Annotated in this window: 57 protein-coding genes (1 of these 57 running past the window's edge); 30 read left to right on the forward strand and 27 right to left on the reverse strand. The window is 43.8% G+C overall.

Going from position 1 to position 57,671, the window contains the following annotated elements:
* Nucleotides 1–6: 6 nt before the first annotated feature.
* A complete protein-coding gene (locus L4C35_RS06430) occupies nt 7–576 on the reverse strand; it encodes a TetR/AcrR family transcriptional regulator (RefSeq protein ID WP_428462338.1) in 570 nt (189 codons plus the stop codon).
* 98 nt (nt 577–674) lie between these two features.
* Here L4C35_RS06430 and L4C35_RS06435 point away from each other — a divergent pair, with 98 nt between their 5' ends.
* The 3 genes from L4C35_RS06435 (at nt 675) to L4C35_RS06445 (ending at nt 3,654) form a co-directional block, all read left to right on the forward strand.
* Nucleotides 675–1,208 carry a dihydrofolate reductase family protein gene (locus L4C35_RS06435; protein WP_428462098.1) on the forward strand — a complete coding sequence of 178 codons (534 nt, stop codon included), beginning with the start codon at nt 675–677 and terminating at the stop codon, nt 1,206–1,208.
* 357 nt (nt 1,209–1,565) lie between these two features.
* Nucleotides 1,566–3,095 (forward strand): YfcC family protein, encoded by a 1,530-nt coding sequence (locus tag L4C35_RS06440; RefSeq protein WP_428462099.1) that lies wholly within the window; start codon nt 1,566–1,568, stop codon nt 3,093–3,095.
* Between the two features lie 259 nt (nt 3,096–3,354).
* Nucleotides 3,355–3,654, forward strand: coding sequence for a DUF1330 domain-containing protein (locus L4C35_RS06445; RefSeq protein ID WP_428462100.1), 300 nt, complete (start codon nt 3,355–3,357; stop codon nt 3,652–3,654).
* Nucleotides 3,655–3,731: 77 nt separating this feature from the next.
* On the opposite strand, the gene L4C35_RS06450 is transcribed toward L4C35_RS06445, so the two are convergent.
* A complete protein-coding gene (locus tag L4C35_RS06450; protein WP_428462101.1) occupies nt 3,732–4,673 on the reverse strand; it encodes a LysR family transcriptional regulator in 942 nt (313 codons plus the stop codon).
* Nucleotides 4,674–4,845: 172 nt separating this feature from the next.
* Nucleotides 4,846–6,216 carry an MATE family efflux transporter gene (locus tag L4C35_RS06455; RefSeq protein ID WP_428462102.1) on the reverse strand — a complete coding sequence of 457 codons (1,371 nt, stop codon included), beginning with the start codon at nt 6,214–6,216 and terminating at the stop codon, nt 4,846–4,848.
* A 250-nt stretch (nt 6,217–6,466) separates the two neighbouring features.
* Here L4C35_RS06455 and L4C35_RS06460 point away from each other — a divergent pair, with 250 nt between their 5' ends.
* The 3 genes from L4C35_RS06460 to L4C35_RS06470 all read left to right on the forward strand — a co-directional run bounded on the left by L4C35_RS06460 (nt 6,467) and on the right by L4C35_RS06470 (nt 9,358).
* Nucleotides 6,467–7,432, forward strand: a complete 966-nt coding sequence (locus L4C35_RS06460; RefSeq protein ID WP_428462103.1) for a LysR substrate-binding domain-containing protein — start codon at nt 6,467–6,469, stop codon at nt 7,430–7,432.
* 147 nt (nt 7,433–7,579) lie between these two features.
* Nucleotides 7,580–7,963 (forward strand): hypothetical protein, encoded by a 384-nt coding sequence (locus L4C35_RS06465; RefSeq protein WP_428462104.1) that lies wholly within the window; start codon nt 7,580–7,582, stop codon nt 7,961–7,963.
* A 9-nt stretch (nt 7,964–7,972) separates the two neighbouring features.
* Nucleotides 7,973–9,358: a class II fumarate hydratase gene (locus L4C35_RS06470; RefSeq protein WP_428462105.1), complete on the forward strand. Its 1,386-nt coding sequence runs from the start codon at nt 7,973–7,975 to the stop codon at nt 9,356–9,358.
* Between the two features lie 28 nt (nt 9,359–9,386).
* On the opposite strand, the gene L4C35_RS06475 is transcribed toward L4C35_RS06470, so the two are convergent.
* Nucleotides 9,387–10,190, reverse strand: coding sequence for an EAL domain-containing protein (locus L4C35_RS06475; protein ID WP_428462106.1), 804 nt, complete (start codon nt 10,188–10,190; stop codon nt 9,387–9,389).
* Between the two features lie 598 nt (nt 10,191–10,788).
* Here L4C35_RS06475 and L4C35_RS06480 point away from each other — a divergent pair.
* From L4C35_RS06480 to L4C35_RS06490, 3 genes are all read left to right on the forward strand, one after another.
* Nucleotides 10,789–11,331: a cytochrome b gene (locus tag L4C35_RS06480; RefSeq protein WP_428462107.1), complete on the forward strand. Its 543-nt coding sequence runs from the start codon at nt 10,789–10,791 to the stop codon at nt 11,329–11,331.
* Nucleotides 11,328–11,897, forward strand: coding sequence for a YceI family protein (locus L4C35_RS06485; protein ID WP_428462108.1), 570 nt, complete (start codon nt 11,328–11,330; stop codon nt 11,895–11,897). The genes L4C35_RS06480 and L4C35_RS06485 overlap by 4 nt, the downstream gene beginning before the upstream one ends.
* Nucleotides 11,898–12,297: 400 nt before the next feature.
* Nucleotides 12,298–12,984: a DUF2076 domain-containing protein gene (locus tag L4C35_RS06490; protein WP_428462109.1), complete on the forward strand. Its 687-nt coding sequence runs from the start codon at nt 12,298–12,300 to the stop codon at nt 12,982–12,984.
* Nucleotides 12,985–13,062: 78 nt separating this feature from the next.
* Here L4C35_RS06490 and L4C35_RS06495 read toward each other — a convergent pair whose 3' ends face one another.
* Nucleotides 13,063–13,545 (reverse strand): YbaK/EbsC family protein, encoded by a 483-nt coding sequence (locus L4C35_RS06495; RefSeq protein WP_428462110.1) that lies wholly within the window; start codon nt 13,543–13,545, stop codon nt 13,063–13,065.
* Nucleotides 13,546–13,805: 260 nt separating this feature from the next.
* Nucleotides 13,806–14,306 (reverse strand): NlpC/P60 family protein, encoded by a 501-nt coding sequence (locus L4C35_RS06500; protein ID WP_428462111.1) that lies wholly within the window; start codon nt 14,304–14,306, stop codon nt 13,806–13,808.
* Nucleotides 14,307–15,033: 727 nt separating this feature from the next.
* Here L4C35_RS06500 and L4C35_RS06505 point away from each other — a divergent pair.
* A complete protein-coding gene (locus L4C35_RS06505) occupies nt 15,034–15,786 on the forward strand; it encodes a 1-acylglycerol-3-phosphate O-acyltransferase (RefSeq protein ID WP_428462112.1) in 753 nt (250 codons plus the stop codon).
* 96 nt (nt 15,787–15,882) lie between these two features.
* Here the strand turns inward: L4C35_RS06505 and L4C35_RS06510 are convergent, their stop codons facing one another.
* On the reverse strand, nt 15,883–16,131 hold the full coding sequence (locus L4C35_RS06510) for a hypothetical protein (RefSeq protein ID WP_428462113.1): 249 nt from the start codon (nt 16,129–16,131) through the stop codon (nt 15,883–15,885).
* Between the two features lie 315 nt (nt 16,132–16,446).
* On the opposite strand from L4C35_RS06510, the gene L4C35_RS06515 reads away from it, so the two are divergent.
* The gene (locus tag L4C35_RS06515; protein ID WP_428462114.1) at nt 16,447–17,076 is read left to right on the forward strand and encodes an outer membrane beta-barrel protein; all 630 of its coding nucleotides are present in this window, start codon (nt 16,447–16,449) and stop codon (nt 17,074–17,076) included.
* Nucleotides 17,077–17,448: 372 nt separating this feature from the next.
* Nucleotides 17,449–17,838, forward strand: coding sequence for a hypothetical protein (locus tag L4C35_RS06520; protein ID WP_428462115.1), 390 nt, complete (start codon nt 17,449–17,451; stop codon nt 17,836–17,838).
* 186 nt (nt 17,839–18,024) lie between these two features.
* Here the strand turns inward: L4C35_RS06520 and L4C35_RS06525 are convergent, their stop codons facing one another.
* A complete protein-coding gene (locus L4C35_RS06525) occupies nt 18,025–18,513 on the reverse strand; it encodes a DUF1097 domain-containing protein (protein WP_428462116.1) in 489 nt (162 codons plus the stop codon).
* Nucleotides 18,514–18,881: 368 nt separating this feature from the next.
* Here L4C35_RS06525 and nagZ point away from each other — a divergent pair, with 368 nt between their 5' ends.
* On the forward strand, nt 18,882–19,886 hold the full coding sequence (gene nagZ / locus L4C35_RS06530) for a beta-N-acetylhexosaminidase (protein ID WP_428462117.1): 1,005 nt from the start codon (nt 18,882–18,884) through the stop codon (nt 19,884–19,886).
* Between the two features lie 76 nt (nt 19,887–19,962).
* On the opposite strand, the gene L4C35_RS06535 is transcribed toward nagZ, so the two are convergent.
* The 4 genes from L4C35_RS06535 to L4C35_RS06550 form a co-directional block, all read right to left on the reverse strand.
* Complete coding sequence (locus L4C35_RS06535; RefSeq protein ID WP_428462118.1) at nt 19,963–21,543, reverse strand: EAL domain-containing protein; 1,581 nt, start codon at nt 21,541–21,543, stop codon at nt 19,963–19,965.
* Nucleotides 21,544–22,637: 1,094 nt separating this feature from the next.
* Nucleotides 22,638–23,552, reverse strand: a complete 915-nt coding sequence (locus L4C35_RS06540) for a cation diffusion facilitator family transporter (protein ID WP_428462119.1) — start codon at nt 23,550–23,552, stop codon at nt 22,638–22,640.
* 244 nt (nt 23,553–23,796) lie between these two features.
* The gene (locus L4C35_RS06545) at nt 23,797–24,252 is read right to left on the reverse strand and encodes a hypothetical protein (protein ID WP_428462120.1); all 456 of its coding nucleotides are present in this window, start codon (nt 24,250–24,252) and stop codon (nt 23,797–23,799) included.
* 117 nt (nt 24,253–24,369) lie between these two features.
* On the reverse strand, nt 24,370–24,822 hold the full coding sequence (locus L4C35_RS06550) for an MOSC domain-containing protein (protein WP_428462121.1): 453 nt from the start codon (nt 24,820–24,822) through the stop codon (nt 24,370–24,372).
* A gap of 472 nt (nt 24,823–25,294) precedes the next feature.
* On the opposite strand from L4C35_RS06550, the gene pdhA reads away from it, so the two are divergent.
* The 4 genes from pdhA (at nt 25,295) to L4C35_RS06570 (ending at nt 29,719) form a co-directional block, all read left to right on the forward strand.
* Nucleotides 25,295–26,380, forward strand: coding sequence for a pyruvate dehydrogenase (acetyl-transferring) E1 component subunit alpha (pdhA, locus tag L4C35_RS06555; RefSeq protein WP_428462122.1), 1,086 nt, complete (start codon nt 25,295–25,297; stop codon nt 26,378–26,380).
* Nucleotides 26,373–27,356 carry an alpha-ketoacid dehydrogenase subunit beta gene (locus L4C35_RS06560; protein WP_428462123.1) on the forward strand — a complete coding sequence of 328 codons (984 nt, stop codon included), beginning with the start codon at nt 26,373–26,375 and terminating at the stop codon, nt 27,354–27,356. Before pdhA ends, L4C35_RS06560 begins: the two co-directional genes overlap by 8 nt.
* Nucleotides 27,353–28,600: a dihydrolipoamide acetyltransferase family protein gene (locus L4C35_RS06565; protein ID WP_428462124.1), complete on the forward strand. Its 1,248-nt coding sequence runs from the start codon at nt 27,353–27,355 to the stop codon at nt 28,598–28,600. The genes L4C35_RS06560 and L4C35_RS06565 overlap by 4 nt, the downstream gene beginning before the upstream one ends.
* 327 nt (nt 28,601–28,927) lie before the next feature.
* Nucleotides 28,928–29,719: a YMGG-like glycine zipper-containing protein gene (locus tag L4C35_RS06570; RefSeq protein WP_428462125.1), complete on the forward strand. Its 792-nt coding sequence runs from the start codon at nt 28,928–28,930 to the stop codon at nt 29,717–29,719.
* Between the two features lie 147 nt (nt 29,720–29,866).
* On the opposite strand, the gene L4C35_RS06575 is transcribed toward L4C35_RS06570, so the two are convergent.
* A complete protein-coding gene (locus tag L4C35_RS06575) occupies nt 29,867–30,829 on the reverse strand; it encodes an electron transfer flavoprotein subunit alpha/FixB family protein (protein ID WP_428462126.1) in 963 nt (320 codons plus the stop codon).
* Entirely contained in the window at nt 30,826–31,578 is a 753-nt protein-coding gene (locus L4C35_RS06580) for an electron transfer flavoprotein subunit beta/FixA family protein (RefSeq protein WP_428462127.1), read from the reverse strand. The genes L4C35_RS06575 and L4C35_RS06580 overlap by 4 nt, the downstream gene beginning before the upstream one ends.
* Nucleotides 31,579–31,797: 219 nt before the next feature.
* Here L4C35_RS06580 and L4C35_RS06585 point away from each other — a divergent pair, with 219 nt between their 5' ends.
* Nucleotides 31,798–33,477: an electron transfer flavoprotein-ubiquinone oxidoreductase gene (locus tag L4C35_RS06585; RefSeq protein WP_428462128.1), complete on the forward strand. Its 1,680-nt coding sequence runs from the start codon at nt 31,798–31,800 to the stop codon at nt 33,475–33,477.
* A 63-nt stretch (nt 33,478–33,540) separates the two neighbouring features.
* Here the strand turns inward: L4C35_RS06585 and cutA are convergent, their stop codons facing one another.
* From cutA to L4C35_RS06600, 3 genes are all read right to left on the reverse strand, one after another.
* Nucleotides 33,541–33,858 (reverse strand): divalent-cation tolerance protein CutA, encoded by a 318-nt coding sequence (gene cutA, locus L4C35_RS06590; protein WP_428462129.1) that lies wholly within the window; start codon nt 33,856–33,858, stop codon nt 33,541–33,543.
* A 140-nt stretch (nt 33,859–33,998) separates the two neighbouring features.
* Nucleotides 33,999–35,990 (reverse strand): alpha-amylase family glycosyl hydrolase, encoded by a 1,992-nt coding sequence (locus L4C35_RS06595; RefSeq protein WP_428462339.1) that lies wholly within the window; start codon nt 35,988–35,990, stop codon nt 33,999–34,001.
* Between the two features lie 275 nt (nt 35,991–36,265).
* Nucleotides 36,266–37,201, reverse strand: coding sequence for a DMT family transporter (locus L4C35_RS06600; protein WP_428462130.1), 936 nt, complete (start codon nt 37,199–37,201; stop codon nt 36,266–36,268).
* 100 nt (nt 37,202–37,301) lie between these two features.
* Here L4C35_RS06600 and L4C35_RS06605 point away from each other — a divergent pair, with 100 nt between their 5' ends.
* The 3 genes from L4C35_RS06605 (at nt 37,302) to L4C35_RS06615 (ending at nt 39,291) form a co-directional block, all read left to right on the forward strand.
* Nucleotides 37,302–38,207 carry a LysR substrate-binding domain-containing protein gene (locus L4C35_RS06605; RefSeq protein WP_428462131.1) on the forward strand — a complete coding sequence of 302 codons (906 nt, stop codon included), beginning with the start codon at nt 37,302–37,304 and terminating at the stop codon, nt 38,205–38,207.
* A 314-nt stretch (nt 38,208–38,521) separates the two neighbouring features.
* Nucleotides 38,522–38,629, forward strand: a complete 108-nt coding sequence (locus L4C35_RS06610) for a 3-ketoacyl-ACP reductase (protein ID WP_428462132.1) — start codon at nt 38,522–38,524, stop codon at nt 38,627–38,629.
* A gap of 38 nt (nt 38,630–38,667) precedes the next feature.
* Nucleotides 38,668–39,291, forward strand: a complete 624-nt coding sequence (locus L4C35_RS06615; protein WP_428462133.1) for a methyltransferase domain-containing protein — start codon at nt 38,668–38,670, stop codon at nt 39,289–39,291.
* Between the two features lie 74 nt (nt 39,292–39,365).
* On the opposite strand, the gene L4C35_RS06620 is transcribed toward L4C35_RS06615, so the two are convergent.
* From L4C35_RS06620 to L4C35_RS06630, 3 genes are all read right to left on the reverse strand, one after another.
* On the reverse strand, nt 39,366–39,851 hold the full coding sequence (locus tag L4C35_RS06620; RefSeq protein ID WP_428462134.1) for a VOC family protein: 486 nt from the start codon (nt 39,849–39,851) through the stop codon (nt 39,366–39,368).
* 146 nt (nt 39,852–39,997) lie between these two features.
* Nucleotides 39,998–40,720 (reverse strand): hypothetical protein, encoded by a 723-nt coding sequence (locus L4C35_RS06625; protein ID WP_428462135.1) that lies wholly within the window; start codon nt 40,718–40,720, stop codon nt 39,998–40,000.
* Nucleotides 40,721–40,782: 62 nt separating this feature from the next.
* Complete coding sequence (locus L4C35_RS06630; RefSeq protein ID WP_428462136.1) at nt 40,783–41,679, reverse strand: LysR family transcriptional regulator; 897 nt, start codon at nt 41,677–41,679, stop codon at nt 40,783–40,785.
* 145 nt (nt 41,680–41,824) lie between these two features.
* Between L4C35_RS06630 and L4C35_RS06635 the strand changes: the two genes are divergently transcribed.
* Genes L4C35_RS06635 through L4C35_RS06645 form a run of 3 tightly spaced genes read left to right on the forward strand, consistent with a single transcriptional unit; the run spans nt 41,825 to nt 43,601 of the window.
* Nucleotides 41,825–42,259 carry a carboxymuconolactone decarboxylase family protein gene (locus L4C35_RS06635; RefSeq protein ID WP_428462137.1) on the forward strand — a complete coding sequence of 145 codons (435 nt, stop codon included), beginning with the start codon at nt 41,825–41,827 and terminating at the stop codon, nt 42,257–42,259.
* 30 nt (nt 42,260–42,289) lie between these two features.
* Complete coding sequence (locus tag L4C35_RS06640; protein WP_428462138.1) at nt 42,290–43,309, forward strand: LLM class flavin-dependent oxidoreductase; 1,020 nt, start codon at nt 42,290–42,292, stop codon at nt 43,307–43,309.
* A 37-nt stretch (nt 43,310–43,346) separates the two neighbouring features.
* A complete protein-coding gene (locus L4C35_RS06645; protein WP_428462139.1) occupies nt 43,347–43,601 on the forward strand; it encodes a hypothetical protein in 255 nt (84 codons plus the stop codon).
* A gap of 150 nt (nt 43,602–43,751) precedes the next feature.
* Here the strand turns inward: L4C35_RS06645 and L4C35_RS06650 are convergent, their stop codons facing one another.
* The 7 genes from L4C35_RS06650 to L4C35_RS06680 all read right to left on the reverse strand — a co-directional run bounded on the left by L4C35_RS06650 (nt 43,752) and on the right by L4C35_RS06680 (nt 51,548).
* Nucleotides 43,752–44,510: an SDR family oxidoreductase gene (locus L4C35_RS06650; RefSeq protein WP_428462140.1), complete on the reverse strand. Its 759-nt coding sequence runs from the start codon at nt 44,508–44,510 to the stop codon at nt 43,752–43,754.
* 18 nt (nt 44,511–44,528) lie between these two features.
* Entirely contained in the window at nt 44,529–45,428 is a 900-nt protein-coding gene (mmsB, locus tag L4C35_RS06655; RefSeq protein WP_428462141.1) for a 3-hydroxyisobutyrate dehydrogenase, read from the reverse strand.
* A 77-nt stretch (nt 45,429–45,505) separates the two neighbouring features.
* Nucleotides 45,506–46,663: an enoyl-CoA hydratase/isomerase family protein gene (locus tag L4C35_RS06660; protein WP_428462142.1), complete on the reverse strand. Its 1,158-nt coding sequence runs from the start codon at nt 46,661–46,663 to the stop codon at nt 45,506–45,508.
* Nucleotides 46,664–46,711: 48 nt separating this feature from the next.
* A complete protein-coding gene (locus L4C35_RS06665) occupies nt 46,712–47,515 on the reverse strand; it encodes an enoyl-CoA hydratase (protein WP_428462143.1) in 804 nt (267 codons plus the stop codon).
* A 50-nt stretch (nt 47,516–47,565) separates the two neighbouring features.
* The gene (locus tag L4C35_RS06670; protein WP_428462144.1) at nt 47,566–48,720 is read right to left on the reverse strand and encodes an acyl-CoA dehydrogenase family protein; all 1,155 of its coding nucleotides are present in this window, start codon (nt 48,718–48,720) and stop codon (nt 47,566–47,568) included.
* 48 nt (nt 48,721–48,768) lie between these two features.
* Nucleotides 48,769–50,262, reverse strand: coding sequence for a CoA-acylating methylmalonate-semialdehyde dehydrogenase (locus L4C35_RS06675; protein WP_428462145.1), 1,494 nt, complete (start codon nt 50,260–50,262; stop codon nt 48,769–48,771).
* A 2-nt stretch (nt 50,263–50,264) separates the two neighbouring features.
* On the reverse strand, nt 50,265–51,548 hold the full coding sequence (locus L4C35_RS06680; protein ID WP_428462146.1) for a thiolase family protein: 1,284 nt from the start codon (nt 51,546–51,548) through the stop codon (nt 50,265–50,267).
* A 197-nt stretch (nt 51,549–51,745) separates the two neighbouring features.
* On the opposite strand from L4C35_RS06680, the gene L4C35_RS06685 reads away from it, so the two are divergent.
* From L4C35_RS06685 to L4C35_RS06710, 6 genes are all read left to right on the forward strand, one after another.
* Nucleotides 51,746–52,120, forward strand: coding sequence for a MerR family transcriptional regulator (locus tag L4C35_RS06685; protein WP_428462147.1), 375 nt, complete (start codon nt 51,746–51,748; stop codon nt 52,118–52,120).
* Between the two features lie 59 nt (nt 52,121–52,179).
* Nucleotides 52,180–53,349: an isovaleryl-CoA dehydrogenase gene (locus L4C35_RS06690; protein WP_428462148.1), complete on the forward strand. Its 1,170-nt coding sequence runs from the start codon at nt 52,180–52,182 to the stop codon at nt 53,347–53,349.
* Between the two features lie 10 nt (nt 53,350–53,359).
* Nucleotides 53,360–54,970 carry a carboxyl transferase domain-containing protein gene (locus tag L4C35_RS06695; RefSeq protein ID WP_428462149.1) on the forward strand — a complete coding sequence of 537 codons (1,611 nt, stop codon included), beginning with the start codon at nt 53,360–53,362 and terminating at the stop codon, nt 54,968–54,970.
* A gap of 18 nt (nt 54,971–54,988) precedes the next feature.
* Entirely contained in the window at nt 54,989–55,837 is an 849-nt protein-coding gene (locus L4C35_RS06700) for an enoyl-CoA hydratase-related protein (RefSeq protein ID WP_428462340.1), read from the forward strand.
* On the forward strand, nt 55,830–56,747 hold the full coding sequence (locus L4C35_RS06705; RefSeq protein ID WP_428462150.1) for a hydroxymethylglutaryl-CoA lyase: 918 nt from the start codon (nt 55,830–55,832) through the stop codon (nt 56,745–56,747). Before L4C35_RS06700 ends, L4C35_RS06705 begins: the two co-directional genes overlap by 8 nt.
* Before the next feature lie 248 nt (nt 56,748–56,995).
* Nucleotides 56,996–57,671, forward strand: the 5' portion of a protein-coding gene (locus tag L4C35_RS06710; protein WP_428462151.1) for a cadherin repeat domain-containing protein. It continues 2,477 nt past the right edge of the window; the window shows 676 of its 3,153 coding nt (coding positions 1–676); its start codon is at nt 56,996–56,998; its stop codon lies off the right edge, out of view.

A 57,671-nucleotide genomic window follows, 5' to 3' on the forward strand; every position in this document is an offset into this window, starting at 1 on the left:
GCGGGCTTATATGTTGTCCGCCCTTTCACTCGTAATTCCACGACAATACAAGGCCACCGCCCCTTGGCACATATCAATTGTTAATGCGCCATCGCTACACTTCATCGCCATGGCAAAGCCATGAAGATAGTCCACCAATAAGCCTAGCGCATCTTCTTGTGTTGATTCTGGCAATGCCAGCGGGCCAACAATTAAATTAAAGCGTTCTGTGAACACTTGCGCTGGCCCAGTTGATTTCATACTTAGCAAGGTTTCAAGTAAACCAGTATATTGCGCCAATAAACCCAAATAGCTATGACATAATCGTTCTAGCTCGACTTGCCATTGGGCATTCGGTTGAGGTTGATAAATATCTGCCACCAAAGACACCGTAATGGCTTCAAGTAACGCATCTTTATTCTTGAAGTAATGATAAATCGCCATCGCATCCACATTGAGCGCTGCTGCTAACTTGCGGATACTGGGGATTTTACCCTCAACTTGCATTAAGCCTTTCGCCTGTTCGATGATCAAAGCTTGATCAAGCTGATTTCCCTTGCCGCTTGGGCGGCCTCGTTTTTTCTCGTTGACACTCATCAAGATCACTCGCTACAATTAATTTCTACACTGTAGAATATTTTAAAGTATTATACATAAATTGCAAACTGATGCTGATCACAATCGTGGAGTCAAAGATGTCGAATATCGTTTATATCGCAACCAGTCTTGATGGATACATTGCAGACAAAAACAATAAGCTTGATTGGTTACACGAAATCCCAAATCCTGAGGGATCCGATATGGGATTCGGTGACTTTATGAATAGGGTTGATGCGCTTGTGATGGGCCGTAACACGCTTGATATGGTACTAAGCTTTGATTGTGATTGGCCTTACCCAAAACCTGTTTTTGTTTTGAGCAACACCATGGCAGAGGTACCTGCAGGCTATGAAGACAAAATCTTCCTTGTAAAGGGTGAACTAAAAGATGTAGTCGGCCAAATCAATGCGCAAGGCTTCAACAACCTTTATATTGATGGCGGCGTCACCATTCAAAACTTTCTGAAAGAAGACATGATCGATGAAATGATCATCACCACGATTCCAGTTTTACTTGGTGGCGGCATTTCACTGTTTGGCGAACTAGCTGCACCATTAAAATTCAAACATCTAGAATCACAACAGCTATTAAATACGATTGTAAAAAATACATTTGTGCGGCTTAGGTAGTTAGTACCAAGCAGGCTGGTTACCCATTATCAGTGTCAGAATGACGCTGATAATGGCAATCAACAAACCAATAGAACATGGGTAATTGAAGCAAACAGCCACTTCGTCTTGGTATCCTCGAACTCTACTTAGACTTGATTTTATAAGCTGCCACCTCAATAGGCTGCGATAAGTCTAAAATATAGATTTAACCACCTGCCATTAGTTAATACATCTATAATTTTGCGACATAGTCCGATTTTTAATCTACCAAACAGTATTAAATTCAGCTTATAAAGCTCGAACATTAAATAATCAATAAGCAAAACAGTTATGAACTAAAAGTACAGCCAATCACCAACATGGAGTTGTTAGCGTATGAGTGATACTGAGACACAAGCACCTGCTAAGAAAGGGCTAAGCTTCCCATCCGCCTATACCGTGCTGTTTGCGGTCGCGGCAATAGTTGCAATACTCACTTGGGTCGTCGACGCTGGGGTCTATAACAAACTGTCGTATCAAGGCGATAAGTTTGAAATTACCTATGCTGATGGCACCACTTCAGATCTCCCCCCAACTCAAGCCAGCCTCGACAGTGTCGGCATTAAAGCGGATTTAGAAAAATTCGTAAATGGCGATATCTACAAGCCTGTCGGGATCCCCAATTCGTATACAGCTGTTGATCCTAACCCTCAAGGGATCATGGATTTATTCCAAGCACCTATTCAAGGGATGTACCAGTCAATAGATGTGGTGTTCTTTGTGTTAGTTATTGGTGGTTTTATTGGCATTGTTAACCATTCTGGGGCGTTCAGTGCAGGGATCAACCGCTTATCGCATGTGATGACAGGCCGTGAAACATGGCTGATTGTAATTGTCACAGCGCTTATTTCCCTTGGCGGCACCAGCTTTGGGATGGCAGAAGAAACCATCGCTTTCTATCCTATTTTAGTACCCATTTTTATCGCCGCTGGTTATGACGCTATTGTTGCATTAGCAGCTATCTACTTAGGCTCATCAATAGGTACTATGTGTTCAACCGTGAACCCATTTTCAACCATTATTGCATCTAATGCGGCAGGGATTAACTGGACGCTTGGCCTTAACTCTCGCCTTGCCTTACTCATTGTGGGTACGGTTACCTGCATGCTCTACATTATTCGTTACGCTAAACGTGTCAAAGCCGATCCCACTAAATCATTAATCTATAGCCAGAAGAAAGAAATAGAAGCACGTTTTTTGAAAAATGTGTCTGCCGACCAAGACCATAGCAAACTTAAAAAGCATCACTCACTTATTCTGGTGCTGTTTGCCTCAACCTTCTTCATCATGGTATACGGCGTATCCTCTTTAGGTTGGTGGTTTGAAGAGATGACGACCCTGTTCTTTGTCTCTGCCATTATCATTGCCATTGTTGATCGCATCCCAGAAAAGCAATTTGTCACAGAGTTTATCCAAGGTGCTAATGACTTGCTTGGGGTCGCTTTGATCATTGCGATTGCTCGTGGTGTGACTGTGTTGATGGATAACGGCATGATCAGTGATTCTATCTTGCATGCCAGTGCCGCTATGGTCGATGGTATGGATAAAGGGGTATTTATCGTGGTAATGATGTTCTTGTTCGCGGGAATATCTTTCTTCGTACCGTCTTCTTCGGGTTTAGCGGTATTGTCGATGCCTATTATGGCACCATTAGCTGATGTAGTCGGTGTGCCTCGTGACAATATTGTTAGTGCTTATCAATTTGGTATGGGCTTAATGGCCTTCATTACACCTACAGGCTTAGTATTGGCGTCGCTCGCTATGGTGAATGTCACCTTCGATAAGTGGCTAAAATTTGTATTACCACTGCTGGGGATATTGATAGCCCTGTCCGCCACAACCCTGTTGATTAGTGTCTACCTCTAAAACTCGTCTCCCATTTACAACCAGTAAGCTCGCATGCATTTGCGGGCTTACTTAACATTCAGCCAAACTGATACCCAGCCGACAAATGACCTGTTCACTTTGATTTCTTCTCTATTAACTTCTGATTATGGATAAAAAGTTCCAAAATGATTGGCGGGAATAGCTATTTTTCAATACCACAATTAACGGCATGATAGCGCCATCTAAACAGTTCTTGTTAGTTAATCCGCAAAAGCGGACAAAGAAAAGGTTAAAGTGAATGACTGCTTATTTTATTCTTACTTACGACATTACCGATCCAGAGCAATATGCTAAATACAACCCAGGTTCAAACGAGCTAACAGGCAGCACTATTGCAAAACACGGTGGAGAACTTCTTGCTGCCACCAATGAAGGAATTCAGCTTGATGGACATGATGCTGATATCAAAGTCGTACTTCAATTTCCAAGCCGAACCGCCGCACAAGCATGGGTTGATGATCCTGATTATGCACCCGCTAAAGCTATTCGTTTAGCATCAACCAAAAATCTACACGCATTTATTGTTGATAAGCTATAGCTTTACATTATTGGCTTAAACTACATAATAAAGGCGAACTCAATATCAGTCCGCCTTTGTAATTATTGTCACGTTCATTACGCACTGCCAGCGCTAGAGATGTGCACTTTCCAACGCGGTGGCGAACCAATATAGTCTTGTACTGCTTTAATAAATTCTTTCACTAGCATGGTTTGTTTTCTATGAGGATAGATCGCATAAATAGCGGTTTCTCTGGTCGAGACTTCATAGCGCGGTAATAACTGCACCAAGCCAAGTTCATCCATATGGCGGTCTAAATTAGAAATATCAATTAGGCTATAGCCTAAACCATCTTTTACTGCGCCAATCATAGTGCGCACATCACTGACTTTATAATTTCCCTGCATTTTATACATATCAAATGGCTTACTGCTTCCTACCTCTCGAGTGCTCAGTTGGTCAAGGGTTAGCGTCCCGTTACTATAAACGACAGCAGGTAATACGATCAGTTCTTCAGGTGTTTGAGGAAGGCCGTGCGTTTCGATAAAAGAGGTTGCAGCAACAGCAATAAAGTTTGTTTCCGCAATTTTACGAGCGATTAAATTCGATTCTGTTAGCTTGCCCAAACGAAAGGCTAGATCAAAATGGTCGCCGATAATATCGACTTTCTTATCGTCTAACGATAGGTTTATTTTGACATCAGGATACAGCGTCATGAATTGCGAGATCACAGGTTGCAGGTATTCCTGCCCGAAATAGACCGGAGAAGTTATGCGCAGCTCACCTTTGGGCACCGACTGATAAGCATCAGCAATATTTTTTATATTGTCTAATGTCTCAACGAGCGTATGTGTTTGCTCTAAGATCTCTTCTCCTGCCGAAGTTAAAGAAAATGATCGGGTCGATCGATTCAGTAACTGCACACCAAGTTCTTGTTCGAGCTTTTTTATCCGCTTGGAAAGTGATGAGTTGTCCATATCATGAAGCAAAGCCGCTTTAGTAAAAGAGCCTTGTTGTACAACATCCAGAAACAGTAATAACTGGTTGGTAATAGACATTGACCTTCCTCGATCTTATTGCAAACATCAGATTGCTGCCATATTACGATGATATTGGCATCATCACACTCGGAATTTGCCCTGAATAAATAAGAGGCTAATTGATATACCGCATAAAAAAGCGAACCTATAACAATGTACAGGCTCGCTTTAGTCTATGAAAAGCAATTAGCTATGCTGCGACACCCATTGAGTGCGCATCCACGCCTTCAGCCTTACGCTGAAAATCAGCCACACTTTTGTACAAAATAGCCATCAGAAGAATGCCTGTCGCTGCTAAGCCGAGAGCAACCCCTGCCCATATCCCTTCTAATCCCATGCTATCCATCAAGAACCATGCGGCAGGTAAACCAACCACCCAATAACCAATCACAGTCACTATGGTAGGTGCAATCACGACTTTCATTCCTCGTAAAATACTGATTGCAGCTAGTTGCCATGCATCAACCACAAAGCACAGTGCCACCATGATCATGACACCCGGTAATGCGTTAACTAAATCATTCGCCAGCGCATCTCCTTCCACACTGAATACCTGGGTTAAGAATTCAGGGTACATACTTAGCAGTACACCAATCACAGCACTGGTTGCAGTCACGACTATCAGTCCTTGTTTCGCATAGTGGCGCACTAACCGAGGTTCGTTACTACCGACATGCTGGCTGACTAATATGGATGTGGCTTGCGAAAAACCAAAGGCAATATTCCACGAAAAATTCAAGCACTGCATCGCAATTTGGTTAATCGCTAACGACACAGCACCTAACGTGCCCGCTAATAAAGCCGCACCAGAAAACAGCGCATGTTCAAGTAGCGTTGCAATCATAATAGGTACACCAATGCCCAACAGTGGCATCATTGCGCCAAATCGATATTCAGACAATAAAGTGAATGGGTTGTATTGCTGGTAGCGCGGCTGACTAAAGACCCAAAAGCCATAACCGAGCATAATAATCAGCGCCGCTAACGAAGTGCCATAACCTAAACCCGCAATGCCCATATCTAGCTCAAACGCTAGCAAGTAGCTAAGCGGTACATTCAAAATTACAGTTGCCAGCGACATCACCATCACTGAACGCGTATCACCGAAAGCACTGACTAGGCTTCGTAGCACCAATAAAAAGAGCGTAGGTAGCATCGACCATTTCAATGCATGGAAATAGTCCATTGCAAGTGCGACAGCTTGTGGGTCTTGCTTTGCGTGCAGTAGCCAACTGTTCATAGTGTAAAACAGAGGCTGTAGCGCCACCGTTAAGATCACCGCGAGTAAAATGCCACCTTTTAATGATGAGCGCACTTCTTGAGCCGCTTTTTCTGGTTGTCGCACTTGTTTTCCGTAGGCTATCGCTATCAAGTTTGCTACGCAGCCAACGGTGCTACCCGCGATAATAAAGATAAAAGAATACACTGACGCGCCCAGACCACCGCCTGCTATCGCGAGAATATTCAGTTGTGCCATCATCCAAACGTCGGTAAACATTAGAAGCTGTGCAATCAGCTGAGAAATAATTAAAGGTATAGCTAGGCTTATCAGCTTTTTCATTCGTTTTGCGTGCTCACGGGATCAATAGATTTGCTTGAATATGCGATAGAGCTGTATGACTAGGCAGTGAGTTATCACGATGGACAGAGGAAAGTGGAAAATGTGCTACCGATACTCGCCTCAACTGCTTTTTGGCTACCGCTTGAAAATATCTCTTTCTTACTATCACAAGGTAGTGCTATTCAAGTTGATTTTCAAACGAGTTTTCGGCACTCTTGCATTCCTAAAACTCATGCAAGAGATCGCAAAGTTGAAAAAAAGACACGCTTTACTGCCATCATCACTCAACGCATTACGTGTATTTGAAGCGGCCTCGCGCAGTTTAAGCTTTACGCTCGCAGCAGAAGAACTTAACGTGACGCAAAGTGCGGTAAGTCGCCAAGTAAAACAGTTAGAAGAGAATATCGGTATTGCGCTATTTATAAGGCAGCATAGAGCGTTAACATTAACGAATGAAGGGAAATCACTAGCAACTTTATTAACTCGTCAGTTTAGTGAGTTAAATGGCCATATAGATCAACTTAAGCACCAAGATGACAACACTTTACGACTTAATGTGGCTATGAGCTTGGCAGTTCGTTGGCTTATACCGCGTTTGCATTCATTTAAAGAACAGCAACCCGACATCGACATTGTCCTCTCCTCTATCATAGGTAATAGCAGTGATGAGGTTAGTCTGACTAATGACGAATATGATATTGCCATTTATAACTATGAAGACAAGCCCCAGAATCGTTTTGATTCGACCTTTTTACGCAATGAGCTATTAGCGCCTGTCTATTCAGCACTCATTGCGCCAGACGCCCAGCCATTAACCCTCGAACAAGCACTCTGCTTTCCTTTATTACACCCAACCAAAGACAGATCTGACTGGCGAAATTGGCTCGCACAATCAGGAATTCGTTTCTCTCACCAAGACAATGGGTTAACTTTTGATACCTTAGATATGGCACTTACTTCATGTATGGCGGGCCAAGGTATTGCAATGACAGACCTACTGCTGGTTGTGAACGAGCTTGAGAAAGGGTTTCTTCATCTCCCTCATCCCGTCACTATCATTGAAGGCCCATGGCGTTATGCTTATGTTTGCCAAAATAACAACAGCGTTACTCGCACCTTTATTACTTGGTTAAAAGAGCAAGTCGCAATAGAACGGGCGCAATTTGAAACCTTAGCAAACAGTAAAGGCTGGCAGATCCAAGTCGCTTCACAGTAGATTGCTTTCATATAAAATGCTCACTTTTCGTAGCAGATTCTCGCTAGAACACTAAGCTTATTTAATACAAACATCGTGTTTTCTACTTGCATACGACCACCTCAAATGATAATAATTATCACTACAGATATAATTATCGGAACTCGCATGAAACAAACAGCAAGTTGTTACCAAGCTTTCTTCTCTGCCGAAGATCGCTTTCTTAATCCGCATATTGTTCCTGGCTTTGAGCTTGATGTCATTGTTGATTTTATTCAATCAGGAATAACGCTTGCTGCGTGTTACCAATCAGGTTCCCAAAATCCTAACCCGCTTTTACAAGAACTATTCCTACGACGGGTATTTTTTAACTTACTCAAAGCCATTGATCATCGCGGTCACTCTCGCATTTTTCGTCGTGTCTGTTGGGATTACCTTCATTGCCCGTTACTGGCCCTCAAAAAGCATTACGGTCACTCCCAAGCAGGTAAAAAGCGCCTACTGTCGTTGCAACGAGAAATCAGGCAAGTCCAACATACCTCTGGCTTTTAAGGATCTTTCATGACTATCCAATACCGTACTGAAACCGACAGCATGGGTGATGTTCACGTGCCAACAAATGCGCTCTATCAAGCGCAAACACAACGTGCAATCAATAACTTTCCCATTAGTGCTATTCCTATGCCAACAACCTTCATTCAAGCATTGGCATATATAAAGCAAGCAGCTGCACGCAGTAATCTTGAATTGAATTTACTCGATCACGATATTGCCCATGCGATCATTGATAGCTGCCAGAAGATCATCGACAAGCAATATCACGAACACTTTCCCATTGACGTATTCCAAACAGGATCAGGAACTAGCTCAAACATGAATGCCAATGAAGTGATCGCGACTTTGGCAAGTAAACAACTTGGGCAACCCGTTAGCCCCAACGATCACGTAAATATGGGGCAAAGTAGTAACGATGTGATCCCAACGGCTATTCAAGTCAGTGCAGCATTAAGCTATCACCAACATCTGTTACCTGCGTTATCCCACCTAAGCAAAACACTTGATATAAAAAGCGTTCAAGTTGAAGGGATCATAAAAACAGGGCGTACTCATTTAATGGATGCGATGCCTATCTCTTTAACGCAAGAGCTTCAGGGTTGGAAAACACAAATAGAGAAAGCAAAACTTGGCATTGAACATGCGCTAGAGAATAGCAACGCACTAGCACAAGGTGGCACTGCGGTAGGTACAGGGATCAATGCCGATCCTCAATTTGCCGCCATTTTTGCCAATAACTTGTCGATATCAACTGAAATTGCTTTTACTACCAGCGATAACTTTTTCTATAACCTTAGCAGTCAAGATGCAAGTGTGGCTCTCTCTGGGCAGCTAAAAACAACGGCCGTTGCCGTTATGAAAATTGCAAATGATTTACGCTGGATGAACTCTGGTCCACTGGCAGGCTTGGGCGAAATAGAGCTTGAAGCCTTACAGCCGGGTTCATCGATTATGCCAGGTAAAGTGAACCCTGTTATTCCTGAAGCGGCTGCTATGGTTGCAGCGCAAGTAATTGGTAACGATGCGACTATTACAGTAGCGGGACAATCAGGTAACTTCCAATTAAACGTCATGCTGCCTGTTATTGCCCATAATCTCCTTCAAAGTATGGAATTATTGGCTAACGCATCTACCTTACTGGCAGATAAAGCGATTTCAACCTTTACGGTGCGTGATGATAACTTGCAGCAAGCCCTCGCCAAAAACCCGATTTTGGTGACAGCACTTAACCCAGTGATTGGTTACTTACAAGCAGCGAAAATTGCTAAAAAAGCCTACAAAGAACAAAGGGCTATCATTGATGTTGCAGAAGAAGAAACGACATTAAGCCGAAAAGAATTAGAACGATTATTAAACCCAGCGCAATTAACCCAAGGGGGGGTTGCGCAGTAACGGGGTTACTCGTGTACCAGCGTCGCGGTTACTCAGCTAACCGCGATTGCTCAACAAATTCGTGTAACAATAGCGGCCGACCAAAGTAATACCCTTGCATGAAATCGACCCCTAAGCTGATAGCAATATCGTAAGCTTGCTGATCTTCCACACCTTCCAGTAAGACTTTCGCGCCAACCACTTTAGCAATTTTCAAGGCATCATTTAAGCGCTCAGGACAACCACTTAAGTACTCTTGTAATAAGCTTTTATCCATTTTAATAATATCAGGCCTTACCGAGCGTGCGCGCTCTTCTGACGAGGCCTGGCTACCATAATCATCCATCGCCAGTTTAACGCCTTTACCTCGCATACTGCACAATACGCTATTAAGCCGCTTATCATCCGTACAGTGATGCTCTAATAGCTCAAAGTAGATGTCGTGCAGGTTAAGTCCAAGCTCTTTCACTCGAGGAAAAAGTAGATTATTACCCGACTTATAATCACGATTATCAACCAAAGCATCAGGGCTCATATTCAGAAACAGCGCCCCATGCCGAATAAAGTGTGCAAAGTTACGAAGGTGGATCACACGAGCAAGACGATCTATATTGATTTTGTCGAAAAGAGGCAACTGACGAGAAGTAAAAAAAGGTTCTGTTTGAAAACGTAACCCTTCTGCATCGTATACCCGCATTAAGGCCTCATAACCAAAAATAGTTTTATCTTGTTTCACTATCGGCTGAAATGCACTTCTTATGATTTTATCTTGATAGACAAAGCTAAAACCATCGGATGTGGTACCACGTAAATAATGTTCTATATCGTGAACCGTTCTCAATATTTTATTCACTACATAAACTCATTTGACATATAAAAGACCACACCCTCAAAATTAGTATCAGTAGAACTGAACAGCCTTGATGATTACACAAGCTATTAATATAAGATACAGGCTGCGTCAAAAAACCATCACTTTCAAATTTAAGTGCCCATTTATTGACTACAAGCAAATATTTGTAAGGCCAGCAACAGCAGTTACACTCATATGAAACAAATCTAACACACTTCAACGCCTACGCGCGCTTTCAAATTATAAATTACACATTTTTGAAAGAGAAATATCACATTTTACCACTAGTCTTTACCCTGCAAATCAGTCAAAAGTCAGACATAACAAAGAAAAGAGTTTGGTGATAGACAAGACAGTTACAAAACATCGTCCTTATTTAGCGATTTTCGATCTTGATGACACCTTGATCGCGGCGGACTCAGCCAGCTTATGGACTGCTTTTTTAGATCTGAATAATTTAAGGACTAGGTTCATTCAAATTTTTCGACCTAGTTGTTCAACTCCCTCACCTGTTCTCTCCATAATTTCCTTCTACAATAAATTCATCACTTAAGGCCTGCATATCGCTCGCCAAATCATTAGATCCAAAGGCAAGGTTATGCGACACACTGTCAATAAATATGACCCTATATCAATCCTAATCCACTGGACAACAGCGCTGACTGTCATTGGGTTGTTTGCGTTAGGCTTATGGATGGTCGATCTCAACTATTATTCAGAATGGTATAAGCCCGCACCACATTGGCATAAATCGATTGGACTATGCTTGGCCGCAGTCACTGTATTTCGCTTGATATGGAAACAGTTTGCAGCGCACCCGCCTATTGAAGGAGCCAACTGGGAGAAAATCGGTGCTAAGTTAGCGCATACCGCTATTTACTTGCTGCTTATTGGCTTATTTATCTCAGGCTATCTGATTTCAACAGCAGATGGTCGCGCCATTGTGGTATTTGATTGGTTTTCTGTTCCTGCTCTTGGTGAGTTATTCGACAATCAAGCCGACCTTGCTGGCGATCTCCACTACTACATCGCCTTTACCTTAATCGGTCTTTCTGCACTGCATGCACTTGCTGCGTTAAAACACCACTTCATAAATAAAGATAATACTTTAAGAAAAATGTTAGGAGTTACAAAGTCATGAAAAAGCCTCTACTTGTTCTAAGCCTACTTTCTGCTGCTATGCTACCAAATCTAGCATCGGCTGCTGACTACGTGATTGATACACAAGGAGCACATGCTTCTATTAACTTAAAAGTTCAGCATCTTGGCTATAGTTTTATTAAAGGTCGCTTTAACACTTTCGATGGCACTTTTAGCTACGATCCTGCCAACGTTACGGCATCAAAAGTAAAAGTGAACGTTGATACCACTAGCTTGGATACCAACCATGCTGAACGCGATAAGCATATTCGCAGTAACGACTTCCTCGACGTAAAAAAATACGCGACGGCAAACTTCACCAGTAAAAAAATCCTTGATAAAGGTAACGGTAATATAGAGATCCAAGGCGAACTCACTCTGCATGGCCAAACCAAACCACTTTCTATTGATGCTCACTTTGTGGGAGAAGGCGATGATCCATGGGGTGGCTACCGTGCAGGCTTTACAGGCACAACGCGTATTGAATTAGCAGATTTCGATATTCCGATAATGGGTGCTTCAAGTTATGCCGATTTAGAACTGCATGTGGAAGGCATACGCCAATAAACCTACTTCATTGTTATAAGCTATCGATATTAACCCGCCATCATTGCGGGTTAACATAGACTAAACAAGCAACCCGACTCGTCGTTGCTCCATTTCTGCTGTAATGCTTTCCATCAAATTTATTTATCATCTTGTACAGACTTTTTACTTGGCCACATCAACGCCTTTGTCTTACTCTTTCCCCACGTTGAATGCTGACGGTATTCTGAATCTGCCAAAAAAAATATCCAGCTGCGTATTATTGCTGCAGTTAGCAAGAACATTTACGTAACTTAACAGATTGAAACATCTGCAGTACGCTAGGATGTACCCATAATAAAATACGCATTCTAAAGAGAATACATGGCTAGGCATGGGGATAACCATAAGCTGATGCCACTAGCGAAATGAGAAGGTAAAGATGACTCCACAAGAAAAAGAACTCATCCAAAATGTGGCTAACAAGCTGAAACAAAGCCCTGAAAAAACAAAAGATCAAGATGCTGAAACGCTGATCAAAGATGAAATAGGCTCACAACAAGACGCTATCTATAAGCTTACACAAGCGGTACTTGTGCAAGAGATGGCGCTTAAAGAACTAAAACAAAAAAATGATTATTTAGAAAAGTGTGTTGAGCACCATAAATCAGAAGCTAACCGTGGCACATTTAGCAAAATGATGGGGGGTAACCGCCCTGCACCGCAACCACCTCAACCTACAAATCAACCAAGTGCGTTTGGTAGCTTTATGCAAACAGCGGCCTCTGTGGCCGTTGGTATGGTGGCTGGTAACATGATAAGTAATGCACTTTTCAATAACGATGACAGTGCCGCGACTGATTCGCTTGCGTCAGCAGAAGACAGTTCAAGCAGCTTCCTTGACGATTCGACAGGTGGTTTCGCATCAGATTATACCGACAGTAGCACTGGCGGTTTTGGTGATGCAGGCTTTGGTGATTCAAGTGAAGGTGGCTTTGGTTCTGCGGGATTCGGTGAAGATACATTAGCAAACAACAGTGATGACAGCCTATTTGGCGGTAGTGATGACTTCTTCGGCGGCGACAGCGGTTTTGGTGGGGATGATTTTGGCGACTTTGACGACGTTTAATCACTTTTCATCATAATCAAACAAAAGAAAAGGTAGAGTATAAATCTACCTTTTCTCTTTTATTCACACTCTCACATTTCATGATGGCATCGCGTAACTACTAATGTTTCTATGTTGGCAGTCTTGGATAATTTTCATGAATTGCTTTTTGTCTAAATGGATCAAATTCTCATGATCCCCCGCTTCCATGAACCACTCATCTCTATCAATCAGCGCATCATCGACCAACATAGGTATTGAGTAAGCTGGCCCTAAAGAAGGAATAGCACCCGGTTCACAATCTTGGAATACCTCCGCCAGTTCATGCTCAGCGACTAAGGTATAAACCTTTCCCGTCAGCATATTAACCTTATCGACCATTACCCGGCGATTAGCAGGTACAACCGCTAATAAATACTCGTCTGCGACTGTCTTTAACAATACCGCCTTGGTGACATTAGCGGCTGGTACATGTGCGGATACCGCAGAACTAAACGATGTATCTGTGTGGCGGTGATGAGCGACACTAAAATCAATATGGTGAGCACATAAAAATTGCCCCACCGTAATGGCCATAGCCATAAGCACCTCCAAAAGAGATTACAACAGCTAAAGTATGATCCTAGTTTTCAGGTTACGCGAATGTAAATAAAGCAGAGATAGCTATCACTAATACCAATCTGGCTAAGTAAATGTTCAGGTGATTGCGCAGGAAAAAGCACTGAAAACAAGGCGTAGATTGCAGATAGCTAGTTGTTCTATCTACAAAATCTATAACGCAGTTATCATTGATTTTAACCAGCAAGAACGATCAGTTACTTAGTTAGATTGGTATAAACAGGTTACTGAATAGGCATTCTTCTTATTTGCCAAAACGCACGTTTCCAATACGGATTATCTAACCGCGAAACAATCACGCCTTTAGAAGTAGATGCATGCATAAACTCATTGTTACCAATATAGATACCCACATGACGTAAACGGTAACCCGTTTTAAAAAACACCAAATCCCCATACTTTGCCTGCTTTTTCGAAACCAGCTTGCCCATTGTTGCAAGCTCGCCCGTCGTGCGAGGTAACATGGTTTGGTATACATCTGAATAGCCAACTTGAACAAAAGCAGAACAATCGATCCCGCGTTTAGTCGTACCACCTAAGCGATAAGGCGTTCCCCTCCACTCATCATAAACATGCACAAAGCTCACAGAAGAATTAAGCGGCACTTTCGCAGCAGATGCAGTTACCGTTTGCGCCTGCGGTGCGGCGACTTGTTTTGATGATGAACACCCAGAAAGAATAACCAAGAAGAATAACGTTATAGAACTTGAAAATCCATTTGCCACGTGCAGTGAAACCCCTCATAAATGATAGATTCATTATGGATGACAAAGAGTGACAAAGACAGAAAGAAAATGTAAAAAAAAGAGGCTTTACAAGCGTAAGCCTCAAACTCCACACAACAGAATAAATTAAACCAACTATTCAATCACTTAGTAAAAAACTGAAAGCACTGAACACATATAGACTTTCACTAGCCCTAACTAACACTGCTTTATTAAATGGTTTACCTATATTGCATAAAAGTAACGAATACCTCTAACGTCAATTTGACTAAATATTCACTCTTTGGATTTAAATCACAACCTAAATGAAATAACACTTCATCAACAAACCGCAAGTGGATGCATCAAACCGCTTTTATGCGTTAGCTAAGAAGCCAATATATTAAAGCTCATTTACACAGAGCAACGACGCCACATAGACTTAACCTTGTATAAAGAATCCACAATTGCTGCAAAAATCACCTCGAAAGATCAACAACCCTAGCTATCATTGATATTTCCTTTCATAATGCACCTAACATAGTGGCGCAATGCAACTAGTGTATTGTTTCTTATTAAGATTTATGTATTGCCACAGCATTTGTTACACATGATTTTGAAAAATAAGTTTGTTACCATTCTGTGAAATAAAACCAGAACTCTTAAACCTACTTATGTAAAGTAAACTTGTTTTTATACCTTATTCGTATCAATAAGATACGACCTCAGCTTTGATTAGGGAGTCAATGTGCTTAGTTTTATCCGCATAGTCCTTGCGGCATTTTTTATCATCTTTATGACACTGTTCGCGCTTGTTTATTGCTTATTCAGCCCACGCGATCCTAAGCACGTCCACTTTTTCTGTCGTTGGTTCAATCAACTTCATAAGCTAGTAGGGCTACAAATTATTCAGCGCGGGACTGAACGAGCAACAAACGCAGGTAACAGTGTTTATATCTCTAATCACCAAAGTGTTTTTGACTTTGTAACGGCACCGGGTATGCTTCAGCCTCGTACTGTATCGCTAGGTAAAAAAAGCTTATTGTGGTTACCCTTTTTTGGCCAACTCTATTGGATCACAGGTAATATCCTGATCGATCGTGAGAACAAATCAAAGGCGCGTAATACGATCAAGCAAGTTGTTGAAGCCATTCATCAACGTAACTTGTCAGTTTGGATTTACCCAGAAGGCACCCGCAGTAAAGGTCGCGGCTTACTGCCATTCAAAACAGGGGCTTTTCGTATGGCCATTGAAGCTGGCGTACCGATCATCCCTATGTGTGTAAGCACAACCCACAACAAGATTGATCTTAACCGCCGTACGAATGGCGTTGTAATAGCTGAAATGCTTGAGCCTATCGACGTATCTGCGTACAGCACTAATGATGCGCGAGCTTTAGCCGATCACTGCCATAAACTGATGTCAGATAAAATTGAAGAGCTAGATAAAGAAGTCGCACAATTAGAAGCGCAGCAAAGCGCTTCGTTACAAGCAGATTAAACATTTCACCGTATTAAAAGCAAACAGCCCAAAGATCAACTTTGGGCTGTTTTTATAGACAAAGGCTTCATTTCACAAAGTACAAGTTACTCATAGCTAACGTTCAGCAAAACGAAATAATGAATCAATCGCAATTGGGCACTCACCAACTTGGTGAACAATCGCCTCCGCTTGTTGCAATGAATCAAAACTACATGGGTTCCCATAGGTATCTGTCACAGGATGATCTTGCCCATTTTTGTCAATAAAATGCACCCCCCATCCTGCACTTAAGAAATCATGGACAACTCTAGCTTCAATAATGCGCTGATCCTGATAAAGACTTTTACACTCTGAAAGCACCATAATTACCTCCTCCGCAGTGGTTGCATCATTTTAACTATAGCGCTTTGTGTCTATTTTTTAATCATATGAAGGTGTAGATACTTAGTTTTGTAGACCAAGAGTACCCGTTTGAAATTTTATCAGCAACAAAACTACAACGTTAGAAAAGTATGTAAAGTTATAATATAGAAGCACTTTTTACCATTTAAACAGTAATACATATTGAAGCCTCGAAAAAAATCATCCAATAAGGAGAAACCTCAATAAAACGATATTTTATTATTGCCCTGACAATGTATATGATAGGCCTTTCTAATTAACAGCATTCGTTTTTTCATGACTAAAATCATAAGAATAATCTTTGTAGCCTTACTGTTTTCACCTTATTCTGCACATGCTTCCGTGTACCTTGGTAGTAAGTTAGGTCTTAGTGCAATCGACTATAACCAAGATCTAGATGCTGACAATGACAATGAATCACCTTTAATGATTTCTGGTATATACGGTGGATTTGGAATTGATATCGGTTGGGTGTCTGATACTAATCAATATCGGATCTTCTACACTTTTGAACAACACGATACTGAGACCGAAGTATACAGTGACGATAATAGTCTCATGATGAAAACAACCGATGATATCGCTTTGCACCTTGTCAGTGCAGAATACATCTTCTTGTCCCAACGTCATTGGAGCCCTTACGCTGGTATCCATGCTGGTTTCCATCAACGAGAGACAATAGACAGCCAAAGTGATTTTTACAGTTACGCTTCTTCAGGTTTTACCTACGGCGCGCAAACCGGCATTGTTGGCCGTATCGGAAACCACTTTACACTCGATTTTGGCATGCGATTCTCTGCACTGCGAAGTACAGCTAAAAATAAAAAAGAACACTCTAATGACGTTCTAAAAATCACTAACAATATGCTGACCTTTATATATTTTGGTGCCAACTATCGTTTTTAGAGGGTAATAAGAATGAAATCTCACATTTCGAAAATTGCTCTAATTTATAAATACAAGGTTAGAAGTTAACCAGCATCCTTATTGGATGCTAATGCATGATTATAAAGGATTATTAATAACTAGTTATCTCAATTCTTATTTAATATATATATTAATTGAAAAGTAAGATTGATAAAGGTACAGAGATCAGTATAGAATCCACATTAATCAAACACCGTTCAAATACAGGATGGTGTATTTAAAAAATTATGTGCATTAAATCCGATAGGCTGTCATACACAGAGCAGACTACGAATAATAGCAACGTGCTATAACCTACTCATTAAGAAGTAGCATAGCCTCATCATGGAAAAAACAAGAAGCGTACCTACTATGGACAAATTAACTACCGACTTTCGCTTTATGAAATCAACATCTACTTTTTTACAATGGTTAGCCGACAACCATAATGCTCCGCAAAACATCAAGTCGCCGCTTATCGGCTGGCAGCATCCGTCACAAATTGAAATCAATGAAGCGTTAGACGCTCTAAAAGCCTTACTAGGCCTTTCAGAAACAGATATCGCATATATGCTAGGGTCTTCAGCCTCTCGTGGTAACGCAGGCCGTATGATTAAACGCTGGCGTGATGGTGAAGCCAAAATTCCGTACGCTACATGGTTAGTAACGCTATCTATGCTTGGCCGTACGACTGTACCTAATTTCAACCAACAGACAACAGCAATACAAGCCGAATACCCACAATTGTCAGAAACACTTTAAAGCTCATTTTCTAAGACATATTGCTAGCAAAATAGAGATTGCTATTAACGTAACCACTCTCTATCACGAGTATCGACACTATACAAAAAGCCCCTCTCAACAAAATGCTGAGAGGGGCTTTTCTCTAAATACGTCATTTAGTTTTGTAACTGTGGCTAGAGTGACCTTTATGTCAAAACACCTAACCTACTGAGGCTCATCAGCCGAGTTTAATGCCTTAGGAGCTGCATCTAATCTTTCTTTTAGCCATAAACCCGAAGATTTCATGCAATAGCCAAATACCACGCCCAGTAATAACGAAGGCACGACAAGTTGCCAGTCACCATTCGCTGCAAATGTTGCACACGAACCGATAAAGGTGCCCGGTATGAAATTTAGCCATGTCTGCTTAGCTTGTACGCACATAAAAAATGCGACAATCGCGGTGACGACATAGCCAATGATCTCTAGGCTAAACACACTAGAAAGCTTGATGATAACCATGGCCCAAAAAACACCGCTTAGGTTGGTCGCCATGCTTAAGCCAAGTCCTTTCAAGCCATCTTTGGGTGATGCAAAATACGTTGTGCAGCCAAGAAAGCCGCCCCAACTGAGTAAGCCTAAAGAGACAGCAACCCACCCCCAAATACCCGACAAAATACCCGTAGTGATCGCGATTGCAACTAGCACTGACATATAAATCAACCTAACTATTTTATTAAGGAAACAGTCTAAACAAGCGACGCAGCCATCTCAGTAAGCTAGATCACAAAAATGAGCAACACAAATGCGTCAATACAACACAAATGGGATCTTAATCACCCATTTTTGGCCTACCTCGCTATAACAGTCTATAGGTTGAGCGATTTGACCAACAGACAGCATCTCTCTTTATCACCTTTGTGTTTACATAAGGAAACAATCAATAGTGCCGTCGATAATAAATTGCGGATATTTATTACTATGCTAAGTTATTGCCACTAAAATTATGTACTGATAACAGCCTGATACCTTGCTATAGACAATGATGATAGTGCTGTTATTTAGCCTACTGCGGAGTGACCATGGGCCCATTAATGCTTGATGTATCTGGCTATGAGCTAGATGCTGAAGAACGTGAAATTATTCAACACCCAACGGTGGGTGGTATTATCTTTTTTGCACGTAATTACCACGACCGCGCCCAATTACGAGCATTAGTGAAAGACATTCGCCAAACCGCTAAGCGTCCACTTCTTATTGCCGTCGATCAAGAAGGTGGCCGTGTGCAACGCTTTCGCGATGAATTCACCCTTCTTCCACCAGCAAAAGCTTTTGCTGCTCAAAAAGAAGGACAAGCATTAGCACTTCAAGGTGGCTGGCTCATGGCTGCTGAGCTGTTAGCTATGGATATCGATCTGAGTTTAGCGCCAGTGTTAGATCTTGGGTTTGATTGTAAGGCCATTGGTGATCGCGCTTTCTCAGATGATCCGCAACAAGTCTTTACTTACGCCGCTCAGTTTATCAAAGGTATGAAAGAAGCCGGCATGGCGGCGACAGGAAAACACTTCCCTGGCCATGGTGGCGTATTGGCAGATTCACACTTAGAAACGCCAGTCGATTCTCGCGACACCATCAAACAGCATGATATGACTGTATTTAAGCAACTAATCGAGAGCAATCTACTTGATGCAATGATGCCAGCTCACGTTGTTTTTGATGCCTATGATGATCAACCCGCAAGTGGTTCTGAGTATTGGCTCAAAAAAGTACTTCGTGACGATCTTAGCTTCAAGGGCGTGGTTTTTTCTGACGATCTGAACATGAAAGGGGCTGACGTGCTCGGTAATTATAGCGAGCGGGCCATTGCCGCTCAGCAAGCAGGCTGTGACATGGTGATGCTATGTAATAACCGCGACGGTGCTGTTGAAGCGCTGGATGGCTTACCACAAACACAAGTACCCGCCCTCAACACCTTACTTAAACGTCCTTGCGGTGAATATGGCGATCTGATTCGAACTGAACGTTGGAAAACGACCCAAGCAAGGATTCTAAAACTACGAGAAGACTGGCTGACTACGAATGCTTAGCCTTTTATCACGTTAAGCTTAAATAGCCCGCAACAAGGGGATCTGGCGGGCTATTTACTCATATATGACCACTGAATTAGCATTCATCTACTTCGTTATACAGCAGTGTCGGCGGGATATTAAAACGCTTAGTCAAAGGTTTACGAGACACCATGCTCTTACAATAATAAGCAAAATCTCTAAACGGCATCGGTCGGCCGAAATAGAAACCTTGCTGTAAAGTGACACCATGTTTAGCTAGATACTGCGACTGCTCTTCCGTTTCAACGCCTTCCGCAATCATTTCCATCTTGGCTTCACGTCCAAAAGCAATGATCGAGTCTAATAACGATAATTTAAGGTCTGCGGTTCCTATCGTTTCAACAAACATTTTATCGATTTTAATACTGCGGATATCCAACTGCTGAATATAGCTAAAACCACCGTAGCCCGTGCCAGCATCATCTAGCTTCACATCAATGCCCTGCAAGCGCAGTGCTTCAATAACTTGTGATGCCATCGCTAAATTAGTAAAGCGCTTACGCTCAGTAACTTCAAATGCCAGTTGCGACGGTAACAATGGTGATTGATCCAATATTGCTAACGAGTTGGCTAGAACCTCCACATGCTCGAGCTGATCCGGCACAATATTGACGCTGATCACTTGCTGAGTATCACCCCAATTAAGTTTGGAAACGTCCGCTATTGCTTTTTCAATAAGCTGCTCGGTAATAGGTAAGATTTGTCCACTTTTCTCAACATAAGGAATGAACTCCATCGGAGAAATTAAGCCTTGGCCGTTACGCTTCCAACGCGCGAGCATTTCGCAGCCATATAAGCTATTGGTCGACACATCAACGATGGGTTGATAGTAGGGAATAAACTCACGCTGTAAGATCCCCTGCTCAACCAGTGAATGTAACGACATTTTCCTGAATTCAAAAAACCGTATAACAACTAATGCAATAAAACCTAGGCCTAAGCCAAGTAGAAATAGCGGTACAATCACTTTACGGTAATAAATTGATTGCAACTCCGCCGACACATAGACGCGAATATTGATGCCATTATCTAAGCGAGTATTAAACAAAATGGGCTGGCTAAATAGCGCGGCATCACCACGCCAGAATGAGATTGTCGGGTTATCAACGGCCGAAATAGCCGTTAAGACACAGTTTTCACAATATTTATGACGAACCGCTTCCGTCACTATCGGTTCCATGTGCACATAGAGCGAGCCCTTTTCACCCTGCCACTTCGCCACCAATAAGTTTTGCTCATTTCTAGAGCCAGATGTCACCCACAAAGAAACATTTGCTGACAAAGAATGAATCAAAGGTGCGAGCGTGTCTTCACCACTTGCTCCATCAAAACTTGAACATTGCGATCCATCCAAGTTATGCAGCGACAAACGCCGTAAAGCATAATCATTGTACGTGACATACTTTAACTGATGGCGATCTAAGGCCATGCAATCAAATAGAAACAATTTAGATAACATTTCCAGCTTGTTATCAAAGGAATCCATTTGCTTGTTGTACAGTTGAAGCATGTTTTTTGCATCACTACTAATGGTGTACTGCAAATAAAGCTTTGATGCGTAACCACTCGTCGAAACAAGTAATAGGCCGCAAAATACCATTAATAGTAGGCTAGCTAACCAGTTGCTTAGGTTCATTGAACTGAACAAAGCGCTTATTTTTAATGGTGTTGAAGATTGACTATATGAAGGCATACGATGAAATAATTAGAAATCAAATATCATTATTCATGTGCAACAGAGCACATCCATGTGTTAGTAAAAGATATTGATAAATTGACAACTTAACAAGCAAAATCGTTGCTATATATACGACTTAGATCATGTCTTAATGGATAAAGCGTTACAATAAATACAAAATCAAATCAAACAGGTCGTGATACATCTATAAATAAATCGGAGATTTCTTTTGCGCATGATTATCAGCTTAATACGCATAATTACTTGAACAGTGTGTATGGTTGTACACCATCACGACTTAGTGACGAGTAGAGTAAAACCAACAATAAGCGCGAATACAGAAAGGAATGGATAAAGTGGTAGGAATCAAAAAAACGACCAACCTAAACATATGTTTAGATTGGCATCTATTGGTTGATTATCGCAAAAAGAGGATTAAAGTGAGTCGCGCGAATAATCAACGTTTTTAGTGCATTTTTTCTCACGCGTAATGACGTAAATGCCACCAACAATAAATGCGATAACCAAAACGATTTCCATAAACTGACCTTATAAGATTAAATTATTTCAAACTGCAAATCTGAGCAAAAAAGCAGTTTCTCATTAGGTCTAAAAAATGCCTCTTCATAACAATTAGAAGCAATTTTTAGACTCGAATTAAGATACCTCAAAACGCTTACTTTTACACCTAAAAGTTATTTAGCTGTGATACGAAATACGTAAAACTCACATTCACCGCCACAAAGGATGCGCCAGAGCGATAATGCAAACCAAAGGTATGACGACCACCAATAACAATCGAGGTTAGTAAAAAATAAAACAAGTCGCTATCTTGACCTCTTAAGTATAAGACAAGAGACGGCTAAGCTGTGCTATAGATCAAATTTAACAGCGTTTGCCCCTCTTTGACCCGCCGTATTTTGCCTTGCTAAAAGTGTCACCGCGAATGAATAAATTACCAAGCTGGAATAAGAAAAACTAATAGCAAAAAGCTAACAATATCACTAGTGACATTATTAGCTTTTAGTTCAAGGCGTTATCGCTTTTGTTCGTTATAGCCAACGTTCCTGAGTGGTAAAACTCACCGATAGCCAAGTATCGCCTAATTCACCTTTCAATTTATCCCAAATCACCTGACGAATAGCGTCTTGGCGTTGGGTTGTCCAACGTGGATTACTATCGACCAGAATATTAATTTCCAAGTCATATTGGCGACCTGTTTTTGCCAAATGGTGGGTATAGTCATCAAACTCATACTGCTTTGAGATAGCAGCAATAACACCATCGACCCGCTCTTGCACTTTACCTTTAGGGGCGACTAACAGCACTTCACGCAGGTTACGGCTTAATACTCGAATAGGTAAAACAGATGCAGAGATTGCCAGCGCAGACACCAAAATAGGATCCACATAAGCATTCCAGCGAGAGTAACCAAGCGAATCAAGTGCCATAACAACCAGGAAGCCCACTAACAAGGCTGCACTTAAAATGCCATCTATCATCCACTCTTGCGAGTCAACACGTACCAATTCAGATTCGATACTCTTCGCAATATGGGTTTCAGTAAAGTAAATAGCAAAACAGCTTACGGTCGAAATAACAGCATAAACAAGCGCATGTTCGAGCACAATATCGTGTCCGCCTTCGACAATGGATTGCACACCACCGATAAACGCCCATAGACACGTAACTAAGATAAGCAAGCCATTGACGACATTGATCAGAGGCTCGATATGCGCATAACCAAACTGAAACTGTCTGTCGTCAGGTTTGGTTACAAGGTAAGCGGTATACAGACTAAGCCCTGTCATACCCATACTAAGAAGTGAAAACATGCCGTCTAGCAATATGGCGTTGGATCCGACATACAATCCATAACCAATCCCCATTGTGGCCAGTAAAATGGTCCCCACAAGAGAGAGTTTAAGAGCTAAACGTTCCTTACTGATTTTACGGCAAGTAGCCATAGAACCTCCTATCACCAGTGAAAAAAATGTTGGTCAAATTATGCTAAGTATCATTTTCGAATATAACAATGGTACTAAATGTTAAAAAAATACATGTAATATGTATAAGTAAACTCAACTTTAAAATCAAGCCTTTATATTGAATAAGTAAATCTAACATGATTTTATAAATACCAACTTTCACGCATAAAGCCCCCTCGTTACCTGTGTTGCACAAGTAAAGTAACCGAGAGTTACATGAAAACTATTCGCCTGAACGTTGTAATTGTAAGTTTGCAACGTCAGTTAAAAAGGTCACCATTTTTACGCGGCTGACATTGTATTCAAAGTTTGGCGCTTCGCAATGTGGTGATGGTTGCATGCTAAAGGCAGCATGACTGCTTTCGGTGATAAACTGACAAGCTGCCCACTGTTCACAGGCTTGATTTCGTTCAATTTCTAGCTGCTCCCAATACGTTGAAAAGTGACCAAGTGCAAAATGTAATTGTTGGAAATTTTCATCTGTCAGCTCTGGGCGTAGGTTGGCGAGCTCATCTTTACGATCACGAAGGAAGGAATCGAACGAAGAAGACAGTTCATTTGACGCAGAGCTATAGCAAGTCTGTTCAACATACTGGCTCACATTCAACGGTTGTTCGGCGGCTTGCTGAGAGCTGCATGCAGTCAGACAGCTTAAAAGAGGTAACAACATGCTTTTCATTGTCAGAGCCTTCCCGTCAATACGTATTGTCAGTATTGACCGAAAATAGCGCCACGGTAAAACGAAGCGCTATTTTTCTCATTGGTGAGACAAATATAAACAGTCATCGAACCGTCTTTAAATAACGCCACCAGCAGATAACAAAATCGCCTCGTCACCCACATTTACTTCACCATCTGCAAGCACACGGCAACATACTCCACCGCGCCAGTCTGGCATAAGCGCTTGTGTCAGCCCTTGATGCTGCTCATCCATACGAGGACAGGGATCTGTCTCGCAGGTGATTTCTAGTTTCACATCACCAATTTGGATCACATCGCCGACGTTCATTTCGCTAAAGCGGATACCCTTGACCAAAATATTAGAACGACGCACTGTCCAAGGAAGTTCAGCACTCACATCGTTACAGGCATCTTGCCACGACTCTGCGCTCAACACCGTTAGCTGACGTTTTCCGGGTTTACCACGAAAATCACCGACAACACCTTGCTCGGTTGTGATCGCAGCTTGTGTCATTTCTTCCATTGGGGCACGTGATTTTTCACGTTTAGCAATCGCTAATACTTCCATCCTTACTTCCTTTTATTATTCAATGCGACGAATAAGGTATCTTGCCATATTTCTGGTACTAACCCACCCTCAATGTCCCCATCATTTTGGTTAAAACATAAGCACACCGTTTTCTTTTACCCTTTATGCACTTAAGCCATCTACAGCGACTAAGCCTTTCCATAAGATATTCATCCAATATAAAGGATCGAACAGGCTCATTTTCAGCATTTCCTACTGTATTGAATTCTTTACTGATTAATTCATTAGTATCTCATGCGCAATTTAACATTTTAGTTACACTTAACCTATTAGGTTTATCATCACTTAACGCTAAGTTTGATGGATCAAACGCGTAAAAACTCTGACTGTAAGGTAAATGTGCGAATAAGATGTCAGACCAGCCGCTATGACATGGTCGTTAATCTGTGACGATAAACACGGGTTCATCTATTGCAGCTAACCATTGTAGCTGCGAGACAAGGAGCTTGAGATGAATGTTCAAGCAATGCCGATGCATCGATTCATTGATCACACAGGCGCTCGGGTTGCTCCGCTGCCTGCTTGGTTAAATCATGACATGCTGGTTGGCTACTACCGTGACATGGTGCTTACCCGCGTGTACGACAACAAAGCCGTCGCGCTTCAACGCACAGGCAAACTCGGTACTTATCCGTCACACCTTGGTGCAGAAGCCATAGGTATTGCCATTGGTCGTACACTAAAACCTGACGATGTTTTTATACCCTATTATCGTGATATGCCAGCTATGTGGGCACGTGGCATTGCGATGGAAAAAAACCTCCAATATTGGGGTGGCGATGAACGTGGTAGTGATTTTCACTCTGAATCTGTTCCGCACGACCTCCCTTTTTGTGTGCCTATTGCCACCCAATGTACCCATGCTGTCGGCGTCGCAGCAGCACTTAAAATCGAAGGTGGACACCATGCAGCACTAGTAACCTGTGGTGATGGTGCAACCTCCAAAGGCGATTTTTTAGAGTCTATTAACTGTGCTGGTAGCTGGAATGTTCCCTTAGTTTTTGTCATCAACAACAACCAGTGGGCGATCTCTGTTCCGCGCGAAATTCAATGTGGTGCAGCATTTCTTGCCGATAAAGCAAAAGGCGCAGGGATCCCAGGGATCACAGTGGATGGTAACGATGTGGTTGCCATGCTTGATGCTGTCCGTACGGCACTTGACCATGCCTACAAAGGCAAAGGAGCGACGCTAATAGAAGCAATTAGCTACCGTTTAAGTGACCACACCACCGCCGATGATGCCAGCCGCTACCGCAGTGAAGATGAACTACAACAAGCGTGGCAATACGAGCCAATTAGTCGCCTTAAACACTACCTCATACAAGCTGATTTATGGAGCGAACAAGACGAAACCGAGTTATTAGAGCGGTGTAGAAAAGACGTAGAAGCTGCGGTTGAGCGTTACCTCGCGATTATTCCACAAGCGCCTGAGTCCGCGTTCGATTATTTATACGAATCGCTCAGTGATGATTTACATCAACAGCGTGATGCCATCATCAACAAAGCAATGCGTATGCAAGGAGCGAAACATGGCTGAGATGACGTTATTAGAAGCTGTTAACCTAGCCTTGCACCATGAAATGGCAAGCAATCCGAAAGTCATCGTCCTGGGTGAGGATGTCGGTGATAACGGCGGTGTTTTCCGAGCTACGGTTGGACTTAAAGACAAATTCGGCTGCAAGCGTGTTATCGATTCCCCACTCGCCGAGGCTTTGATTGGTGGTGTAACAGTAGGCATGGCAAGCCAAGGGTTGCGTCCTGTAGCTGAATTTCAATTCCAAGGCTTTGTCTTTCCAGCACTAGAGCATTTGATGTGTCATGCTGCACGATTGCGTAATAGAACCCGTGGCCGCCTTACCTGCCCAGCCGTTTTTCGTGCCCCTTTTGGTGGTGGTATTCATGCACCAGAGCATCACTCTGAAAGTATTGAAGCGCTGTTTGCCCACACGCCGGGATTTAAAGTGGTGATCCCATCATCACCACAGCGCGCATATGGTTTGCTGCTTGCCGCCATTCGCAGTAACGACCCTGTGATGTTTTTTGAGCCTAAGCGTATCTATCGGACTGTTAAATCTAACGTTGAAGATAATGGTAATGCGCTACCACTTGATACCTGTTTTACGCTACGTAAAGGTCGCGATATTACCTTAGTCACCTGGGGAGCGTGCGTAGTTGAATCCTTGCAAGCAGCCGATCAACTCTCTAAACAAGGCATCGAAGCTGAAGTAATCGATGTTGCCTCAATTCAACCGTTAGACATGCGCACTATCTTTGCCTCGCTGGAAAAAACAGGCAGGCTACTGCTTGTTCATGAAGCCTGTAAAACTGGGGGAGTGGGTGGCGAAATTATTGCCCGCACAGCAGAACACGCCATGTGTTTATTGAAAGCACCGCCAAAGCGCGTAACAGGGATGGACACTGTAATGCCTTACTACCGTAATGAAGACTACTTCATGATCCAAGAAGCAGACATTATTGCGGCTGCCAGAGAATTAGTGGAGGGTTGGAAATGAAAGCATTTACATTGCCCGATCTCGGTGAAGGTCTAGCTGAATCTGAAATTGTCGAGTGGCACGTCAACGTTGGTGACGTTGTAACACTCGATCAGGTTATCCTAACCGTTGAAACCGCCAAAGCCACCGTCGATGTCCCCGCCCCTTACAGCGGCCTTATCACCAGTAGACAGGGTAATGAAGGCGACATTATTAATATCGGCAGCCTACTTGTCGAAATTGATGAGCAAGTAACCGCAACAACTGCGGCTTCTGGGGCAAGCTTACCTTCACCGCCTTCAGTCAACAGTGAAACAACAGCACCTAGCAGCTCAAAAACGCATGAGCCAAGTGCTCACAACTCAAGCGCGCCCAATTCCACAAAAGATGCTGCAACAGTGGTCGGCAATGTTTCTCAAACAAGCCACAACATCAATATCGATGAATTTTGGGTTGGCAACGAGCAGTCACACGATGAAAAAATGGTGATCACTGCACTCCCTTCTGCACGCGTTTTAGCACAAAAGCTCGGTATAGATTTACACCATATTCAAGGCTCTGGCCCCGATGGGGTGATCCTCGACTGCGATGTACATCAAGCTAGCGATCAACAACGGCCAGGTACTGAAATGTTAAGAGGAGCGCGTCGCAGCATGGCGGCTAGTATGGCTAAAGCGCACCAGCAAATAGCAGCCGTCACTATTACCGAAGAGGCCATATTAAGTACATGGGCGACCAATGAAGATATTACCACTCGCTTAGTACAAGCCATTGTCGCCGCCTGTAAAAAAGAACCCGCACTTAATGCGTGGTTTGATCCTGATACCATGACGCGCTGCGTCCATAGTATGGTGAATATTGGGGTTGCAGTAGACAGCCAGTATGGGCTTTATGTTCCCGTGATCCGCCATGCGGATGAGTTCCAGGCCGAAGACATTAGAGAGTGGATTAACGACACTGTCGCAGGTATAAAAGCACGGAAAATTGGCCGAGAGCAGCTGCAGCACGGCACCATTACGCTCACCAACTTTGGCGCAATAGCCGGCATTTATGCCACCCCTGTTGTCTCGCCTCCGCAAGTCGCGATTGTTGGTGCGGGTAGGATCATCAAGAAACTGGTACTCACTAACGGGAAAGTCGAACAAGTAAATGCACTCCCATTATCAATGACTTTTGATCACCGTGCCTGTACAGGCGGTGAAGCCGCGCGATTTATGAAAGCCTTAGTTGCACATTTACAGGACAAAGACTTCACTAAATCATGAGTGTTTTCTTCACTTTCATCTAAAAATAACTGAGCGTCTATCATGTGCGTGTTACGCGCTTTCTCGACCAACGACTCAAACAAAACACAAGTATGATAGCGCTTTGCTTGTGTTTTTCATTTGGCGGAAAGTTCTCATGATCAGAACGGTAAAATGTAACAAATAATAACCAGATATAAGCTAATTCATTGTTTCCCTGCTTTATCATTTACACTTCGACATACTCTTTCCACTCAATTTAAAGCGCTGTTTTATTCATCAGGTTCTGTTCAGTGTTTAGCTTTACTATCATTTATATCAAATAAAAACAGCCAGCAGGACCGAACTATGACTCTTTTGCTAAAAACTTCTATCGCCGCTGTACTGAGTGCCACTTTACTAACAGGTTGTGTTAATCCAGATCCAAATGCAGCAACTAAACAAGGTGCCATTGGTGGGGCATTGCTCGGGTTAACCATGGGTGCACTAACTGGTGATGCAGAGCTTGCAGCCAAAGGAGCAATCGCAGGTGGTGTGGCTGGTGGGGTAAGCGGTTCTATGGTTGATCTTGATAACAACCGCGATAATCAACGCCATTCAAGCCGCGATGACGCCATTGCCCAAATAGGGAATAGTCAACAACAAGGTGCTAACGCAACCCCTAGCCCTACTCAACCTCAGGCTTGGGCAGAACTTGATAAATTCACGGGTAACTGGCAAGTCGCAATCTGGAGCAATACAACGGGGGAAACCATTAATGCAAAAGCAGATGCCTCTGGCGCTTTGACCAAAACAACAGCAGCTCAGGTTGCTATCAATAACCTACAAGTCAACGGCACAGCCAATTCACTCGCCATGACAGCAGAGTTTAGCTTTACACCTGCAACGGGTTATATCCTTTCTGTAAAGAACAATGTTGATAACACTACCGCTCAATTTGTGGGTGAGTACCAAGCAGCCAATAATCGCTACAACTTTTATCCAGAATCTACCGATGTTAGTGTCATTAAAGGCGTTGATGCCTCGCAGGTTCGGTTAGAACTTGGCTTTGCGGGTAACAATGTGTGGATGGTTGATACATGGGCCGCTATTGACGGACAAGATGTTAAAGTTCAGTCATATCGCTTTACTCGAAGCTAATTTATTGAACTTCTATTAATGCCTAATCCACTGCCGCAAGTCAGTTACTTGTACTTTTGAGTACGCTTTATCCTTAACGAATAAACGCATTTCTCTACGGCACACAACGAATGTGTGCCGTTTTTCTAGCTTTTGACTCTCATTCACTCAGCCAAGCTCATCAATCAGCGCAGGAAGTATTTCGAATAAGTCTCCGACTAACCCATAGTCCGCAATCTCAAAAATCGCCGCATCGGGATCATTATTAATCGCAACGATCACCTTGGAATCTTTCATCCCTGCTAAATGCTGAATAGCCCCTGAAATCCCTATCGCAATGTACAAGTCAGGTGCAACAATCTTCCCGGTTTGACCTACTTGTAAATCATTAGAAACATAACCTGCATCTACCGCGGCCCGTGACGCTCCTATCGCTGCATCCAGTTTATCGGCAAGTTGTTCTACCATGGCAAAATTTTCTTTACTGCCGAGCCCTCGTCCTCCCGAAACCACTACCCGCGCTACTGGCAATTCAGGGCGAACGCTCGCAACCACTTGCTGTGAAACAAATTCAACGAATGGAGATTGATGGGTTATTGCTACCATTTTCACTGGTACAGATCCCTGAGAGTCAGGAAGTTGCTCTGCAACGTCAAACACCGATGCCCGTACCGATATCACTTTAATAAGGTCGTTAGAACGAACCCGAGCTAGTGCATTGCCCGCATAAATTGGCCGAATAACCGTATCTTTCGATTCAATATCTATCACATCAGAAAGCATACCTACATCCAGTAATGCCGCTATCCTTGGCAAGATGTTTTTACCAAACGTAGTCGCAGCAGCGACTATATGACTATAGCCTTCGCTACTATCACGGTGCTCACCAACCATTGCTTCAACCAGCACTGATACATTTTCAGCAATACCGTACTGATAACAGTCGGCATCCGCCACCAACACTGTATGTATCCCTTGTACATCTTGTACTTGGCTAGCAATCGCGGCCAGACTTACCCCAGTAACTAAGATATCTATAGGCTGATCTAACTTTTTCGCTGCACTCACGACTTTTAAGGTGTCATTACTAAGTAATTGCCCATTATGTTCCGCAATAATTAAGGTTTTCATTCAATCACCTTTGCATCATTTCGCAATTTAGTTACTAGTTCTTGCACGGATTCAACACGGATCCCAGATTGACGCTTAGGTGGCACCATAATGTCGATAATTTGCTGCCTTGGTGCTACATCAAGCTCAAATTCGTCAATTGTGATGACGGCTAATGGCTTACGCTTAGCTTTCATAATGTTGGGTAAAGAGGCGTAACGCGGCTCGTTCAATCTCAGATCTGTACTAACAATGGCAGGCAATTGAAGGGATAAAGTTTCAAGGCCACCGTCTATTTCTCGGGTTACCGTTGCGCTTTGTGTGTTTACCACTAATTCTGAAGCAAAAGTGCCTTGAGGGTACCCCGTTAACGCTGACAACATTTGAGGGACTTGGTTATTGTCGGTATCAATAGATTGCTTACCCAATAACGTCAGAGAGGGTTGTTCTTTTTGTACTAACGCATTGAGTAACTTGGCTACGGCGAGAGGTTCCAGTTTATCATCCGTTGCAATATGAATCGCACGATCCGCCCCTAATGCGAGCGCATTACGTAGTTGCTCTTGGCAAGCATTATCACCTATTGATACGACAATAATTTCAGAGGCAATGTCGGCCTCTTTTAAGCGGACGGCTTCTTCAACGGCAATTTCACAAAATGGATTCATGGCCATTTTGACATTGCTCTCTTCAACACCACAGCCATCACTTTTCACCCGAATTTTCACATAAGGATCAATCACACGCTTTATCGCTACTAGCACTTTCACAGTGTCTTCCTTCTTAAAAAAGAAATGTTTTTGAGAGCCTATGCGCGATATTTTGTCTTGTGATATGTGTGGCACATGTGCCTCAAAATGATACTTTGAGCCTAGTTTAATTTACGTTTACGTCAACTGCATCCAGCTGTGCTCAACTACGCTATAGTTAAATTTATACTGTAAATCGCCAGTATAAACGTCTACAAATCCCACGCAGAGGTAGCTTTGATGGAACATGAATGTATGGAGTTTGATGTGGTGATTGTTGGCGCAGGCCCTGCTGGTTTAGCGGCCGCTTGCCAATTAATGTTATTAACAAAACAGCAAAACACCGCTCCGCCTAGTGTCTGTGTGCTTGAAAAAGGTGCAGAAGTTGGCGCTCATATTCTCTCTGGCGCGGTATTTGAAACTCGCGCACTTGACGAGCTTTTTCCTGATTGGGAGCATTCCGATGCCCCTATCGTGACCCAAGTCACCGAAAACTACCTGTATTGGTTAACCAATGCCAATAATCATCTGGTCGTCCCTGAGCACCTCGCGCCTGACAGTATGAATAACGATGGTAACTACATCATTAGCTTGGGCTTACTGTGCCGTTGGTTAGCCAAGCAAGCAGAACAACTTGGTGTGGAAATTTTCCCGGGCTTTGCTGCATCCGATATTTGTTATGACAGCAATAATGCCGTCACGGGTGTAATGACTGCAGATATGGGGCGCGATAAACAAGGCAAACCGAAGGCCACTTTTGAATCTGGTATCGAGCTAAAAGCCAAGTACACGATTTTTGCTGAAGGCAGCCGTGGACACTTAGGAAAGCAGCTTATTACGCATTACCATTTAGACAGCAATAAACCGCCACAGCACTATGCGCTGGGTCTCAAAGAATTATGGAAAATCCCTGCCAAACAACATCAAGAAGGGCTAGTGATCCACGGTACGGGCTTTCCTCTCAGTGAATCGGATACAACAGGGGGGAGTTTCCTTTATCACTTTGAAGGCAATCGTTTAGAAGACCAAAATTCAGAAGAGAAGTATGTCGCCGTTGGCTTAATCGTCGATTTAAATTACCAAAACCCTTATTTGAGCCCCTTCGATGAATTTCAAAAAATGAAACACCACCCTGTCTTTGCCCAGTATTTACATGGCGGGGAACGCATCAGTTATGGCGCAAGAGCTATCACTAAAGGTGGCTTATCATCACTGCCTCGCCAGCAGTTTCATGGTGGATTATTGATTGGTTGCGATGCAGGTACATTGAACTTTGGCAAAATTAAAGGCTGCCACACTGCGATGAAATCTGGCATGCTTGCCGCCCAAGCAATACATGATGAACTCACTGCTGGCTTTACTCATACAGTACCCGGTTACGAACGCTTATTTCATGATTCTTGGCTATACCAAGAGCTTCATCAATCGCGCAATGTTGGTGCTAACATCCATAAGTACGGCCAACTATTCGGAGGCGTGCTCACCAGTATTGAACAAAACTGGTTAAAAGGCCGTGCAACGTGGACGCTACACGACAGCTTGCCTGATCATTTAAGCTTGAAGCCTCTCGCCAAATGTAAGCCTATCGCTTACCCCAAACCAGATGGCATGTTGAGCTTCGACAAAGCCTCATCGTTATATTTATCGGGCACTCAACATGAAGACAATCAACCCTGCCATTTGGTATTAAGTGATCCTATGCTACCTATCACTTCTCATTTAGCTGAAAACGGGGAACCCAGCCAGTATTACTGCCCCGCTGGCGTATATGAAATCGTCGAGGACGCAGGCCAACAGCGTCTAGTGATCAACGCTGCTAACTGCCTTCACTGTAAAACCTGTGATATCAAAGATCCTTCGCAAAACATTACTTGGCGCCCACCAGAGGGCGGTGGCGGACCTAATTATCCGAATATGTAACCCGTATTCTACTGGCAATAAAGCAAACAACGAATGACGCAGAAAGAACATTGAGAGTGCCGATTATTGGCACTCTTCATTAATCCAATCAACATAACCTTTTAAACCGCGACTAATTGGCAATTGGATAATTTCAGGCGTTTCATAGTCATGTAATTTTACAATTTCGGCTTCCACCGCGTCATAAAGTGAAACTTTGGTTTTTATCATCATCTGCTTTTCAGCATCGCAGTTCACTTCACCTTTCCAGTGATAGTAGCTTTCAATGGCTTGCACTTGGATACACGCCGCTAACCGCTGTTCAATCAAAGCATCAATAATACGTTTGCCCACTTTTTCGTCTGAGAACGTAGTCATCACTACACAGCACTGCTCGGTCATTTTTTTCTCTCTGTTGTATTCATTAAGAGTGAGTATATCGCTCTTTCTCTTTCTCTTTCTCTAAAGTAGAACCTTGTTATTTTAATCGCGATCAAAAAGGGAGCACCAAGCTCCCTTACTTATCATTTACCCGTTAATTGCTATTCAGCACACTTAGAGACCATGATTTGACGCGGGCTGCCTTGATCGCTAAATTTCAAACTCCACACATAGCGACCCGCCACTGGGAGCGTGACTGCGGTATCTTTACCGTAGCCGCCAAACTGTAGGGTTTTCTCTTGCCCAGGCTTTAGCTCTAAACCCTCAGCTGTGTATTGTGGCGACCAATCTTTAGTCGCGTACTGCATACGATAAGCCCCCGCCACTTCATCCACCACCACTTGGTAAGTGTTGTCACCTTTATAGCTGTAAGCACGGTTTTCTTTATGTTTCCAGCCAGAATCTGCAAAATCACCCACCACATACATGGTTTCCGTCTTAGGACCAGCCTCTGCTACTGTTGGGTTATCACACTGCGCCATAAAGCCTTTTCCCGTTAGCACAGCGGCAGTTGTTTCAACTTTTACCCCTGCATTGGAGGTTTTTTCTATCTCAAGAAAACGGGCTTGGAAACCTGATAGTGGGATCTGATACTCTCCGTTCACAGGCGTAAAACGGGCTTGGGTTTGCAAGTCAACCAAAGCGCCTTCCGATGCAATATCAGTCGCTTTAAGGGTTAACACATTTGCTTTCGCTTGAGTGCTCACCATGTAAAGTAAGGCGTCTTCACCTTTCTGCTTATGATCAACATACACAGCGTCTGTCGCTAATACCGAAGTACGCTTACCATGCACTATTGCAGGGTGCTGCTCGCGAAGTGTCATTAACGAAGCAACATAATCTCGCAGTTCAGTCTGTTGTTGGTTTAATTGCACCGTTACACCGTCAATTTTGGCACTACTACGCGCCACATGATCATCACAGTAACCTTGCAGCGCACAAATATCACTGCTGGCTTTATCCGCAAAGTTAGGGACTTCATCACCCACTTCTTCACCGTAATACAAGGTGATCGGGCCGTTATACGCCCCTAAGAAAGAAAGTGCAGCACGATGACGCGCCCAGTATTCTGCCTGATCAGGCTTAGCGATGTTGCCCCGTTGTAATAAATCACCAAAGCGGACGAGATCATGATTGCCCAGCATCAGGTTAGGCTTTGCATGTGGCGGGTATAAATCGTGTAGCTTCATGCCTTCAGCTAACCATTCACCGCCTTTAGCGCCATTGCTGTTTTCATTAACCGCGAACGTTTCTACAACGCGATAACGTACAGGGAAATCAAACGCCGAGCATAGAGCAGGATCTTTTTCTGGACCGTAACCTGTACGAGTAATGTAGTTTTCGTTGTTCCAAATCTCAGCAACCATATAGCCTAATGGATGCACAGTGTCACCCTCAGCATTTTGATAGGTTACCGACTGCGAAGCTTGATCAACGCTTTTACGCAGTGCCTTCCAAGCTGGTAGTGGCACTTGGTACGCTTGGTCTAACCGCCATCCATCTATCTTGAGTTCTTTAACCCAGTAAGACGCGACTTCCTGGTAAAAAGCGAGGCTTTCTGGGTAATCGACAGGATTACTGTCACCAGCGGGAAGGCGGCCTTGCGGCGATGGCACGACATTGTCTTTATGGTGACCAAATACACCATCAAGGAACACATACATGCCTTTCGCATGCGCTGCTTCAACTAATTCACGCGCTTTATCCATATCGCCAAAACGTGGATCAATACTAAAGTAGTCACTGGTAAAATAGCCTGTCGCATCTAAACGATCAGCCCAATGGTTTTGTCCTTCATCGGGAATGGAATTGAAAATTGGCGTTAACCAAATAGCGTTCATACCAAGCGATTGAATATAGTCGAGTGAATCAATCACACCTTGTAAATCACCTTTATGGTGGCTGGTGCCGTAACCCGTACCGTGTCCGATACTGTCATCGCCATTTACAAAACTTTCGACCATCACTTGATAAATACGTAAATCTTGCGATTGCTCAACCATAGGTACTGCGCATTCATAGGATTCGCTAAGATAACCTAACGCTTCATTATTTTGTGTGCTTTGGCAGCCAGCAAGAGCACTAGCAACCATGATCGCTAACGTTGTTTTTCCTATCCTTTTATTCACGATGAAGTCCTTCAATAAATTATTACTTATTATTGTTTGTCTTATATTTAGATAATTTCATCGTTATTATTAGCGATATGAATATGTATTACCCCATCCTTATAGCACTTTATTGCAGGCGTAGAACCAAGGCTGAGAGATCAAGGTCACATTCAGTACAGCTATAATTCTAATCGCTGTTTTTATTAGACTTTCACATATCGTTCAGCCTGATTTTTATTCCTATTACTCCTGATCTTTCATCGTTCTACCGAGGGATCTATACTTAACGAATAATCGGCATCCAGTGGCATTTTTGGCACACTTTGTTCCGCTTCTTTCTGTGCTCTTTTTTGCTTCTGTTCAATCTTCGCCAATAACAATAACGGCAAAATTATCAAACCCGCTCCAATAAGCATTTCAATTTCAGGAATTTCACCAAACCACACAATGCCAACTAAGACAGCCCCTAATAAGCCACTGTATTCTGCACTCGCAATTTTATTACTTTCAACCGAACGATAAGCAACAACGCAGGTTGCAGCGTAAATCAGAATGAAAAAGCTTGAGCCCGCCGCTGTTAGTAATGGTGCCCAATTCCATGTTTCACCCTCCCACAAAGCTAGCCCGAGAGATGCAGGCATACCGACCGCATTGGTTAGCAATAATGTCTGCGCAACAGTTTGGTTAGTAGGTAACTTACGTATCAGCAAGTTATTTCCAGCCAAGGTTAGCGCAACGACCAGTGCTGAAATTGCAGCCCAATCAATGTGTGTTGGGCGAATAACCACCAGCACCCCAATAAAACCCACCACACCAGTTATGACAGAGTGCTTGCTCAGCTTTTCACGGAAGAAAACGAATGCTAGCGGCAACATAATAAGCGGGGCTGCATAAAAAATGGCATTTGCTGTCGCCAGCGGCATTGAATTAATGGCAAAAACCATAAAAACAGCACCAAAAAGCCAAATATGGCCGCGAAGCGCATGCCATTTCAGCCCACGGCTGAATTCAGAAAAAGAGCTTTTGGCGCAAAATGGCAATAAGATAATCACCGCCGTTAGCTGCCGGAAAAAGACAAACTGAAACACAGCGACACCATCATCAAGCGTTTTAATTAGCGCATCTGAAAATACCGCAATTAAATTACCAACAATCAGGAGTATCATCGCATAACCGACACTTTTATTAGACATTGAACACACTCTTAAACCCTGTGAAAATTTTATGCAGCGTATTCAATCTCCAAAATGAAGTATAATGATAAATATTACTTTAGTATGAGCTATTTCGATAATGAAGCTTCCACCACTCCGTGCTGTTCACTGCTTTGAAGCCGTCGCCCGCCATAATAGCTTTTCGCAAGCTGCTGAAGTGCTCAATGTCACTCAAAGTGCCGTGAGTCATCAGGTGAAATTACTGGAAGATTATTTAGGAAAACCGCTGTTTATTCGCCAAGGCAGGCTGCTTTCTCTCAGTGAGGACGGTAAGCACTATTACAATACGATCAGCGATGCGTTGCAAGATATCGCGTATGCCAGCCAAGTAATAAAAGAAGGTAAAAAAGGGCAATTACGGCTCGCAATGTACAGCACCTTAGCGGTTAAATGGCTTATCCCTCGTCTTGATAAACTTAGGCAAGAATACCCTGAGATCAATCTATCTTTAACCATGGTTGCGGACGAACCCGACTTTAACGATCAGACTGCCGATTGCTTTATTACTTGTAAGCCCCCCAAAGCCAAATACACCAGTGATCTCCTTTATAATGAACGACTATACCCAGTATGTAGTAAGCAACTATGGGAAAAAATCAAAGATCAACCTATGCCTGATGCACTGTGGCATTTCCCGCTTTTATCTGTTAAATCCGTACTTCCAGCAGGTAAAGAAGGTGATGATTGGCGTACATGGTGCCAGTTAGGGCACTTTCAATTACCTAACCATGCTCAAATGCACTATTTTAGTCATTTACTACTCTCAGCAGAGGCTGCGCGTTACAACCAAGGAATCGCGCTATTAAACCACTACTTTATGACAGAAGAAGAACATCAGCACGAACTGGTACGTATTCCACTCCATGATCTTCCGACTGGGGATAGTTTCTATTTCACTTATAAAGAAAGCAGTGTCGATCAGCCAGATATACGTAAACTCGGAGCGTGGCTACGACGTCAATGTGATGAAATGGAACCGCATTAGTTTCATTGTGGCTATTTATATATTAGTAAAACAACTTCCACCACTTGAAATATTATTCACAGAATCACAATAAATAATCCAATCACCTACACGAGATCACAGGAAAGGTAATAAATGGCAAAAAGAGGTTTTATAGCAAACGTTATAACATAAATCGCGATACTAAGTTGATTCTGACAAGAGTGAGAGAAGGTACAACACCATTAGCAATAAAGCGACGACGGGGTTATTGCGCTTTTGTATTTTGTTGCAACTTCGCACTCGAAACCAACAGACTTTTGTGGCACATTAACGCCAAAGTACGAGGAGTTATCATGGATAAACTATTTACAGTATTAAACAAGATTGCCGCCTTCATGGCGATGATCATGTTTGTGATTGGCGGTGGAATGGCGCTATACGTCGCTTTCTATGGGCCATAGTTAGACTGTGGGTCTACAACCTGATTAAAGGAAACAATGTGAATTTTCTTGATCGTCTAAACATTTATTTTTATCACAAAGACAGAAATAAAAAGTGGCCAGACAATCCGCCAAAAATTCTTGGCTGGCGAGATGAAGAGTCGCAACTTTCACGCTTTCGTATCATAGCAAAACAACACGACTTCAATCATAAAAGCGTGCTCGATTTAGGATGCGGCTACGGTGACTTTAAACCCTTTATTGATCAGCACTACGATATTGCGTATTACACTGGCATCGACCAGCATAAAGCTTTCATAAAAGAAGCGAAGAAACGCCAACTAACGGCAAGTGAATTCGTTAACGCAGACTTTGCCCGAGATACTTTGCCAAAGCACGACATAGTGATTGCTTCAGGCTCACTAAACTACCATAGCAGTGACTCAAATTATCTCGTCAATATGATCAGTAAAATGTACCAAACCGCGAATGATGCCGTGATCTTTAACCTTCTCAATGCAAAAACATTTCCTGAAGATACCCTGTTAAAAAGTTATCACGCCGATCAGGTCCTCGCTTATTGCCGCAGCTTATCAAGCGACAGTTATATCGAGGATCAATATTCCACTGACGACTTCACTGTGGTATTAAAAAAACCACAAATAATTCAAAAAGATAAATAAGTCAGATCAAAAAAGGATTGGCATTACGGCCAATCCTTCTTGGTATAAAACTGCTATTTTTATTTATCAATCAATTACTCATACTCTGACGCATAGGTTTCTTCATAAGTGTGAGAGTAAAGCTCGAACAAGTTACCAAACGGGTCTTCTAGGTAAACCATCTTAGCTTGCTTGTTATCATCTTCAGGGTGGTAGCGCATAATGTCCATGCGTACTTTACCGCCAAATTCTTCCGTACGTGCAATCACGCCATCAAAATCATCGGTTTGCAGACAGAAATGGAAAATACCGATTCGAGAAAAATCAACCTCGTGTCGCTCTTGGCGATCTTTCATTTCAAACAGCTCAACACCAATACCATCGGTTGTGACTAAATGCGCAATGTTGAAACCTTTAAACCCTTCACCAAAAACAGCGATACACATGCGGCCGATTGCTGTCTCACGTTCTTCTTCAACTTTGGTATTGCCCATCACGACTTTTAGACCCAGCGCGTTAGTATAAAACTCAACGGCTTTATCCATATTACCCACCATGATGCCTACGTGATTCATTTTCATAACTAACTCCAGATGCAATATTCGGTTCGTGTTTTGTTTCGATGGAATGAGTATATGAAAGAGCGCTGATTAGTTGAAATTATCAAAAATAATTAAAATGATAACCAATTGTTATTACTTCGCACGCAAGTAAATCAACTGCACAGCTATACAGCCATAGCTAGCTGTTCACTCATATGAGCCCAGTCGAGTTCAACTTGCTTCGAATCCCCCCGATTACGAGACGTCTGGCCATGAAAACCTGTATGTGCCTGCGCATACACATAGCAGCATTGACCACTCTCTAATGCAATAGCAAACGGGCTCTGAATTGCAAGACCTAACCGTTTGTAGCGTGCTCCACCGTTCGCAACAGAAAGCGCATTAAACACATTAAGTCCTAAGCAAATTACTACTTGAGGCGCGACAATATTAACTTGGGGTAAAGCATAACGCTTGGCGCTGTCGACTAAACCTTGCCATGTCATAGCAGCTGATAATGAACCACTTTTAATATAAGGGTAAAGATTAGTCGCAAAAGTATCCTCCAATCGAAGACTAAAGTGACGAGCAAGAAGTGCAGTTAATTGCCGAGACGTTGGTAATTTCGTATCTAGTCCTAACGCAACTAATTCAGGCTTAAACGCTTTCGATAAGTATTCGCTTGATGCCCAGTCTTGCAGTAGCACCATAACCGTCGCATTCAAATTAGATGCTGATTTAGTATAAGGCGACACCCACTCGGTATCGTATGCACCACAATAAAAATCAGCGATAGAATTAACGTTTTCAGGTGTATTTTCTCTTCGTTTTTGGGCTAGCTCAGTAAGACGCTGACGTTTATGTCCATATTTCAACGCTGTCACAATAGTATTTTCTACAAGAGTCATCTTTATTCCAACAATCTATTGCGCGTCAACATCACTGAACCTCTATTACACGGATCAGTAACCTATTCGGCCGCAAGTTCTTTAACTAAAAAATCCAACCACGCTCTAATATGGGGTTTGGGGTATTCCATGCCTTTGTAAACGGCAAAAATTTCACCACTATCATGCTCAGACGATCTCGCCGTCCAGTTAGGTAAGACTTCTACCAACTGCTGAGATTTCAAATAAGGTTCCACCATCCATGTCGACAGCAGTAATACACCCGATCCGCATAATGCAGCACTGAGTAATGGCGAGCCCCCTCTCGACGCTAAATTGCCGCTAACGGGAATGCGCCGCTGCTCTGTATCATTAGAAAAGTAGAAATAATTGCGTTGACGCGCATGGCTAATTAACAAACAGTTATGTTGCTGTATATCTTCAGGCTGTTTAATTTCAGGATGAGCGGCAAGATATTCAGGCGTTGCCACCAAAGACGTTAGATTTGGCATTAACTTACGCGCTTTTAAATTACTGTCTTGTGGTGTACCAATGCGAATAGCGATATCAATGTTCTCGCTGTGCAAATCAACCATATGGTTATCTAAGTCGATCTCCACCGTCACTTGTGGATACTTAGCTAAAAAGCGAGGTAATAGAGGGGCGAGCACCAAATTACCAAAACTTTCAAACACTGAAATACGCAGCATACCTTGCGGCTCAGCGCGGTCACCTTTCATCTCTGAAATTAACTTATTGGCATCAAACAATATTTTTATCGACTCTTGATAAAAATACTCACCTTCTTCGGTTAAAGACACGCTACGCGTACTACGTCTAAAGAGTGTTGATTGCAGCCTATGTTCCAAGTTATCTATTGCCCGAGAGACAGAAGAAGGTGCCATGTTAAGTGCCTGTCCTGCTTTTGAAAAGCTGCCAGATTCGACAACCTGCGCTAATATTCTAATTTGATTTAACATTTTCCACCTTTGCGAATTACGCAAAACTTATTTAGGTTCAAGAGGCATTCTGCACTCAGGTATTTTAGCGCACAATTCATCTTGTCGATAAGACGAACCAGCTTATAAATCAACTCTATAAAGAAATTATATTAAAGGTAACATTATGAATAACCGTATCGCTATCGCAGAAGTTCAACCTAAAGCACTAACCGCTATGCTAGGTCTAGAAGGTTACCTTGCTACTACCGAATTAACGGCTGCATTAAAAGAGTTAATCAAACTAAGAGCCTCAATGATTAACCAATGCGCATATTGTATTGAAATGCACACAAAAGCGGCATTAGAGCTAGGTGTGGAACAACAAAAGATTTTTGCGCTTTCTGCATGGAAAGAATCACCACGTTTTGACGAGAAAGAACAAGCCCTACTGCAATTAGTTGATGAAATGACACTCATTCATCAAGCCGGTGTGTCAGATACGACTTACCAAGCTTGTATTGAACACTTTGGTGAGCAACAAACAGCAGAAGCAATGATGCAAACCATCACAATCAATGCATGGAATCGCTTTGCGCTTGCGACAAAAATGCATCACTAATTCTAAAATACACAGTTAGAAGGCATCATTATGAAAATATCTCTTTGCTTGCATACAGAAAGAACCAAAGTAGATACTCGCTACGAGGAAGCTTATCAAGGATTCATACAACTTTGTAAGCAAGGAGATCAAAGTGGTTTTTACACCATTTGGACAGGTGAACATCACGCCATGGATTTTGCTATTTCACCTAACCCTTTACTTACCATTGCCGCACTGTCGGATCAGATCCAGCACGCACGTTTAGGCACTGCCACTATTGTAACCCCATTCTGGCACCCTATTCGCTTAGCAGGCGAAATTGCGTTTACGAACCAAGTCACTAATGGTCGTTTAGAGGTAGGACTGTCCAAAGGGGCATTTCAATATGAATATGATCGGCTGACCAGTGGCATCACTCATCCACAAGCGGGCGAAATGTTACGCGAACACGTAATTGCCGTGCGCAATTTATGGAAGGGAAATTACGCCCATAGCGGAGAACATTGGCAGTTCCCCGTCACATCGGTTACACCGCAGGTTTCAAGCAAGGATCAGCCGCCAATTTGGATTGCAGCACAAAGCCCAGAAACTGTCGCTTTTGCTATCGAACATGAGTGCCATGTACAAATGACACCACTATGGCTGGGTATCGATAAAGTAAAAGACAGTATTGCCATCTTTAATCATGCAGCTAAAAACGCTAAATATGACGCAAAATTAATGCTTCTTCAGCACGCTTACATCGTAGAAAACGAGCAGGAAAAAGCGCAGATGCTTGAGCATTTTAGTCATTATTACAGTGAGTTTTCTGCTTGGTTCAATCAAGCAAACACCGTCTCAAATGGAAGGCTGCAGGGTGAGGTTGTTGTACCTGCTGGTTTTTCACCAGCAGATTTAGCAAAAAACTTACTTATCGGAACAGCTGATGAAGTATTAGAAATACTGAAAACATATCAGGCCCTCGGTGTTAGCGAATTTGCACTTTGGCTTGCCAATGGATTAAGCCATGAGCAAAACAAGCGTTGTTTAGACGCTTTTACACAAGATATTTTGCCCGAGTTTAAATAGCGCATTAGTCAGTCACACAGCTTTCAGGAAATTAATAATGAATACAGTGGAGATGTTAGGGTACGCAGCATCGATAATGATTGCTCTATCGCTAACAATGAAAAATATCGTGAAACTACGTGTTCTCAATTTTATTGGTTGCATGCTTTTCACTACCTATGCGTTGCTGATTAACGCATGGCCTGTCGCGGTAACCAATGGTTTTATCGCCTGTGTTAATGTTTACTTTCTTCTAAAAATACATAGTGAAAAGTCAAACCGTCACAGTCCATTGCATAGCAGCAAAGTATAACCAAAGCGCGATTTATGAGAAACGGCCTAGAGGATAAGTCCTTTAGGCCGTTTTCTGAATTGCACTATTATATAGTTGCGCTGTTATATAGTTGCACTGTTATATAATTGTGCTGTCATGCCAACCTAACTGTGTTAGTTCACTACAAGCTTACATTCGCATACCGCCATCCACTTCAATAACACGGCCGGTTAGATAATCATTTTCAAGAATGAATTTAACGGTATGGGCAATCTCAGCCACGTCACCAATTCGCCCTAATGGCACCATTTTCTCAAGCCGTTCTATGGCTTCTGGTTTGAGCTGCTCCGCCATGGCTGTTTTGATAACTCCTGGCGCAATGGCCGCTGCGCGGATCCCGTATCGGCTTAGCTCTTTCGCCCAACATACCGCCATAGTCGCTACTGCTGCTTTTGAGGCCGCATAGTTAGTTTGACCAATATTCCCCGCCCGTGCCACACTCGAAATATTAATGATCACCCCTTGGCGATCCGTCTCTATCATTTTCGCTGCCGCCTCACGACCACACAGGAAAGTGCCATTTACATTCACATTCATCACTGTCGTGAACTGCTCTAATGACATCTTCGACAAGATACCTTCTTTTTGCTTAACCAGTAGCCCATCTCTGAGTACACCTGCATTGTTGATTAAGCCATCAAGCTGGCCAAAATCTTCAACAATATTGCTAAATGCGCTCTCAACATCAGTTTCATTGGTCACATCTGTTTTGTAAATCATGGCGCGAGCACTAAGCATGTGGCATTGATCTTGGGTCTGCCTAAGGGCTTCTTCATTCACATCAATTAGAGCGAGATCAGCCCCTAATTGCGCCAAAGTGATTGCCATCATTTGACCTAATCCTTGTCCTGCCCCCGTTATCGCAATTACGCTCTCTTTAATCTCCATGGGCGAAAATCCTTATCACTATTTCTTTGAATACATTTTAAAAATACTCGAAAAGTCTAGTGCTTCATTTCCTCTCGCATTGTGAAACGCGTATAAATTTCGGGCTAAACTGCCCATAGGGATCGCACTTTGGCTTTTTAAAGCAGCATCAGCCCCTAACCCTAAGTCTTTTAACATCAGCTTACTCATGAAACCGGGCTGATATTGGTTGCTAGCGGGTACGTTTGGCATAACACCAGGGCAAGGGTTATAGAGCTCTAATGCCCAGTTACGCCCTGAACTTTGTAGCATGATATCGGACAACACTTTAGGATCGAGGCCGTTGTCGATACCCAGACTAAGCGCTTCACAAGCACCAGCCATTTGTATTGCTAGCATCAGGTTATTACAAACTTTGGCCATTTGACCATCCCCAGCCTGTCCAGCATGGAAGATGTTCTTACCCACATGTTGGAGCACTTGCTGAGCTTGCTGAAAACCTATGCTTGAGCCACCGACAATAAACGTCAGGGTGCCCGCTTCTGCCCCAGCAACACCTCCAGAAACAGGTGCATCAACAAACTCTAACGCTTTATTGTGGGCTTCATTGGCAACTAATCGTGCTGAGTCAGGATCTATGGTTGAAGAATCAATCAAAAAAGTATTCGCACTGACCATGTTAAGTAAGCCAATACCGCCATGATGATCACCCAAATAGACAGCGCGTACGTGTTCGCCCGCAGGTAGCATGGTGATGACAGTATCGACGCCCTTTACAGCATCTTCCAATGAATGGGCAACAACCGCACCCAGAGGTGCTAATGCTTTCGCAGCAGTCTCATTAATATCAAACACTCGCACTGAGCAGCCTGCCTTGAGTAAGTTTTTCACCATAGGTGAACCCATGTTACCAAGACCAATAAATGCAATCGTGTTCATTATGACTCCTATTCTTTATAGGGGGTTCGCTAATACATACGTGGGCTATTTGGGGTAATCCATTTCCTTTTACTCAGTCAAAAGCCATTGCCAGTTAAGCCAGCTAATGGATGACTCTCTTCTGGCCATAACGACGTAAATAGCGTGTCGATAATACTGCTATCCACTTGCTCTACCGTAGGAAATAACCATTTAGGATCGCCTGTTTTGTCGATTAAGCGTGCACGGACACCTTCTTGAAATTCCCCCAATTCGCCACAACGAACCGATAAGCTCAGCTCCAACTGAAAGCAATCTGCGAGATCAAGATCGGAATATAGGGTGACTTGGCGAAAACAGATATGTGCCGATATAGGACTGCCAGCGGCCATGGTCGCTTTAGCCTTTTCCATCCATTTATCGTTAGCGATTAATGCATGAATATTGCTTGTGATCTGATTAAGATCATTACCCATACAAGCGGTTTGGATCTGATCGAAATAAGGCGCTAATTGCTTAGCTGGAAGTACGAGATCTGTTTGCGCAGCCACACTCAAATTCACCAACGCTTGATCCACCAGCAAGTAAGGATTATCACTGGCTTGCCAAGGAAGTTGAACCAGCTCGTCCAACAACTGATCTTTATGATCAGCGGGAATAATATGTTCAGCAATATTGAGTGCCAGCGCGTCAGGTGCATTTATCACCGCGCCTGTCAGCCCTAGGAAAAGCCCGATCCCCTGCGGTAATTGATTTAAAAACCAAGTTCCCCCAACATCTGGGTATAAGCCGATTGTGATTTCAGGCATCGCGAGTTTAGATCGCTCAGTGAGTACACGGTGACTCGCGCCCACATACAGGCCTATCCCACCGCCCATGACAATACCGTCACCCCAAGCAATAATAGGCTTACTATAGGTGTGGATCAGATAATCGCACTGGTACTCTAACGTGAAGTAGCGCGTCAGGAACTCGGACGCCTGACAGTTCGGGTTATCTTCCGACATTTCATCTTCAGACATTGCATGATACATCGCTCTTACATCGCCCCCCGCGCAAAATGCCTTTTCGCCTGCCCCACACAGTACTACGCAGCTAACCATGTCATCGCGTTGCCATTGCAACAGTTGCTGATAAAGTAAGTTGATCATTTCAAAGCTTAATGCATTTAACGATGCTTGATTATCGAGCTCTGCCACCCCAATCAGATGACCACTTCTCGATACAAGCAGTTGAAAGTTAACTGTGCCCGTCATCGCTATCCCTCACGTTTATCTGATACTTGATAGTGTTCTCGTTATCCGTTATTGATTCTTCCATTGCGGCGAGCGTTTTTCTAAAAAGGCTTGAACACCTTCTTGCTGATCTTCGGTATCAAATAAGCGTACAAACAACTCACGCTCTTTCATTAATCCATGGTGATGTGATTGTGATCGGCAATTTTGAATCAATGTCTTACAAGCTGTTACCGATGATGGCGACTGATTCCCCACCGAGTTTGCCAGTGCTAATGCCACCGCCACACTTTCGCCAGTTTCAACCACCTCTTCGACCAGTTTAATGGTTAATGCTTGCTCGGCACTTATCTGCTCACCGCACAAAATAATACGCTTCGCCCAGCCCTCACCCACCAGCCATGTCAGATTTTGCGTCCCCCCCGCGCAAGGTAATAGTCCAACCTTGGCTTCGGGTAATGCCATTACCGCTTGCTTCTCAGCAATGCGAATATCACACGCAAGTGCCACTTCTAAACCACCGCCCATCGCGTAACCATTAATGGCGGCAATAGAGACCCCTCGAAATGCCGAGAGTGTTTCAAATGCTTCGCCAAACAACCTTGCCATATCAAGCGCTATCGCTTTATCACCGTCAGCAAACAGTTTTAAGTCTGCCCCCGCTGAAAAAAACTTGTCGCCTTCACCTGTGATCACACAGGCATAGATATTTTTATCCGCATTGAGCGATTCAATGATCTGCTTGAGTTGAGCCAAGCTATCAACCGCCCAAGTATTGGCTGGCGGATTATTCATTGTTAGTAGAGCAACATGCCCATGCTGTTCAACCTTTATCACACGACTGTTTTGCTGTGATTGAGATTCGGGTTTCATTATTATCCCCTCCGCTGCCCCTGACTCTTAATGCTTAGTTCTGGATCCGACTAAAGCAAGTCAACACCTTCACTTAACACCCTGCGAGCGATGATCAAGCGCATGATTTCATTGGTACCTTCTAAGATCTGATGCACGCGAACATCGCGGCAATAACGTTCAAGCGGGTATTCTTGAATATAGCCATAACCACCAAAGATCTGTAAGGCTTGATCGCATACCTTAAAACCCACATCGGTCGCATAGCGTTTTGCCATGGCGCAATAAGCGGTTGCTTCTGGATCGGCTTGATCCAATTTAAAAGCCGCGTAACGCACCAACTGTCTGGCCGCAACCAACTCGGTTGCCATATCGGCTAATTTGAATTGCAGCCCTTGAAATTGAGATAACGAACGACCAAATTGCTTTCGCTCACTCATGTATTGCTTCGCCTGATTCAAGGCCTGCTGAGCAGTCCCAATCGAGCATGACGCGATATTGATCCGTCCGCCATCAAGCCCTTTCATTGCAAAGGTAAACCCCTCACCTTCTTTACCTAATAAGGCAGAGGCTGGCACTTTTACCTTATCGAAAGTAACCGAGCGTGTCGGCTGACTATGCCAGCCCATCTTGGGCTCTTTTCTGCCATAGCTGATCCCATCGGCATGCGCATCCACCACAAAAGCTGAAATGCCTTTCGCTCCTGCTTCCCCTGTTCGTGCCATCACCACCAATACATCAGTATCACCCGCACCTGAAATAAAGGCTTTCGCGCCATTTAGCACATAACCATCACCTTGCTTAGTGGCGCTAGTCGCTAATGCCGCTGCATCTGAGCCAGCGTTCGCTTCGGTTAAGCAATACGAGCCAAGGTGTTCACCCGTGACTAGCTGTGGGCAATACTGAGATTTCGCCTCCTCGGTACCAAAACTCGCGATCATCCATGTCACCATATTATGGATCGTCATAAAGGCCGTGGTAGAAGTACACCCCATCGCAAGCTGCTCAAAAATAATAGAGGCATCAAGTCGATTTAAGCCCATACCACCGCTTATTTCTGGCGTATAGAGGCTCATAAACCCCATGTCACCCGCGGCTTTCAGGACATTTTTGGGGAAAATACTGTGCTGATCCCATTCCGCCGCCATGGGCAACAACTCTTGATTCGAAAACTGTTGCGCGGTTTCAGCGAACGCACCTTGGTCATCGGAAAGATCAAAGTTCATGGTAACTCCTCACTTCATCTGACGTAGATCGAGTAACGGCAACGCGCTCTATCGCAACTGAATCGTCATGTTCAACGCTGCTGGAATATCATCATCAAACCAGCGGGCGGTAACCGTTTTGGTTTCGGTATAAAAGCGTACAGCTTGCTTACCATAAGCATGCAAATCACCGTAGAAACTGCCACGCCAACCCGTGAATGAAAAGAAAGGCAGTGGCACAGGAATAGGCACATTGATTCCCACTTGTCCCACTTGAATATGGTGCTGGTATTTACGTGCCGCCGCGCCACAGGCAGTAAAGATTGACGTACCATTGCCGTAAGGGTTTGCGTTCACTAAGGCTATGGCGTCTTCCAAGCTATCAACAGTCATGCACAATAAAACAGGGCCAAAAATTTCTTGCTGATAAATCGCCATGTCCGTCGTTACACCACTAAATAGGGTCGGTGCGAGCCAATTTCCTTGTTCAAACCCGTCGACGCTATAATCACGCCCATCAAGTTCACAAATCGCTCCCTGCTGCTTGCCTTGCTCGATAAGGTTAACAACGCGCAACTTTGCAGCCTCACTGATCAAAGGCCCATAGGCGGCGGATTCATCATCCCATACGCCAGGGGTGACTTTTGCCATCGCCGCTTTTAGATCCGGTAACCAACTATTGGCCTCACCAACAAACACAGCGACAGAAATCGCCATACAACGCTGCCCTGCCGCCCCGACCGATGCCCCAACCAAGTTATTAATGACTTGTTCTTTATTGGCATCAGGCATCACAACCATGTGATTTTTAGCCCCAGCAAACGCTTGTACCCGCTTAAAGTAGGTCGTAGCCGTTTGGTAGATATATTGCGCCACAGGCACTGATCCAACAAAAGACACAGTTTTAATATCAGGATGGGCGAGCAGCTGATCAACTTGATCTTTTTGACCATGAACAACTTGCAGCACACCTTTAGGCGCCCCCGCTTGCTCAAAAAGTTCAGCTAATCGCATCGCTGTGAGCGGCACTTGTTCCGACGGCTTCAACACAAAGGTATTACCGCACGCGATCGCCATTGGAAACATCCACAATGGGATCATGGCTGGAAAATTAAAAGGCGTAATACCACTGCACACCCCTAACGGTTGGATGAGTGAATAACTGTCGATATCCGTAGCAACATTCTCTACCGTTTCGCCCATCATGAGACTTGCAACATTGGCGGCTTGCTCGACGACCTCTATCCCGCGCCACACATCCCCTTTCGCATCTACCGTGGTTTTTCCCGTTTCAAATGAAAGCAAATTCGCAAGCTCATCATGATGAGTTTTGAGTAAATGTTGATAATTGAGCATTAATCGCGCCCGTTCAGGCGTCGCAACTTCTTTCCACTCAAGAAATGCAGCTTGAGCATGGGCTATTGCGCGATCAATTTCAGCTTCGGTAGCACAAGGGAGTTGAGCGATAACGTCATTGGTCGCAGGGTTGGTGACATCAATCCATTGTTTGGATTCAGATTGATGAAATTCGCCTTCAATATAAAGGGGGACTAACTGAACCATAGTTATTTCCTCGCTGGAACCTCAATTGCGATCGCCGTTGCTTCACCACCGCCAATACACAATGAAGCTATGCCATAAACCGCACGGTTTTCACCTTGGTTGATTAAGGTCTGTTGGTATTGTTTTAACGCATAAATTAACGATACAAGAATACGTGCACCACTCGCGCCAATTGGGTGTCCTAACGCGCAAGCGCCGCCATTCACATTCACTTTATCGGCACTGATCCTAAGCTTGTCGATTGCAATTTGAGTCACCACAGCAAACGCTTCATTGATCTCCCAGCGATCGATTTGATCAACCGACCACCCCAGCTTTTCCAATAACTGCTGACAGGCAAAAGCAGGCGCTATCGTAAATTCATTTGGCGATCGGGCATGGCTCGCATGGCCGTGCATAAGAGCAAGCTCATGGTAGTGCTGCTGATGCGCGGTCTCTGTATCCATTAAGATCAAGGCGGCTGCGCCATCTGATATCGCGCTGGAATTAGCCGCCGTCAGTGTGCCTTGCTTGGCAAACACTGGCTTGAGTTGCGCGATTTTGTCGAATTTGATTTCACTTGGGTGTTCATCGTCCGCGACTATGTGAGGCTGGTGCGCATCGGGCATGACGATTGGGACAATTTCATCCATGAACATGCCATTACCTTGAGCCACAAGCGCGCGCTTAGCTGAACGTATTGCCCACTCATCCATTTGCTGGCGGGTAAAGCCATAATCATCCGCGGTCTGCTGCCCATAAACGCCCATCAAATGTCCTTCGAACGCATCTTGTAATCCATCGAAAAAAAGATGGTCGAGGCTCGTTTGATGACCAAGCCTAAAACCTTTACGGGCATTTTGTAGCAGGTATGGCGCATTGGTCATGCTTTCCATTCCCCCAGCGACAATACAGTGGCAATTGCCTAACAAGATCTGATCGAACGCCAGCATGACTGTTTTCATGCCAGAGCCGCACACTTTATTAATCGTAGTCGCGGGTATCGCATTTGAAAGACCGGCATTTAATGCCGCCTGACGAGCAGGGGCTTGCCCACACCCAGCGGTCAATACGCAGCCCATCAGCACTTCATCAATAGATAGCTCGTCATCTTGCTGATCATTAGGTATGTCATTAACAGGAGCATCACCCCTAGCACTTGCTAGTGACTTATCAGCGAGGGCCTGCTCAACCGCAGCCGCTATTGCCCAGCCGCCCAATTCAGAGGCAGACAATGCACTTAGTGCCCCTTGAAAGCTCCCCATCGGGGTGCGTTTAGCCGCGATGATAGAAATAGGTTTCGTCATGACATCGTCCTTTCGATTTCTTGACGTTTACGTAAGCATAGCACTAACATTTACGTTAACGTAAAGAAACAAATTACAAACATTTGCAACCACACAGGTTCACGAAAGAGAGTGCCATCGAGTCTGTTTAGACGTGTTTTCGCCAAGGCATATGCTAAGTGCAAGCCTTCTAAGCGATGGAATACAGGAGTGCTACTGTGGAAACATTCAAAATCAGCGAACTGGCAAAAGAGTTCGATATTACAACGCGCAGCATTCGTTTTTATGAAGATGTTGGCCTGCTGGCTCCGACACGTAATGGCACCACACGTATCTATCAACGACGCGACAAAATTCGCTTAAAACTCATCCTTCGCGGCAAGCGACTGGGGTTTTCACTGGCCGAAATTCGGGAATTATTTGAGCTCTACGACACCGATCAAAGCGATACACAGCTTAATCAGATGTTAGCCATTATTGACGAAAAACAAGCGCTTTTGCAGCAACAACTCAATGATATCAATGTGGTGATGAGTGAGCTCACCGCGGCTCGGCAACGCTGCTTACATGCCATAAATCAAAATAACCGTTAGCGATATTCTATGACATTCCTCACGACAGCATGAACTGCACCGGACCAAGAGGGAACACCATGATAGATGCTTTCAACCCACTCAACTTTGGCCTTGGGGAAACCAACGACATGCTACGTGGGCATGTCGCTGGATTTGCCACCGATACCATTGCACCTCTGGCGGCCGATATTGACCGTGACAATCAGTTCCCCAATCAGCTTTGGCTACAACTTGGTGAAATGGGACTACTCGGCGTCACCGTTGATGAGCAATATGGTGGCGCTAACATGGGCTATGTTGCCCACGTTATTGCCATGGAAGAAATTAGCCGCGCATCCGCTTCTGTTGGGCTAAGTTATGGCGCCCACTCGAACCTTTGTGTGAATCAGATTTTTCGTAACGGTAACAATGAACAACGTGCACGCTTACTACCCAAATTAGTATCGGGTGAACATGTTGGCGCGCTCGCCATGAGTGAAGCTAATGCAGGGTCTGATGTTGTTAGCATGCAATTAAAAGCCGAGCAGCAAGGTAAAGACTACATACTCACTGGCAGTAAAATGTGGATCACCAATGGTCCAGATGCTGATGTGCTGGTGGTGTATGCCAAAACCGAACCGACCGCTGGCGCACACGGTATTACTGCTTTTATTATTGAGCGGGAGTTTGAGGGTTTTAGTCATGCCCAGAAGCTCGATAAGCTCGGAATGCGCGGTTCAAATACCTGTGAGTTAGTATTCGATCATTGCCGCGTTCCTGCCGCTAATGTGTTAGGTGAAGTCAACCAAGGCGTGAACATCTTAATGAGTGGGCTCGATTACGAGCGTGTTGTTCTAGCTGCGGGGCCATTGGGAATCATGCGGGCTTGCCTCGACTTAGTCATCCCTTATGTTCACGACCGAAAACAGTTTGGCCGTGCCATTGGCGAGTTCCAGTTGGTACAAGCCAAAGTCGCTGATATGTACACCCGCATGAATGCCGCTCGAAGCTATGTTTATACCGTCGCCGCTGCCTGTGATCGTGGCGAAACCACCCGTAAAGATGCCGCGGGCGTTATTTTATACAGCGCCGAACTTGCCACTCAAATCGCCCTTGATGCTATTCAATTACTCGGGGGGAATGGTTACATCAACGAATTTCCCGCCGGTCGGTTACTTCGCGATGCCAAGCTCTATGAAATAGGCGCTGGCACTTCTGAAATTCGCCGCATGCTGATTGGCCGCGAATTGTTTGATGAGTCTCGATAAGGATCCCCGTATGACTCAAATCAAGACGAAAGTCGATCCCGATGATGCCGTTTACATCACCAATGACAAAGTGATGAATATCATGATGGATAACCTTAACGCTAATCTACGTAATATCGAAAAAGGCGGTGGTGATAAAGCGCAACAGCGACAAATAAGCAAAGGAAAGTTACCGGTCAGAGAGCGGGTAAAAACGTTATTAGATCAAGATAGTGAGTTTCTAGAAATTGGCCAATTTGCCGCATGGCGAGTGTACGATGAATGCATCCCTTGCGCAGGTGTTGTAGCGGGGATTGGCACCGTTGAAGGTGTTACCTGTATGGTTATTGCCAACGACTCATCAGTAAAAGGCGGCACCTATTACCCTCTCACTGTCAAAAAACACCTTCGCGCCCAAGAAATTGCTGAACGCTGCCAGCTCCCCTGCATTTATCTGGTTGATTCGGGGGGAGCAAATCTTCCCCATCAAGCGGAAGTCTTTCCTGACCGAGACCATTTTGGTCGAATATTTTATAACCAAGCGCGAATGTCAGCCAAGGGGCTTCCTCAAATAGCCGTCGTTCATGGTCTATGTACCGCAGGTGGCGCATACATTCCCGCCATGGCTGATGTTGCTATTATCGTCAAACAACAGGGCACTATATTTCTCGCAGGCCCACCGCTAGTCAAAGCGGCAACAGGTGAAGTCACCACAGCGGAAGCCCTTGGTGGCGCAGAGGTTCACTGCATGAAATCAGGCGTTGCTGATTACTATGCCAATGATGAACACGATGCCTTACGCTTGGCACGCCAAGCCATTCGCAACAGCAATTCCCCCCCAGCGATAACAATAGGTTCCGCTGGCACAGTTTCCCCACCCAAATACGATATTGATCAGCTCTATGGCATTACCAGCACTGATTTACGCAAGCCTTTTGACATTCGCGAGGTGATTGCGCGTATTGTTGATGGTTCTGAATTTGATGAATTTAAAGCGCTATATGGCAACACCCTTATTTGTGGATTTGCGACTCTTCATGGCCACCCTATTGGCATCGTCGCCAACAATGGCATTTTATTCTCTGAATCGGCTCAAAAAGGCACTCACTTTATCGAACTCTGCACCAAGCGAAAAATACCCCTCGTTTTTCTACAAAACATCACTGGGTTTATGGTGGGGAGCCGCGCTGAAGCAAAAGGGATCGCCAAAGATGGTGCCAAAATGGTGATGGCTGTCGCGTGTGCTGATGTTCCCAAGTTCACTGTCATTGTCGGTGGCTCTTACGGGGCAGGAAACTACGGTATGTGTGGTCGGGCTTATAACCCGACCATGATGTGGATGTGGCCTAACGCCCGTATTTCCGTGATGGGGGGAGAACAGGCTGCAGGCGTAATGGCACAAGTGACACGCGATATAAAACAGCGAACAGGTGAAGCATGGAGCGATGAACAAGAAGCAGCTTTCAAGCAGCCAATCCTTGATCAATACGAGCAAGAGAGTCACCCCTATTATGCCAGTGCACGGTTATGGGATGACGGTATTATCGATCCGAAACAAACCCGTAATGTTCTTAGACAGGCCTTAAATACGGTGGCTAACGCGCCTATCCCTGATAGTCAATTTGGTATTTTCCGCATGTAAAGAGGCGTGAATATGAGCATGAATCACACATCAGAAGGCCCGCTACAGTTTCAATCACAGTCAGTCGTACTAGACATTGAAGAAACAGGGGTTGCCTACTTAACGCTGAATCGGGCTGAGAAACACAATGCCTTTGATAGCACGATTATTGCCGAATTGATTGAAAAGCTGACTTTACTCAACAACTCCCCCAATCTTCGCGCGCTAGTGCTTCAAGCCAGCGGCAAACACTTCTCTGCAGGGGCAGATCTGAATTGGATGCGCTCGATGGCAGATAAAACCCCCGAAGAAAATCAAGATGATGCAGAGCTACTCGCCCAACTGATGCATAGCTTAGATACTTTCCCACACCCCACGCTGTGTTTGATACAAGGCTGTGCCTTTGGTGGCGCATTAGGACTAATTTGCTGTTGTGATATAGCGATTGCTACACCTCATACACAGTTTTGTTTAAGCGAAGTGAAACTAGGTTTAATACCCGCCACCATAGGGCCTTATGTCATAAGAACAATAGGCATACGTCAAGCACGCCGATACATGTTAACCGCCGAAAGAATAGAGAGCCAAACAGCGCTGGATATAGGGTTAATCCATGTAATAACAACCGATTTAACCCAAGCAAAACAGCAGTGGCTCACTGCTATTCTCGCCAATGCACCTATTGCCCTCACTGCGGCAAAATCACTGTGCCAACTATGCGATGCCGAACCCATCGACAATCACCTCCGTCAAACCACCAGTGAGATGATTGCGACCCTACGAGTCTCACCTGAAGGCCAAGAAGGGATCAACGCTTTTTTCGAAAAACGCCCGCCAAATTGGCAACCAAAGCCAAACCAAAAATATGAGGATAAGCACAATGAGTGATTACCCCAGTCGTGTGTATATTGCTGAAATGGGTGCTCGAGATGGCTTACAAAATGAATCTCTTGTCAGCCCCCAAGCTAAAATTGCGCTTATTAATGCACTATCACAAACAGGGCTAACACATATTGAAGCTGGAGCATTTGTTTCACCAAGGCGAGTCCCACAAATGGCTGACTCACAACAGGTTTTCCAACATATCGAACGTAAGATAGATGTCACCTACTCGGCTCTCACACCGAATATTCAAGGCTATAACAACGCGATGGCTGTTCAAGCAGATCAGGTGGCTATTTTCACCTCAGCTTCTGAAGGCTTTTGCCAACCCAATATCCATTGTTCCATATCAGAAAGCCTAGAACGTTTTATCCCTGTTATCGAGCAAGCAAAACTGGATGGTATTAAAGTGCGCGGTTACCTTTCTTGTGTGGTCGATTGCCCTTATGACGGCGCAACCTTGCCACAGCAAGTCGCTCATATAGCAAAAGCGCTTCTCGATTTAGGCTGTTACCAAATTTCACTGGGTGACACGATCGGCACAGGCACGCCAGTCAGAATAGGACGCATGCTAGAAGCCGTACTCAATGTTATCCCTCGCCATCAAGTCGCAGTGCACTTTCATAACACATGGGGACAAGCATTAGTTAATGTTCATCAAGCACTTAGGATGGGGATCAACACTGTGGATTCAAGCGTAGCAGGATTAGGTGGTTGCCCTTATGCCCCCGGCGCGAGTGGCAATGTAGCGACAGAAGATGTTCTGTATTTATGTGAAGGATTAAGCATTGAAACGGGGATCGATTTAAAAATGGTTGCACAAGCTGGTTGGGACATTTGCAGAGAACTGAAGCTCTCCCCTCGTTCAAATACCTCCTTAGCGTTATTAAAAAACAGAATAAATACAACTCAATAATACCCAAACAACCTCACCAAATAAAATGAAATAAAAATCATAAAGAGCCCTTAAATTTATAAATACATAAACAACCATATATAATGCACCTATTAATATTGCTATTTATCTATAAATAAATAGCAATAAAATCGATATACCCATTGAGAATACTTACATTTTGTAATACATTTGCCCCTATAAGAACACTGTTCAAATGTTATATCCAATTCTAAATACACAACGTTCCCACAACATAAAATTATTATATGAAATACAAAACGCTTGCAATATTAATATCAACAAGTCTATTACTTACTGGATGTGGTGGCGGAGGTGATGGTGAATCATCGTCACCATCAGTTGCACCAGACCCGCTAAAACCAACTAATCCACTCCCTGCACCTGATACAAAACCATCCAAGCAACCACGTATGCAGTTAGGGGTTACAGATGTTGAAGTGACCTACGGCCACGGCAAAGAAGTTATCCTTGCGATCAAAAACCAAATGGGTAACTTAACCTATGAACAAGTCAGCACTAACTATACCAATGTTGCTAAACTTGACCCTTTATCGAATACGTTAACCATATTGAATGCTGGTGAGATCACCTATAAAGTGACTGACACAAGTGATGACTTTCAAACTTCTAGCTCAACCTTTACTGTAAAAGTAAAAAAGGCACAAGCACCTACCCCATTATTAAAAGAAGTCGTCCTAGATCAAAAAGATAGATCCCGATATTTTACCGTTGATAATGCTCGCGGAAACTTAAGCGTAGAGCTTGATTCTGGGTCCAGTACACTGGTTGATCTTCAATATGTTGGTGGTTATAGATTTGCAATCACGCCTAAAAACCCTGGCGTTGCTACTGGATTTATTGTTGATGCCGGTAACCAAAACTACGCTGGCTACAAAATCCCATTTAAGATTGATATTAAAA

It is taken from the genome of Photobacterium kagoshimensis (assembly GCF_050337045.1).
GTDB classification, from domain to species: domain Bacteria; phylum Pseudomonadota; class Gammaproteobacteria; order Enterobacterales; family Vibrionaceae; genus Photobacterium; species Photobacterium kagoshimensis.

Excerpts from the sequence above, each read along its gene's own strand:
- L4C35_RS06430 (WP_428462338.1), bottom strand. The coding sequence starts at position 576 with ATGAGTGTCAACGAGAAAAAACGAGGCCGCCCAAGCGGCAAGGGAAAT.
- L4C35_RS06435 (WP_428462098.1), top strand. The coding sequence starts at position 675 with ATGTCGAATATCGTTTATATCGCAACCAGTCTTGATGGATACATTGCA.
- L4C35_RS06440 (WP_428462099.1), top strand. The coding sequence starts at position 1,566 with ATGAGTGATACTGAGACACAAGCACCTGCTAAGAAAGGGCTAAGCTTC.
- L4C35_RS06445 (WP_428462100.1), top strand. The coding sequence starts at position 3,355 with ATGACTGCTTATTTTATTCTTACTTACGACATTACCGATCCAGAGCAA.
- L4C35_RS06450 (WP_428462101.1), bottom strand. The coding sequence starts at position 4,673 with ATGTCTATTACCAACCAGTTATTACTGTTTCTGGATGTTGTACAACAA.
- L4C35_RS06455 (WP_428462102.1), bottom strand. The coding sequence starts at position 6,216 with ATGAAAAAGCTGATAAGCCTAGCTATACCTTTAATTATTTCTCAGCTG.
- L4C35_RS06465 (WP_428462104.1), top strand. The coding sequence starts at position 7,580 with ATGAAACAAACAGCAAGTTGTTACCAAGCTTTCTTCTCTGCCGAAGAT.
- L4C35_RS06470 (WP_428462105.1), top strand. The coding sequence starts at position 7,973 with ATGACTATCCAATACCGTACTGAAACCGACAGCATGGGTGATGTTCAC.
- L4C35_RS06480 (WP_428462107.1), top strand. The coding sequence starts at position 10,789 with ATGCGACACACTGTCAATAAATATGACCCTATATCAATCCTAATCCAC.
- L4C35_RS06485 (WP_428462108.1), top strand. The coding sequence starts at position 11,328 with ATGAAAAAGCCTCTACTTGTTCTAAGCCTACTTTCTGCTGCTATGCTA.
- L4C35_RS06490 (WP_428462109.1), top strand. The coding sequence starts at position 12,298 with ATGACTCCACAAGAAAAAGAACTCATCCAAAATGTGGCTAACAAGCTG.
- L4C35_RS06495 (WP_428462110.1), bottom strand. The coding sequence starts at position 13,545 with ATGGCTATGGCCATTACGGTGGGGCAATTTTTATGTGCTCACCATATT.
- L4C35_RS06510 (WP_428462113.1), bottom strand. The coding sequence starts at position 16,131 with ATGGTGCTTTCAGAGTGTAAAAGTCTTTATCAGGATCAGCGCATTATT.
- L4C35_RS06515 (WP_428462114.1), top strand. The coding sequence starts at position 16,447 with ATGACTAAAATCATAAGAATAATCTTTGTAGCCTTACTGTTTTCACCT.
- L4C35_RS06520 (WP_428462115.1), top strand. The coding sequence starts at position 17,449 with ATGGACAAATTAACTACCGACTTTCGCTTTATGAAATCAACATCTACT.
- L4C35_RS06525 (WP_428462116.1), bottom strand. The coding sequence starts at position 18,513 with ATGTCAGTGCTAGTTGCAATCGCGATCACTACGGGTATTTTGTCGGGT.
- nagZ (WP_428462117.1), top strand. The coding sequence starts at position 18,882 with ATGGGCCCATTAATGCTTGATGTATCTGGCTATGAGCTAGATGCTGAA.
- L4C35_RS06535 (WP_428462118.1), bottom strand. The coding sequence starts at position 21,543 with ATGAACCTAAGCAACTGGTTAGCTAGCCTACTATTAATGGTATTTTGC.
- L4C35_RS06540 (WP_428462119.1), bottom strand. The coding sequence starts at position 23,552 with ATGGCTACTTGCCGTAAAATCAGTAAGGAACGTTTAGCTCTTAAACTC.
- L4C35_RS06545 (WP_428462120.1), bottom strand. The coding sequence starts at position 24,252 with ATGAAAAGCATGTTGTTACCTCTTTTAAGCTGTCTGACTGCATGCAGC.
- L4C35_RS06550 (WP_428462121.1), bottom strand. The coding sequence starts at position 24,822 with ATGGAAGTATTAGCGATTGCTAAACGTGAAAAATCACGTGCCCCAATG.
- pdhA (WP_428462122.1), top strand. The coding sequence starts at position 25,295 with ATGAATGTTCAAGCAATGCCGATGCATCGATTCATTGATCACACAGGC.
- L4C35_RS06560 (WP_428462123.1), top strand. The coding sequence starts at position 26,373 with ATGGCTGAGATGACGTTATTAGAAGCTGTTAACCTAGCCTTGCACCAT.
- L4C35_RS06565 (WP_428462124.1), top strand. The coding sequence starts at position 27,353 with ATGAAAGCATTTACATTGCCCGATCTCGGTGAAGGTCTAGCTGAATCT.
- L4C35_RS06570 (WP_428462125.1), top strand. The coding sequence starts at position 28,928 with ATGACTCTTTTGCTAAAAACTTCTATCGCCGCTGTACTGAGTGCCACT.
- L4C35_RS06575 (WP_428462126.1), bottom strand. The coding sequence starts at position 30,829 with ATGAAAACCTTAATTATTGCGGAACATAATGGGCAATTACTTAGTAAT.
- L4C35_RS06585 (WP_428462128.1), top strand. The coding sequence starts at position 31,798 with ATGGAACATGAATGTATGGAGTTTGATGTGGTGATTGTTGGCGCAGGC.
- cutA (WP_428462129.1), bottom strand. The coding sequence starts at position 33,858 with ATGACCGAGCAGTGCTGTGTAGTGATGACTACGTTCTCAGACGAAAAA.
- L4C35_RS06595 (WP_428462339.1), bottom strand. The coding sequence starts at position 35,990 with ATGGTTGCTAGTGCTCTTGCTGGCTGCCAAAGCACACAAAATAATGAA.
- L4C35_RS06600 (WP_428462130.1), bottom strand. The coding sequence starts at position 37,201 with ATGTCTAATAAAAGTGTCGGTTATGCGATGATACTCCTGATTGTTGGT.
- L4C35_RS06605 (WP_428462131.1), top strand. The coding sequence starts at position 37,302 with ATGAAGCTTCCACCACTCCGTGCTGTTCACTGCTTTGAAGCCGTCGCC.
- L4C35_RS06610 (WP_428462132.1), top strand. The coding sequence starts at position 38,522 with ATGGATAAACTATTTACAGTATTAAACAAGATTGCCGCCTTCATGGCG.
- L4C35_RS06620 (WP_428462134.1), bottom strand. The coding sequence starts at position 39,851 with ATGAAAATGAATCACGTAGGCATCATGGTGGGTAATATGGATAAAGCC.
- L4C35_RS06625 (WP_428462135.1), bottom strand. The coding sequence starts at position 40,720 with ATGACTCTTGTAGAAAATACTATTGTGACAGCGTTGAAATATGGACAT.
- L4C35_RS06630 (WP_428462136.1), bottom strand. The coding sequence starts at position 41,679 with ATGTTAAATCAAATTAGAATATTAGCGCAGGTTGTCGAATCTGGCAGC.
- L4C35_RS06635 (WP_428462137.1), top strand. The coding sequence starts at position 41,825 with ATGAATAACCGTATCGCTATCGCAGAAGTTCAACCTAAAGCACTAACC.
- L4C35_RS06640 (WP_428462138.1), top strand. The coding sequence starts at position 42,290 with ATGAAAATATCTCTTTGCTTGCATACAGAAAGAACCAAAGTAGATACT.
- L4C35_RS06645 (WP_428462139.1), top strand. The coding sequence starts at position 43,347 with ATGAATACAGTGGAGATGTTAGGGTACGCAGCATCGATAATGATTGCT.
- L4C35_RS06650 (WP_428462140.1), bottom strand. The coding sequence starts at position 44,510 with ATGGAGATTAAAGAGAGCGTAATTGCGATAACGGGGGCAGGACAAGGA.
- mmsB (WP_428462141.1), bottom strand. The coding sequence starts at position 45,428 with ATGAACACGATTGCATTTATTGGTCTTGGTAACATGGGTTCACCTATG.
- L4C35_RS06660 (WP_428462142.1), bottom strand. The coding sequence starts at position 46,663 with ATGACGGGCACAGTTAACTTTCAACTGCTTGTATCGAGAAGTGGTCAT.
- L4C35_RS06665 (WP_428462143.1), bottom strand. The coding sequence starts at position 47,515 with ATGAAACCCGAATCTCAATCACAGCAAAACAGTCGTGTGATAAAGGTT.
- L4C35_RS06670 (WP_428462144.1), bottom strand. The coding sequence starts at position 48,720 with ATGAACTTTGATCTTTCCGATGACCAAGGTGCGTTCGCTGAAACCGCG.
- L4C35_RS06675 (WP_428462145.1), bottom strand. The coding sequence starts at position 50,262 with ATGGTTCAGTTAGTCCCCCTTTATATTGAAGGCGAATTTCATCAATCT.
- L4C35_RS06680 (WP_428462146.1), bottom strand. The coding sequence starts at position 51,548 with ATGACGAAACCTATTTCTATCATCGCGGCTAAACGCACCCCGATGGGG.
- L4C35_RS06690 (WP_428462148.1), top strand. The coding sequence starts at position 52,180 with ATGATAGATGCTTTCAACCCACTCAACTTTGGCCTTGGGGAAACCAAC.
- L4C35_RS06695 (WP_428462149.1), top strand. The coding sequence starts at position 53,360 with ATGACTCAAATCAAGACGAAAGTCGATCCCGATGATGCCGTTTACATC.
- L4C35_RS06700 (WP_428462340.1), top strand. The coding sequence starts at position 54,989 with ATGAATCACACATCAGAAGGCCCGCTACAGTTTCAATCACAGTCAGTC.
- L4C35_RS06705 (WP_428462150.1), top strand. The coding sequence starts at position 55,830 with ATGAGTGATTACCCCAGTCGTGTGTATATTGCTGAAATGGGTGCTCGA.